This window comes from Hamadaea flava (assembly GCF_024172085.1).
Lineage (GTDB): Bacteria > Actinomycetota > Actinomycetes > Mycobacteriales > Micromonosporaceae > Hamadaea > Hamadaea flava.
The window spans coordinates 5,884,801-5,942,471 of sequence record NZ_JAMZDZ010000001.1; the positions used below are offsets into that span (position 1 = coordinate 5,884,801).

At 67.3% G+C, this 57,671-nt stretch carries 41 protein-coding genes, 1 tRNA gene and 3 pseudogenes (1 of these 45 running past the window's edge); 26 read left to right on the plus strand and 19 right to left on the minus strand.

Annotated elements, in window-relative coordinates; genetic code table 11:
* The first annotated feature begins 43 nt into the window (after positions 1-43).
* From HDA40_RS27665 to HDA40_RS27690, 7 genes and pseudogenes are all read left to right on the plus strand, one after another.
* On the plus strand, positions 44-9,025 hold the full coding sequence (locus HDA40_RS27665) for an RHS repeat-associated core domain-containing protein (RefSeq protein WP_253760727.1): 8,982 nt from the start codon (positions 44-46) through the stop codon (positions 9,023-9,025).
* Between the two features lie 30 nt (positions 9,026-9,055).
* Positions 9,056-9,499, plus strand: a complete 444-nt coding sequence (locus HDA40_RS27670) for an Imm26 family immunity protein (protein WP_253763840.1) — start codon at positions 9,056-9,058, stop codon at positions 9,497-9,499.
* Between the two features lie 112 nt (positions 9,500-9,611).
* Entirely contained in the window at positions 9,612-10,541 is a 930-nt protein-coding gene (locus HDA40_RS27675; protein ID WP_253760728.1) for a hypothetical protein, read from the plus strand.
* Positions 10,542-10,628: 87 nt separating this feature from the next.
* Entirely contained in the window at positions 10,629-11,132 is a 504-nt protein-coding gene (locus tag HDA40_RS27680; protein ID WP_253760729.1) for a hypothetical protein, read from the plus strand.
* 287 nt (positions 11,133-11,419) lie between these two features.
* Positions 11,420-11,653: pseudogene (locus HDA40_RS42600) on the plus strand (GH-E family nuclease); the annotation flags it as partial.
* A 14-nt stretch (positions 11,654-11,667) separates the two neighbouring features.
* A complete protein-coding gene (locus HDA40_RS27685) occupies positions 11,668-12,234 on the plus strand; it encodes a suppressor of fused domain protein (protein ID WP_253760730.1) in 567 nt (188 codons plus the stop codon).
* Between the two features lie 160 nt (positions 12,235-12,394).
* A complete protein-coding gene (locus tag HDA40_RS27690; RefSeq protein ID WP_253760731.1) occupies positions 12,395-13,114 on the plus strand; it encodes an IS6 family transposase in 720 nt (239 codons plus the stop codon).
* On the opposite strand, the gene HDA40_RS27695 is transcribed toward HDA40_RS27690, so the two are convergent.
* The gene (locus tag HDA40_RS27695; RefSeq protein WP_253760732.1) at positions 13,089-15,071 is read right to left on the minus strand and encodes a WD40 repeat domain-containing protein; all 1,983 of its coding nucleotides are present in this window, start codon (positions 15,069-15,071) and stop codon (positions 13,089-13,091) included. The genes HDA40_RS27690 and HDA40_RS27695 overlap by 26 nt on opposite strands.
* An 833-nt stretch (positions 15,072-15,904) precedes the next feature.
* Between HDA40_RS27695 and HDA40_RS27700 the strand changes: the two genes are divergently transcribed.
* Positions 15,905-16,276, plus strand: coding sequence for a hypothetical protein (locus HDA40_RS27700; RefSeq protein ID WP_253760733.1), 372 nt, complete (start codon positions 15,905-15,907; stop codon positions 16,274-16,276).
* Positions 16,273-17,052, plus strand: a complete 780-nt coding sequence (locus HDA40_RS42695; protein WP_443671303.1) for an SDR family NAD(P)-dependent oxidoreductase — start codon at positions 16,273-16,275, stop codon at positions 17,050-17,052. Before HDA40_RS27700 ends, HDA40_RS42695 begins: the two co-directional genes overlap by 4 nt.
* On the opposite strand, the gene HDA40_RS27715 is transcribed toward HDA40_RS42695, so the two are convergent.
* Positions 17,042-18,178 (minus strand): chymotrypsin family serine protease, encoded by a 1,137-nt coding sequence (locus HDA40_RS27715; RefSeq protein WP_253760734.1) that lies wholly within the window; start codon positions 18,176-18,178, stop codon positions 17,042-17,044. The two genes, HDA40_RS42695 and HDA40_RS27715, sit on opposite strands and share 11 nt — an antisense overlap.
* Before the next feature lie 109 nt (positions 18,179-18,287).
* Complete coding sequence (locus HDA40_RS27720) at positions 18,288-19,415, minus strand: hypothetical protein (protein WP_253760735.1); 1,128 nt, start codon at positions 19,413-19,415, stop codon at positions 18,288-18,290.
* A 218-nt stretch (positions 19,416-19,633) separates the two neighbouring features.
* Between HDA40_RS27720 and HDA40_RS27725 the strand changes: the two genes are divergently transcribed.
* The 3 genes from HDA40_RS27725 (at position 19,634) to HDA40_RS27735 (ending at position 22,201) form a co-directional block, all read left to right on the plus strand.
* Positions 19,634-21,064: a hypothetical protein gene (locus HDA40_RS27725; protein WP_253760736.1), complete on the plus strand. Its 1,431-nt coding sequence runs from the start codon at positions 19,634-19,636 to the stop codon at positions 21,062-21,064.
* A gap of 66 nt (positions 21,065-21,130) precedes the next feature.
* A complete protein-coding gene (locus HDA40_RS27730; protein ID WP_253760737.1) occupies positions 21,131-21,910 on the plus strand; it encodes a CHAP domain-containing protein in 780 nt (259 codons plus the stop codon).
* A gap of 132 nt (positions 21,911-22,042) precedes the next feature.
* On the plus strand, positions 22,043-22,201 hold the full coding sequence (locus tag HDA40_RS27735; RefSeq protein WP_253760738.1) for a hypothetical protein: 159 nt from the start codon (positions 22,043-22,045) through the stop codon (positions 22,199-22,201).
* Here the strand turns inward: HDA40_RS27735 and HDA40_RS42225 are convergent.
* Positions 22,133-22,387, minus strand: a pseudogene (locus HDA40_RS42225) (IS630 family transposase); the annotation flags it as partial. The gene HDA40_RS27735 and the pseudogene HDA40_RS42225 overlap by 69 nt on opposite strands.
* Before the next feature lie 187 nt (positions 22,388-22,574).
* Here HDA40_RS42225 and HDA40_RS27740 point away from each other — a divergent pair.
* Together HDA40_RS27740 and HDA40_RS27745 are read left to right on the plus strand one after the other, a co-directional pair.
* A complete protein-coding gene (locus HDA40_RS27740; RefSeq protein WP_253760739.1) occupies positions 22,575-23,210 on the plus strand; it encodes a hypothetical protein in 636 nt (211 codons plus the stop codon).
* A complete protein-coding gene (locus HDA40_RS27745; RefSeq protein WP_253760740.1) occupies positions 23,192-23,482 on the plus strand; it encodes a hypothetical protein in 291 nt (96 codons plus the stop codon). The genes HDA40_RS27740 and HDA40_RS27745 overlap by 19 nt, the downstream gene beginning before the upstream one ends.
* A gap of 128 nt (positions 23,483-23,610) precedes the next feature.
* Here HDA40_RS27745 and HDA40_RS27750 read toward each other — a convergent pair whose 3' ends face one another.
* Positions 23,611-26,142, minus strand: coding sequence for an FG-GAP-like repeat-containing protein (locus HDA40_RS27750; protein WP_253760741.1), 2,532 nt, complete (start codon positions 26,140-26,142; stop codon positions 23,611-23,613).
* 911 nt (positions 26,143-27,053) lie between these two features.
* Between HDA40_RS27750 and HDA40_RS27755 the strand changes: the two genes are divergently transcribed.
* Positions 27,054-30,929 carry an ALF repeat-containing protein gene (locus tag HDA40_RS27755; protein WP_253760742.1) on the plus strand — a complete coding sequence of 1,292 codons (3,876 nt, stop codon included), beginning with the start codon at positions 27,054-27,056 and terminating at the stop codon, positions 30,927-30,929.
* A 228-nt stretch (positions 30,930-31,157) separates the two neighbouring features.
* Here the strand turns inward: HDA40_RS27755 and HDA40_RS42605 are convergent.
* From HDA40_RS42605 to HDA40_RS27800, 9 genes and pseudogenes are all read right to left on the minus strand, one after another.
* Positions 31,158-31,280, minus strand: a pseudogene (locus tag HDA40_RS42605) (transposase); the annotation flags it as partial.
* A gap of 80 nt (positions 31,281-31,360) precedes the next feature.
* Positions 31,361-31,684 (minus strand): hypothetical protein, encoded by a 324-nt coding sequence (locus HDA40_RS27765; protein ID WP_253760743.1) that lies wholly within the window; start codon positions 31,682-31,684, stop codon positions 31,361-31,363.
* A 339-nt stretch (positions 31,685-32,023) separates the two neighbouring features.
* On the minus strand, positions 32,024-33,994 hold the full coding sequence (locus tag HDA40_RS27770; RefSeq protein WP_253760744.1) for an LGFP repeat-containing protein: 1,971 nt from the start codon (positions 33,992-33,994) through the stop codon (positions 32,024-32,026).
* A gap of 23 nt (positions 33,995-34,017) precedes the next feature.
* Positions 34,018-34,866 carry a Vgb family protein gene (locus tag HDA40_RS27775; RefSeq protein WP_253760745.1) on the minus strand — a complete coding sequence of 283 codons (849 nt, stop codon included), beginning with the start codon at positions 34,864-34,866 and terminating at the stop codon, positions 34,018-34,020.
* 296 nt (positions 34,867-35,162) lie between these two features.
* Positions 35,163-35,801 (minus strand): hypothetical protein, encoded by a 639-nt coding sequence (locus tag HDA40_RS27780; RefSeq protein ID WP_253760746.1) that lies wholly within the window; start codon positions 35,799-35,801, stop codon positions 35,163-35,165.
* Positions 35,802-35,886: 85 nt separating this feature from the next.
* Positions 35,887-37,218, minus strand: a complete 1,332-nt coding sequence (locus HDA40_RS27785; protein WP_253760747.1) for a site-specific integrase — start codon at positions 37,216-37,218, stop codon at positions 35,887-35,889.
* A 233-nt stretch (positions 37,219-37,451) separates the two neighbouring features.
* A tRNA-Lys gene (locus HDA40_RS27790) sits at positions 37,452-37,527 on the minus strand.
* A gap of 121 nt (positions 37,528-37,648) precedes the next feature.
* Positions 37,649-38,287: a nitroreductase family protein gene (locus tag HDA40_RS27795; protein ID WP_253760748.1), complete on the minus strand. Its 639-nt coding sequence runs from the start codon at positions 38,285-38,287 to the stop codon at positions 37,649-37,651.
* Positions 38,288-38,497: 210 nt separating this feature from the next.
* A complete protein-coding gene (locus HDA40_RS27800; RefSeq protein ID WP_253760749.1) occupies positions 38,498-39,358 on the minus strand; it encodes a helix-turn-helix domain-containing GNAT family N-acetyltransferase in 861 nt (286 codons plus the stop codon).
* 71 nt (positions 39,359-39,429) lie between these two features.
* Between HDA40_RS27800 and HDA40_RS27805 the strand changes: the two genes are divergently transcribed.
* The 5 genes from HDA40_RS27805 (at position 39,430) to HDA40_RS27825 (ending at position 44,378) form a co-directional block, all read left to right on the plus strand.
* Positions 39,430-40,413 carry a permuted SH3 domain-containing protein gene (locus HDA40_RS27805; protein ID WP_253760750.1) on the plus strand — a complete coding sequence of 328 codons (984 nt, stop codon included), beginning with the start codon at positions 39,430-39,432 and terminating at the stop codon, positions 40,411-40,413.
* Positions 40,410-41,108, plus strand: a complete 699-nt coding sequence (locus HDA40_RS27810) for an ABC transporter ATP-binding protein (RefSeq protein WP_253760751.1) — start codon at positions 40,410-40,412, stop codon at positions 41,106-41,108. Before HDA40_RS27805 ends, HDA40_RS27810 begins: the two co-directional genes overlap by 4 nt.
* The gene (locus HDA40_RS27815; RefSeq protein ID WP_253760752.1) at positions 41,105-42,424 is read left to right on the plus strand and encodes an ABC transporter permease; all 1,320 of its coding nucleotides are present in this window, start codon (positions 41,105-41,107) and stop codon (positions 42,422-42,424) included. The genes HDA40_RS27810 and HDA40_RS27815 overlap by 4 nt, the downstream gene beginning before the upstream one ends.
* A gap of 180 nt (positions 42,425-42,604) precedes the next feature.
* Complete coding sequence (locus tag HDA40_RS27820) at positions 42,605-44,125, plus strand: DUF3352 domain-containing protein (RefSeq protein WP_253760753.1); 1,521 nt, start codon at positions 42,605-42,607, stop codon at positions 44,123-44,125.
* A gap of 97 nt (positions 44,126-44,222) precedes the next feature.
* Positions 44,223-44,378 (plus strand): hypothetical protein, encoded by a 156-nt coding sequence (locus HDA40_RS27825; RefSeq protein ID WP_253760754.1) that lies wholly within the window; start codon positions 44,223-44,225, stop codon positions 44,376-44,378.
* On the opposite strand, the gene HDA40_RS27830 is transcribed toward HDA40_RS27825, so the two are convergent.
* Complete coding sequence (locus HDA40_RS27830; protein WP_253760755.1) at positions 44,379-45,266, minus strand: LysR family transcriptional regulator; 888 nt, start codon at positions 45,264-45,266, stop codon at positions 44,379-44,381. It abuts the gene before it with no gap.
* A gap of 138 nt (positions 45,267-45,404) precedes the next feature.
* Here HDA40_RS27830 and HDA40_RS27835 point away from each other — a divergent pair, with 138 nt between their 5' ends.
* The gene (locus HDA40_RS27835) at positions 45,405-46,001 is read left to right on the plus strand and encodes a hypothetical protein (RefSeq protein WP_253760756.1); all 597 of its coding nucleotides are present in this window, start codon (positions 45,405-45,407) and stop codon (positions 45,999-46,001) included.
* Positions 46,002-46,085: 84 nt separating this feature from the next.
* On the opposite strand, the gene HDA40_RS27840 is transcribed toward HDA40_RS27835, so the two are convergent.
* Together HDA40_RS27840 and HDA40_RS27845 are read right to left on the minus strand one after the other, a co-directional pair.
* The gene (locus tag HDA40_RS27840; RefSeq protein WP_253760757.1) at positions 46,086-47,330 is read right to left on the minus strand and encodes an MFS transporter; all 1,245 of its coding nucleotides are present in this window, start codon (positions 47,328-47,330) and stop codon (positions 46,086-46,088) included.
* A 1-nt stretch (position 47,331) separates the two neighbouring features.
* Positions 47,332-47,679, minus strand: a complete 348-nt coding sequence (locus HDA40_RS27845; RefSeq protein ID WP_253760758.1) for a VOC family protein — start codon at positions 47,677-47,679, stop codon at positions 47,332-47,334.
* Positions 47,680-47,801: 122 nt separating this feature from the next.
* Here HDA40_RS27845 and HDA40_RS27850 point away from each other — a divergent pair, with 122 nt between their 5' ends.
* The gene (locus HDA40_RS27850; protein ID WP_253760759.1) at positions 47,802-50,570 is read left to right on the plus strand and encodes an ATP-binding protein; all 2,769 of its coding nucleotides are present in this window, start codon (positions 47,802-47,804) and stop codon (positions 50,568-50,570) included.
* Positions 50,571-50,632: 62 nt separating this feature from the next.
* Here the strand turns inward: HDA40_RS27850 and HDA40_RS27855 are convergent, their stop codons facing one another.
* Together HDA40_RS27855 and HDA40_RS27860 are read right to left on the minus strand one after the other, a co-directional pair.
* Entirely contained in the window at positions 50,633-51,115 is a 483-nt protein-coding gene (locus HDA40_RS27855; RefSeq protein WP_253760760.1) for an SRPBCC family protein, read from the minus strand.
* 3 nt (positions 51,116-51,118) lie between these two features.
* Positions 51,119-51,457 carry an ArsR/SmtB family transcription factor gene (locus tag HDA40_RS27860; protein WP_253760761.1) on the minus strand — a complete coding sequence of 113 codons (339 nt, stop codon included), beginning with the start codon at positions 51,455-51,457 and terminating at the stop codon, positions 51,119-51,121.
* Between the two features lie 227 nt (positions 51,458-51,684).
* Here HDA40_RS27860 and HDA40_RS27865 point away from each other — a divergent pair, with 227 nt between their 5' ends.
* From HDA40_RS27865 to HDA40_RS27880, 4 genes are all read left to right on the plus strand, one after another.
* On the plus strand, positions 51,685-52,917 hold the full coding sequence (locus tag HDA40_RS27865; RefSeq protein WP_253760762.1) for a glycoside hydrolase domain-containing protein: 1,233 nt from the start codon (positions 51,685-51,687) through the stop codon (positions 52,915-52,917).
* Between the two features lie 205 nt (positions 52,918-53,122).
* The gene (locus HDA40_RS27870) at positions 53,123-53,806 is read left to right on the plus strand and encodes a hypothetical protein (RefSeq protein WP_253760763.1); all 684 of its coding nucleotides are present in this window, start codon (positions 53,123-53,125) and stop codon (positions 53,804-53,806) included.
* Positions 53,803-54,594, plus strand: a complete 792-nt coding sequence (locus tag HDA40_RS27875) for a HoxN/HupN/NixA family nickel/cobalt transporter (RefSeq protein ID WP_253760764.1) — start codon at positions 53,803-53,805, stop codon at positions 54,592-54,594. The genes HDA40_RS27870 and HDA40_RS27875 overlap by 4 nt, the downstream gene beginning before the upstream one ends.
* Positions 54,595-54,608: 14 nt before the next feature.
* A protein-coding gene (locus tag HDA40_RS27880; RefSeq protein ID WP_253760765.1) for a carbohydrate-binding protein crosses the window boundary here: on the plus strand, positions 54,609-57,671 show its 5' portion. It continues 1,908 nt past the right edge of the window; only the first 3,063 of its 4,971 coding nucleotides appear in the window; the start codon lies at positions 54,609-54,611; its stop codon lies off the right edge, out of view.

A 57,671-nucleotide genomic window follows, 5' to 3' on the forward strand; every position in this document is an offset into this window, starting at 1 on the left:
TGGCGCACAGTGCGTGAACTGCCCGCCGGGGACCATTCCGCGAGTGCAGCCCAAAGACGGCAAGGGCGTCGCGGTCGCCGAGCAGAAGCTATCGCCGGTGCAGTCGGCGCCAACGCCGCCGGTGTTCGACCAGGGCAGCGCAAGGGAGTTGGTCGACCAGCGGACGGAGACGTCCACGACGTTCCTGAACCCCGACGGCACCAAGACGATCCGCATGTTTGCTGGTCCCCGGTACACCCGAGACGCCTCTGGACGATGGGTCGACGTCGACACCCGGCTGGCCACGGGACCAGGCGGACGGTGGAGGCCACAAGCTGCGATGGACCTGTCTATCGCTCCCACTGCGTCCGATCCGCAGCTAGCCTCGATGAACCTGCAGGACGTCGAACTGGGGTTCTCCGTGTCCGGCGCCTCCTCGTCGCAGGCGACGCCGTCGGGCTCGGCTGCGATGTTCAGTGACGTTCGGACGGCATCAGACCTGAAGCTGGAGGTGACCAACGGCGGGTTGAAGGAAAGCATCATCCTCAAGTCGGCTTCGGCGCCCACGACCTGGACGTTCCCGCTGACGGTACGAGGGCTGACGCCAACTCTGGTGTCGGAGTCAGGGCGTGTCGAGTTCCGGGACGCCAAGGGTGAGATTCGCGCGATTATCCCGCCCGGATTCATGGCGGACGCGGCGTTTGATTGGAAGACAAACCAGGGTCCGCACTCGACCAACGTTCACTATCGGCTGGTCCAGGATGGCCAGCGGTGGTCGCTGGAGGTCAGCGCTGACCGGGAGTGGATCTCCGACCCTTCGCGGAAGTTCCCCGTGATCGTCGACCCGTCCTTCGTCACCCATTATCTGTTCATCCACGACACCTTCGTGTCGAGTAAGACCTGGCCAAACCGCGACAACTCGGCGATGACCACGCTCAATGTGGGCCATTGGAGTGACGGCGAGAACGCGGCCACCTACATCCGCTTCACCGACGCCGAGACGGCCCTGCATAACAAGTACATCCTTGGCGCGACGCTCAACCTTTACTCGATCTGGGCACTGAACTGCACTAAGTCGGCCTTGAACGTGTATCCGGTGACGTACTCCTTCACCGAGGGTGATCCGGCGACGTTCAAATGGCCAGGTCCGCCCTACGGTCCCCTCGTCGCCACCAGTTCCTTCGCACGTGGAGGACAATGCGCCAGCAACCCCGACGGGTATGAGGGGATTTCGTTCAAGCCGGAGGGTCTCAAGACTTTCACCCGGTGGACACATTTCCAGGAGCCCTGGTATGGGTTCGCGTTGCGCGGCTCGACCACCGACAGCAACAGCCAGAAGATCTTCTACAGCGCCGAAAGTTCGAAGCAGCCGTGGCTGGACGTGTCTTATTCTGACGAAGGCGCCGCGTACCTGCTCCCAGACTCCAAGTTCACCCCGCCCGTAACTCCCACGACTGCTGGGGGTATAGACGTAGTGGCGGAGAACCAGGGGTTCAACACCTGGTCCGGCAGCTATGCGATGACCGGGAAGATCATCAACCTGGGCACGGGGGCAACCGTCCAGACGGTGGTGTCCAACGTCAGCAGCTGGGGTGTCGGCAATGTGTTGCCTTTGGACATACCCCGAGTTCACCTCAGCATTCCCGCACTCGCCGCTGGCACATATCGGTTACGAATTTCGATGCGTAACGCCTCAGGGGTCGACTTCAACAGTGACGCACTGGGAAAGATCCCTACCTTCGACGTGGACTTCCAGGTCTTGCCCGCAGCAAATCCAGAGCTGGTGTCGTGGTATCCACCGAACAACGCCCAATCAGGGTCCCTGACACCGTCGCTGTTCGCGCAATACTTCGATGCCGACAGCGCGCCAGGCGACCCGCGTTACTGGTTCAGGGTGTGCAACGGCACCGCGGCAGCACCGGTCGGCTGCCAGGAGTCGAACTGGATCGAAAACTCCTCATGGTCAGTGCCAGCCGGTGTGCTGTCGTGGTCAAAGACATCGTTCTGGTACGTGGCTCTGTTCGACGGAGCGAACATGACGCCGTTGATTGGCCCGTTCTATCTGACGCCGATCGTTGCGCAGCCAGCCATCACCCATCAGCTAGCCGGAGCGAACGACAACGCAGATGTGCCAGGGGTCAATCCTCAAGTCGGCAACTATTCGACCACCGTCGTCGATGCAAGCGTCGCGACCCCAGGACTGCCACTGCGGATCGAACGCACCTACAACTCTCAGGATCCGCGCGGTTTTGGGGCAAGCGGCAGCGTGGGTGCGTTCGGACCTGGCTGGACGACACCGCTTGATCAGCGCATTACCGTGGACAGCGACGGCAGTGGCAACGTTGTGGCCACGCTGGCCAGCGGCAGGCAGTTGCGGTTCGGCCGTAACGCCGACGGCACCTACGCCCCGCCACCGGGAGTCGCGATCACGTTGGTGAAAGGCACCAGCACTTGGACGCTGCGGGATGTCAGCGGCGAGATGCGGATCTTTGACGGTTCTGGAAACCTTACGTCGATCACCAGCGTCGACGGATTGCAACAGCAGTACCTGTACACCAGCGGCCGGGTGTCGTCGATCAAGGATGTGGTCAGTGGCCGCAGCCTGTACCTGACGTGGACAAACAACCGAGTGCAATTCGTAACCACTGACCGGCCTGCGGCAGGCGCAACCCAGCCGCTCTGGGAGTACGTCTATCTGAGCGGTCGGCTTCGTGCAGTATTCTGCCCGACCGAGGCGTGCGCCTTATATAGCGTCATTGACGGTTCGCACTATCGATCCACGATTCTCGACGACAATCCGCTCGCATACTGGCCATTGTCGGAGACCAGTGGAGGCACTGCGGCCAACGTCGCCGCTCGCAAGCCAGGAGAGCTGGCCGCCACCTATGCCAACGTCACTCTCAATCAGGCCGGCGCGCTCGCCGGCACTTCGGATGCAGCGGCCAGTTTCGATGGCACCAAATCAAGCCGGCTATCAGTGCCAGATCACCTGACCACGCCGTCAATGGCCTTCGCCGTAGAATTGTGGTTCAAAGCCGCATCAGGTAAGAACGGTGTTCTATATGGCATTCAGAACACCGCGCTTGGGACAACACCCGCGCGCTACAGCCCGAGCCTGTATGTCGGTACAGATTTCAAGCTTCACGGCAAGTTCTGGACCCCGACCGGCGGCACGCAAATGGTCTCCGCGGCGCGGGTGGACGACGGTGCCTGGCACCATGTCGTGCTCTCGGTCAACGTTGACGCGCAGACGCTATTCCTCGATGGAGTCACCGTGGGTGGCTTCACCGGTAACCCAGTAGCGCAACTGGACATGTCCAAAGCGGCGTTCGGATACGGCTACAGCACCGGATGGCCCGCCGCAGGCACGGGATACTTCCCGTTCGCCGGGCAACTGGACGACATCGCTGTCTACCGTCATCCGCTCGGCCCGACACAGGTCGCCGCTCACTATGCAACACGTGTCGCCAGCCATCGGATGTCGCAGATCAAGGACGCGAATGCGGTCATCGCCACGATGAGCTATGACAATCTCACCGGCCGCTTGGCGACTCTCCAGGACCGCCACGGGGCGACCTGGGCGATCGCCCAGCCAGCGATCGGCGACGGCACTCGCAGTGTGAGCCTGTCGGCCACGGACCGCGAGACCATCACCTATGTGTTCGACGCTAACCGCGGCGACCGTCTAGTTAGCCGTCAAGACGGCGCCGGGACGGCTAGCTGGGGATACGACGCGAATGGGTTCGTCAACGCCTACACCGACGCAAATGGCCGTCTCACAGGAATGTCCCGCGATGCGCGCGGCAATGTGGTCATGACCTCGCAGAAGAAAGCCGGGGCGTGGCACTTCTCCGAAGCGGGCTACTACCTCAACCCGGCCAACCCTCTCGATCCCCGAAATGACAAGATCATCTATCAGTCGGGCACGCGCAACGCCTGGGACCTCGATCCAAAGAACCGGATCCGATACGACCTGTCAACCAGTGGCCGCATTACCAAGATCACCTATCCTCAGCCAGCGGGCACCACGGCGTTCCCGACGGAAACCTTCGCCTATGCGGCTGGCACGGAGGCCGCGGTGGGCGGCGGCACCGTCCCCGCAGGCATGCTCATACAGAAGGTCAGCAAACTCGGCGGCAGAACCGACTACACCTATGACGCCAAGGGCAACATGGTCACCAGCACCGAGCCGCTCGGACTGACCACCACGTTCACCCGGGACCTGCTTGGCCGCGCCACTGGCCAGACCACCAGTGCGGTTGTCAGCGACACGACCGTCACCTACGGCACCACGTCGACCGCCTACGATGGCGCGTCACGCGTGCGCGTCGAAACGGGGCCTGCGGTCACCAACCCGATCACCGGCATCACACACACCGCTGAGACCACCTACACCTACAGCCGTGGCTTGTTGGCAGAAAAGCAGACTGTCGACATCACCGGCGGGGACCCGGCCCGCACCTGGTCCTACACCTATGACACTGCTGGACGTCTGCTGTCCACCACCACCCCGGACAATGTCACCACCAGCCAGGCTTGGAACACCGCCGGTGACCTTGCCTGGCAGACGCAGCCCAGCGGCCTCAAACTTGAATACGCCTACGACGACGCCCGCAGGCTCATCGAGACCACCGCGGTCGGCGCCGGCGTCGACCCGACGAGCTCTCAGGCCACCCGCCTGGTCATCGAATCGCGGGCATATGATCCCGCAGGGCAGCTCGCGTCGAAGGTCGATGCCAACGGCCGCGAGACTACCTACACCTACTTCGATGACGGGCTGCTGGCTACCGAGAATCGTGTCACCCGCGATCCGCAAGGCAACATCACGTCCACCGTCGTGCTACGTGAGAACGAGTATGATCACGGCACCAATCTGATCCGGGTGACCGAAGCCGGCGGCATCGTACGCGACATCGACTACGACGACGCTGGCAACGTCGTGCAGGAAACCCTCGACCATGCCGGCATCGCCCGCTCGACGGTGCTGCGCTATAACGGCGCCAGCAAGGTCATCACCGAGCGACAAACCAGCGGGGCTACCTTTGTCACCGGCCGGACCGCCGAAACGCCATACCTGAGCAACAACAACGGATCACAGCTCGACGGCGCCGGAAGCCGCTACGCCGACGGTGCCGCCACCATGACCTACAAATTCACCTTCCCGCAAGAAGCCGCCAACGGCACCATCACCCTGGAAGTCGACAACCAGTACCTGCTGGAGTACAGCACCGACAACCAAACATGGACCACCTGGCGCAGCGAGACCCGCGACATCCGCGACGGCTCCAACCGCGACACTTTCGCCCTGCCGCTGGCCAGCCTCCTCGCGAGTCAGAAGACGATCTATGTCCGCATCGGCGACAGTCAACCGGCAAACGGCTGGGGCGGTGCCCTCTCCCGAGTCTGGGTCGAATACGCCAGGGCCACGCAGCCTGCCGCCCAAACCACCAACACCTACGATCAGCTCGGTCGGATCACCAGCACGACAGTGGACAACGCCGGCGGCAACCCGACCTCGCTGACCAGCTTCAGCCACCGTGATCCCCGCGGCCTCGTACGTCAGAGCATCGATCCGTCCGGCAACGTCACCGACTTCACCTATGACGCCAACGGCAGCCCGGCAACGGTGACCGAACCAGCCCGCACCGTGTGGCGTGATGGAGTGCGCACCGACAACCTTCGACCCGTCACCACTCTGGGCCGCGACACCTTCGGAGACCTCACCCAGCAGCGCGATCCATACTCTGCGACCATCACCGTCGGCTACGACCAGATGAGCCGTCCCACCACGATCACCCTGCCGACCTATACGCCACCGGGCGGGCTACCGATCACCGCCACAACCACCACCAGCTACTACCCCAACGGCAAGGTCAAAGACAGCACAGACGCACTGAACCGGCAGACCTCTTACACCTACGACCTATACGGTCGCCCTGTCACCAAGATACTTCCCGACCCCGACGGCTCCGGCCCGAAAGGTCGTTCCCAGTGGATCTACACCTACGACCGATCCGGTGAACTCGTCGAAAGGGTCGACCCCACCGGCGGGCGCACCTCCGCCACCTACAACAACCTCGGCGCCCTGGTCACCCAAACCCTGGTCGAACGCAGCGGCCCGGACACCTTCTACTACACCACCACCTACGGCCGAGACGACGCCGGCTACCTGACCAGCATCACCAGCCCCATCGCCGGGCACACCACTCAGTTCACCAACAACCGCGCTGGTGAACCCACCAAGATCACCGACGGCGAAGGCGTCATCCGCGACCTGCGCTACGACCAGCTTGGCCAGATCACCACCCAAATCACCAGCGGCACCCGCGCCACCAGCTACACCTACGACACCGCCGGGCGGCTCAGCGCCACCGCCGACCACACCGTCACCAGCGGAACCCTGTCACCGCCGCTGCGAACCGGCACGTTCACCTACGACGCTTCCGATCGCCGCACCACCGTCACCAGCCCAGACGGTCGGATCACCCAGTACGGCTATGACGTCCACGACCAACCCACCACGATCACCCAACGCACCAACCCAGCCGACCCGGGCACCGCGATCACCGTCAACCTCGGCTACGACGCACTCGGACGGCACACCCGCACAGTCGACGGCAACGGCAACGCCACCGACTACACCCGCAACAGCTGGGGACTGATAACCGACGTCAACGAACCAGCCACCACCGCTCCCGCCGACCGAACCTTCACGACCGTCTACGACGCAGCCGGCCAGCCGATCAAAGACATCGCCCCCGGCAACGTGATCCGCACCCGCACCTTCGACGGACTCGGTAACCAGCTCACCGAGACCGGCACGGGCACCAGCGCGGCCACCACCGACCGCGTCCTGGCCTACGACGCCCTCGGACGCATCACCAGCGCCAGCAGCCCCACCGGGACGATCACCTACACGTGGAACGACCGCGGCCTGCTCGCCGGCACCACCAGCCCGGCAGCCACGGCCACGTTCGCCTACGACGCCGAAAGCAACCTAACCACTCGCACGGACAGCAACGGCACCACCAGCTTCACCTACGACAACGCCAGCCGAACCAAGACCATCACCGACCCACTGACCGGCAAAACCGCCACGAACACCTACAACACTCTTGGCGAGCTCACCGACACCAGCTACGGCCTCAACCAGCCCAGCCGCCACTACACCTACAACAACCGCGGCGACTTGACCACCGACACCCTCAACAACTCCACCGGCGGCACCGTCGCGTCCGCCACCCTCACCTACACGCTCGACGGGCTCCTGCAAACCCGCACCACCACCGGCCTCGCCGGAGCAGGAACCAACACCTACAGCTACGACGGACTCGGTCGCGTCACAACCTGGACCCGGCCCGACACCCAACAGGTCACCTACGGCTACGACAACACTTCCAACCGCACCACCGTCACCAGCGCCGCAGGCACCCGCACCTACACCTACGACACCCGCAACCGCCTGACATCGGCCACCGGCGGCGGCGAACCCACCCTGACCAACACCTGGTCACCCAGAGGAACCCTCGAAACCAGCACCACCGGCGCCCACGCGATCACCTACACCAACGATGCGTTCGACCAGACGCTCCAGGCCGCCGACGGCACCGACACCATCACCTATACCTACGACGCACTCGGCCGAGTCAGCCAACGCAACTCAAGCGCCTTCGGCTATGCCGACCAGACCAACGACGCCCACGACATCCCCGCCACGAGCGGCACCACAAAAATCGCCCGCGACACCGCCGGCACCGCAATCGCCGACAACACCAGCGGAACCAGCAGGCAACTCGTCACCGACCCCATCCACGGCGACACCACCGCCGCCGTCGACCCGACCACCGGCACCCTGCTGGCCTCCCGCAGCTACACCCCCTACGGCGACACCTACGCCACCACCGGCCAACTCCCGACCGGATTCCAAGGCGGCTACACCGACCCCACCACCGGGCTGATCAACGCGCACGCCCGCTGGTACGACCCCAACCAAGCCACCTTCACCAGCCGCGACAGCCTCATCCTCACCCCCGACCCGGTCACCCAAACCAACCGGTACGCCTACGGCAACGCCAATCCAGTCAACCTCGCCGACCCATCCGGCCACTGCGCCGAAGACCTCTGCCTCGCCGAAGGCATGGTCTTGCTGGCGATCGTGCTGTTCGCCAGCGCCGCCGTCATCACCGCGACCGGAGGCTTCGGCGACGCCGCCGACAAGTCGATCATCAGCAAGATCCTCACGGCCGGATACACCCTCAGCACGCTCATGATCCTCGATCTGGTCAAGGCCGGCTACTCCGCCCAGGACATTGTCAACAAACTTCAGCAGTCATTCCCCACCGACACCACGATTCAGCGCATCATCGACGAAGGTAGAACCGCGTCACCGCCCAGCACCTTCACCCCCGCCAGCGCGTCCAACCTCACCGCCGGCCACTACACCCCGACCGCGGGAAGCACCATCAGCGTCTGGCGACCGTCCACCGTATCGGCGACTCCGCCAGGGCAGTACGTACAAAACAGCGTCACGCCCTCCATCGCCATCGCCATCCCCGCCATCCTCAACGCAGAAGCCGACGGCAGCCAGGCGCAAAACGCCGTGGTCGCGGGGATGGCGTCAGCTGTCGCTGCTAGTGCAGGTGGACCTGAAGATCCTTCGAAATGTGAGGCGGAGGCGAGGGCTGGCCTTCTGGCGGACCTGGTCGAGGAGCTCGCGAGCAGTGGGATACCAACCGGCGGCAGCCCTGGCGCGCCCTTGCCCCGCGGCGGCATCTACGCCCTGATCTCAGATCATGGCACTGTCATGCGAACAGGGCGCACCAACGACTTGAAGGTCCGAGAAAGCCGCCATAACACCGATTACGGTCGCAGCCTGCGGTTCGTCGTCCTCGCGAGAACAGACAACTATGATGAGATTCGGGGACTTGAGGAGATCATCGAAAACTGGTACACGCCGATGTTGCGTGATAATCGCGCCATCGGTCTGGGGAATAAGAACCGCGCGAAATACATAGCTGCCGCTGAGGCATGGCTCAAACGATGCTAAGGAAACGAGCTGGTGAGACGTAGAGATATTGTGGAGGGGAGTGTCTTTCTGGTTCCCCTCCGCAATGGACAAGACGCTGCATGTGTCGTCACTAGGCACGCCCGTGCCGGTGCAACGGTCGGACACTTCTTTCCGCCGTCGTCGTCGGCACAAATGGTTGAGCTCGCCCCGGGCCTCGTTCCGAGTCAGGCAATTCTTGTAGCCCGATTCGGCGACTTCCCAATTGTGAACGACGTATGGCATTTCGTCGGAAACTTGCCCGGGTGGCAACGCGATCAGTGGCCGTCCACAAAATTCTTTCGCGGCGATCATAAGGCCGGCTATACGGTGGTCTACGATGACCGTGATCCGAGTGAAGTTATTGCGGAGTACAAAGCAGGGGCAGAGGATCTCGCCTTGCCGAAGAACGATTTCTACGGCGATCTTGCACTGCAGACCCTGTTATCGGAGATCCTTCGCGATCTGAATCCGTAATAAGGGAGTCGTCGGTCGGCGTGAGATCGCCGACGCGGATGATGTAATGCCGTGTTCGGTCCAAGCCGCCGCTGCGGAGCACGGTAAGACTGAGCACGTGAGATGAGTGGGTATGGCTGGCTGGGACGACATTGGGCTGTACGGCCGCTCGACGAAGCCGCGGCTTCTGCTGAGCATCCGGGTTACGAGTTGTGAGCAGCGAGCGGTCGAGGCTGCGCGAACATGGTTCGATCTATCCTTCGAGCGCCTCGGCGGTGGACTCCGAGCTCGACTAGTGAACCAACCTGAGCGGCGCGCCTCCGGGCCGGAGGCGCTGCGGCTCATTCCCGGAACCGTCCGCGGCATCTTGCAGGTCGCGGGCAAGGAGCTTTTTGACACCCCTGATCGCTTCTTGAACCTTGAAAGCTGGAGCGATTTTCTGGAGGAGCTCGCAGGGCTGCCCTTGCTGGCCGCCGTTCAGCTCGATGACGTTGACGGGCAGGATGATCAGGCGGACGGCATATTCCAGATCACGTGCCGTCGGATCACGGTAGGTGACGAAACGTGGCTTGATCTGCTGACCATGGGTGACCAGTCGTTGATCGATTCGCCGGCTGGTCAGGAGACGATGACGTCGGTGCTGCGCGACGTGTGCCAGTTCGGGGACGTGGTCTATGGCGAGATCTCGTGGCTCGAGGACACGAACCAAACCGTCCTCGAGCGTGCTCTGGGGCTCAGGCCCGCCGAAATCCTCGCCGGAGCGAGCATGACCTCCCGGGGGTACGCGTGGCTCACCGTGATCCCGGCCCAGGCCGCTGCCCGGCTCGGTGGTCGCCAATCGCTGGCGAAGTCCAGAGCTTTCGCTAAGGTCCAACAGCTTCCGAACGGAGCCCTGTGGCTCCAGTCGAAACCCGACCGCTTCGTGGACTATGACGAGAGTGCGGCGTCGCAGATCTTCCAAGAGCTCGCATCCGTGCTGCCACCTGGACAGCCCAACCTTTACATGTTGAAGCCCCCCAATATCCTCATCGATCGTGATGCTTCGGCGACCGCCGAAGCATGATGCCGATTGTCTCCACTAAGGAAGACCACGCTGCATTGCGCAATTCCTGTCGGCGTTGTGGCAGGCGGTGCCACAGCGCCTATGTGCGTGCGCCACGGAGCGAAGGCCGAGCTGACCGCTTCGGTCGCGATCGAGTCGGCACCGGCACCGTGGACCGGGGCGCTGATCCCGCTCGGCGGCATTGTGTTCGTTGCCGTCCGCGCCGCGACGCGCAGGGTCGTCACCGCCCCACGGTGGGCCTTCTGTACTCGCTGCAGATCACTGCGCTACCTGCGGATGGCGGCCGGCTTTGTGCTCATCGGCCTCATGCTGGCGTTTCTGGTGGTCGGGCTTGACGCGGCGGACACAAGCTATGCGGGGCCGGCTGAACACCGAAGCAGTTGGTGGGCGTTTGCGGTCGCGCTGTTGGCTGGCGTTGCCGGCTGGATAATTCTGGTGGTGTCTCGGTGGCAGTCGATCGCGCGTGCTCGGCTGAGCCGGGACGGGCTATCGGTCGACGTCAGGAAGCCGTCTGTCGAGTTCGCGGCCGCGGTGGAAGCCATGTGGGCGCCGAACACGGGCACATTGCCCGCAGTGGCGCGCCCGGCGTAGCGGACCACGATCTAGGGATCAATGGGCGAGTCGAGGCTGCGGAGCGGGCGCAGTGGACCGCTCCCGTCTCGCCGCCGATCTGGTGGGGCTGGCGGGCGCAATTCTCGCCAGCCATACGGGATCTGGACCTACCTACCGGGCTAGGTGATCGCACCGGGGATGAGGACGAAGACCTCGTGCCCTACGGCTAGGGTCAGCTCACGAGCCGAGGCAGCTGGCGCCGCAACACGCTTCGCGGAGCGTGGGATGATGCGGAGGATGACCCAGCTGGGGGCAAGGTCTGCCCGACTCAGGGTGAAACCTGCGCGGGTACGGTGACTGTCGCCCCGTTCTCAGGCGACCGGCGTGACTGGGATGTATCCCATGATCCATCCTGGCATAACCGTACCTTCTACCCGAAGACGACCCGGAAAGTGGTCCTCGACGAATACAACTCAGACGTCGGACTTGAGTGCATTTCGGATAACAGATCGGGACAAGACAACGATAGCCGTTTCTACTATACACATCCGGACGACTAATGAAGCGAGTGAGTGTGAGCAGGAGTGCGCTGGTCAGCCATCTCGAGAACCATCTCGGGCTGATAAAGGTCGGCTGGAATGCCGACGCTGACGATACGCCAATGCCGTTCCAGGTTGTTCGGTATGTCGGCTCTGTGGCTGGCGGAATAGCATTTTCAACCCTCGGTTTGAGTCGGCGAGAATTGCTTTCCGATATCTCTGGGCGACGGTTTCGGCAGGAGCTCCTGATGATTGCCCCGCATGAAGCGGCCGACTATGTTCCTGCTCTGTTGCAGCAAGTGGGACTTGAGGCAATCTCTGGCGATCGCGCGTTCCTTCGTGGCCGCGTGCTCGGCCCTCGCGGTCGACTTGTGCCCGACACAGCGATGGAGGCGCTCTACACCGCTATGCCGGTTTATCTACCGGAGGAGTTCGCGGATACCGTCGACGATTCCGGGAACGAGATCCTCATTCCGTGGCTGGTGCCCATAACCCACGCTGAGGCGCACTTGGTTTTTGAAGAAGGGTGGCGCAAGTTCGAAGACAAGCTCGCCGACGAGGATCCTGACCTCGTGCAGTGGTCTCGTCCCTCAATGGTTTAGGGGGACCCTTCGGCATTGGGCTGCTGATACCTCAGTCGCGTTCATAGGGGATCAGCAGCTTACCCGGCCGCACGTCCATGTCGAGCTGAACGATGGGCCGACACCGACTTCATCGGCTCCGTTGCATTGGCCATTGGCAAGATCGAGGGAGACTTGAGCGGTGAACTCATCGACCCGTCCGCGCACCTGTTCGCTACCGAAGTCGGCGTTTGCCGGGTTCCGGTTCCCGGCCGAGGTGATCGTGGTCGCAGTCCGCTGGTACCTGCGGTTCAATCTCTCCTATCGCGACGTTGAGGAACTGCTGCTCGAACGCGGCGTCGAGGTCGATCACGTGACCGTGTTCCGGTGGGTGCAGCGGTTCATCCCGCTACTGGCCGACGCCGCCCGATTCGGCCGGCACTCGCCAAGCGACAGGTGGTTCGTCGACGAGACCTACGTCAAAGTCCACGGGGTGTGGCGATACGTGTACCGCGCGGTCGACCAGCAAGGGCAGATCATCGACGTGCTGGTCTCGGACCGCCGGGACGCCGCCGCGGCCCGTAAGCTCTTCCACCGTGCGCTGTCCACGCTGAAGGTCACGCCCACCGAAGTGGTCACCGACGCCGCCGCGGTCTACCCAGCCGTGCTCGAAGAGCTGATCCCGTCGGCGTGGCACCACGTCGAGCGGTACGCCAACAACCCGATCGAGGCTGATCACAGCCAGCTCAAACACCGGCTGCGACCGATGCGCGGGCTACGAACGGACAAGACCGCACAAGTGATCATCGCCGGACACGCCTTCATGCAGAACCTGCGCCGCGGACATTACGAACTCACCGCCGACAGCTCGTCCGCTCTCCCGGTCGCCGCTGCGTTCACCGAACTCGCCCAAGCGATCTGACCGGCGACCCCGAGGGTTCACCACGTCCACCGATCCCACAACGCAACGGCCCCCCCGATGGGCTTGAGGCTGGCGCAGACGGAGGCTGGTCCAGCGGTTCGATGATGAGCGCGCCGTCGGTGGTGCAACGGGCGAGCATGATGTGGTCGTCGTCGTTGTACACCGCGCACGTGCCGTCCGGCAGCGGCTCTGGTATGACACGTCGGGCTTCGACGTCCCAGCGCCCCAGTCCTTCGCCGACGCTGCTCTCGGTGATGACATAGACGAGGACGGTGTGGCCTGACCGGTCCTGATAGGTGTGCAGCAGGTGCGACATCGGGGTCATCTGGTCGCCGGACCAGATCAGCTCGCCGGTGCCGGCGTCCCAGTAGTGCACGACACCGTCGAGGTCGAACCCGACGAGGATGTGCTGCCCGGCATTGGCGCGGACGACGGTCAAACCGCTCATATGGTCAAGGCCGCTGGCAAGTGGTTCGCCCATCGGTTGGCCGGTCGCCGCGTCCCAGCGGCGTACCTGTCCGGCTTCGCAGCCGGAGAACAGCGTCGCGACACCGTCCACCACTGCGGCGGCCACCACCTTCACGCTGATGGGATGGCCAGCCGACGGTTCTCCCAGCGATCGGCCGGTCGCAGCGTCCCACCGATACACAAGCCAGTCATGCCCAGCACCAGCGATCACGATTCGCCCATCGGGCAAGGTCACCGCTGCCACATCCCAGATCGTCATCGGCGTCTCATCCGGCGTCGGGTCGTGGACAGTCAATCGGGGTGCGGCCACACGGACGATGCCGTCCTCATCGGCTCCCACGACCACTGTGCTGCCGTCGGCAAGCCCGGCGACGGCAACACCGAACCAACCCATACGTCTGAGGACGCCTAACAGCTGTCCCGTACGTACATCAAAGCTAGCGATTCGGCTGCGGGTTTCGACTACCAGCGTGATCTGTTCGCGGCCGATGCGTACGACGTCGACACGATTAGGGTTCCCGGCGTGCGGATGCACCACGGGCGCGACTTGCCGGCCGGTGACCAGGTCGAACTGCTGCACGCGTGTGTCCTCCGTTGCCGCCAGCAGCATCGGCCCTCCGTTCTCCTGGTGGACGGTGGTGAGCGCGCTGACGCGGTCGCCCACGGCGATCGGGTCACCAGTTGGTTCGCCGGTCAACGGATCCCACCGGTGCACGGTGTCGACGACCGCAGCAGCGAGCAGCCCACCGGCATACGTGACATCGCCGGGAAACCACGGCTGTCCCGGCGCCGGCTGCCAACCCGTGCTCAAGCTCTTCGTTACTCGCCGTCCGGTCGACAGATCCCCAACGTGGATGTTGCCGCTGGCGCTGGCGACGCCGACCAATCCGGGCCCGACTGAGAACACGGCAACTGGGATACCGCATTTCGCCAGCGGTGTACCCACAGGTTGGCGGGTGACCGGATCCCAGGCTTTCACGAGCCCATCCGCTGCGCCGCTGACCAATACCGGGCCGGCGCCGCCGCCGTCGACCACAGCGAGGGACCAGATCGGCTGATCGTGTACCGGCCAGGGCTCGCCGGTGGGCTTACCGTCTACGGCGTTCCAGCTCCGCAGGTAGCCGTCGTCGCAGCCAACCACCATCACCGGACCCGGCGAACCGGCGACCACGGCCATCGGCAGGCGCGACGGCATGCCACGCATCGCCCAGTCCGTGATCGGCGTCCCGATCGGTTCGCCGGTCGTCTGATTCCACCGCCACAAGCCGTAGCCGGCCGACCCGCCGACCACCAAGGGGCCGTCCGGCGAATCGGCGATCGCAACAGCGGTAGGACCACCGAACGACGTCTGCGGAGCAAACATTGTCCCCGACGAAGGGCCTTTTGACGGGTCCCACAGCCGGACAGTGCCCTCAGCCACAGACAGGCACTGCGACCGGTGTCCGAGCATCGCAGTCACGACGATCGGTGTTGCGTCAGGGATCCGCATGAGCGAGCAGCATACGGCCCGGCCGACGTACAGGTGTTCCCCTGACCGCGGGGCAACGGCGCCCGGAGGTTAGCGGTCGACCACCCAGACCGTGCCGTCTGGCGCCGCCCCTGTCACGACGATGGAGGCGACGATCCTGAGCCTCTGCAAGGGGGACGGTGTCCTCGTCGGGGTACTCGTCGTGCTGCCCATTGGCCAGCACATATCCGCCGCTGTAACCCTGGGCGCCAGGTGTGGCGGCGTGCTCGCCTTCGTCAGACTCGTACCCTCGCAGGATCACCATCGCGCGCTGGGTGTTGGTCGCCAACGTCAGAGATCGCCCCGACGTGCTGGCCAGCGACATCTCAAGCTGCCCGTCCGCGATCCGGGCCCGGACCCGCTCAGGCAGCTGCGTCGGCGGCCCAGCCGGCTCGCCATCGATTGTCCAAGACTCGGTCACGTCGGAAACCATCTCACGCTGGCCTGCTGACCCTGCTTCCCGGACGGGCGGCCTTGATCAACCTGCGGCTTCCGGTGCTCGTGGAGAACACCGCACTCGGGTCGCCTACGCGATCGCGATGCCGCTCGATGACCACGTCAGCAGGACTTGTCCTGCACGGTGATTTGACGGCCTTTAACCTTACCGTCGCGGACCTGCACACCGACGAAGTCGCGACCGGCAAAGAGTCAGTCCTGGTGCGCAGAGAGGCGCCGCAAATGTTGGGGGTCGCCAACACGCCTAAGGTCGGCCGGCGTCTAGCTACCAGGACGGATCGTCGATCATCGACGTAAATATTGGGGCGCATGTTGAGAAAAGACTTCAACGTCATGTACTGGCAGCCTGAGGACGGCCCATGGTCGGACACTGCCCGAGCGATCCAGACTGGATCGGCTACTTCGACGCCGCCGAATACTGTACGCAAGCAGGATCGTGCTACCTCGACCTACGAAAGTCTGAGACCGCCGACCAGTGGTTCGCTCAGGCGCTGAAGGCGATGCCTGCCGACAAGGGGTGCGACCGCGCCACTCACCTGCTACGCCGTGCCGAAACCGCCGTCCGCAGCGGCATTTTCCTCGCCGCGGGCACATTCGCATGGGAGGCCAAGCCGCTGATGAAGACCGCACGAGCCGCCCGCAACGACGGCCGCCTGCGCGATCTCCAATGGAGCCTTCGCCGGCGCGGACCACGCGGCCGCGAACTGACCAACCGGCTCAGCCGCGGATGACCACCGCCTCCCGTCGGGTCGGGTTGGTTACCGGCGCCAACCGCGGCCTCGGATACGCCCTGTGCAGGGCACTTGCCCAGCAGGGCAAAAAGGTCTACCTGTCTGGACGCGACGCTGCGTTCGTCACCCAGGCCGCCGCCACTCTCGCGGCCGAAGGACTGCCCATCCGCCCGGTGACCTTCGACGTCACATCCGAAGCCTCCGTCAACACTGCGGTCGACCAGATTATGGCGCAGCACGAGCGGATCGACGTCCTCATCTACAACGCGGGCATCGTCGGAGACGCCGGGCAGAAGGCCCCCCACCCCGACTTCCAGCGCGTCGAGCAGATCGTCGACACCAACCTCATGGGGGCATGGCGGTGCGTCGCCGCGGCCGCCCCGTACATGATCGCCGCAGGCTACGGCCGCATCGTCACCATCTCCAGCCGTCTCGCCGCCACCACCGCGACCCGGTGCCAACGGGGGAGTCAGCTACCGCGTCGCCAAAAGCGGCCTCAACACGCTGACCCGGGTACTGGCTGCCGAACTCGACGGCACCGGCGTACTCGTCAACGCCGTCGCGCCCCCACCCATCCAGACCCGCATGGCGCTCCCCGGCATCGAGACGATCACCGCCGAGGCAGCCGCCACCGACACCGTATGGCTGGCGACGCTTCCAGACGACGGGCCCAGCGGGGACCTGTGGACCGGTCGCCGAGAGAAGCCGTGGTAGCGGGTACCCAACGTCGCGTCTTTGGTGTGGTTGTGACGGTCGTGTTAGTGATCACGCAATGACTGGCCCGGCCGGGGGCAGCGGCACGATATCGGCACCGGTCGCCTGCAGAGCCAGATGCCATCGATCGAGTGCGGGCTGGATCGGGCTGATGTAGACGTACTGAGGGTCTTCTGAAGTCGAGTCGGAGCAGGTTCCGTCGTCCTTGCTGTGGTTGCCGCCGGTGATCGTTCCCACCGCGAGGACCAGCCCAGGCTGGACGGGATCCACCACGAACGCCGGCCCGCCGCTGTCCCCGTGGCATGCGCCCACCGTTCCGGCTGGCACCTTGACCTTGATCATGCCCTTGAACTTCAGGTAGTCCGTCTGAAGAGCGACGATTTCGAGTCCGCATCGAACACCGGTGACTGCCCCGGACGCGCACAAGCTCTGACCGACACGCAGATCACGGGCGACGCCCGACGCGTACTTGACGAAGCGGCCGCCGGTGGGACCGTCTGCTACTCGCGGGTCAGCCGGGGCGGCGATGAGCCCAACATCGCTAGCAGCGTCGACGTCGGCGAACGTTCCGAACTTGCTGGAGTCATCAACGCCGCCGTTCAGGAACCCGCCTTCCTTGCCGTAGACCGCTCCCCCCGATGTGAGTACGCAGTGCCCAGCGGTCACGAGGTAACTGCGATCACCGGGACCTGTGACAGCAAATCCGGTAGTGCATTCTCCTCGAGCGTAGGTGATCCCTGAGCCGACCTCGGCGTAATAGAGCTGACCTGCGTAGTTACTGGTTGACGTCGTGGGCGTGTTGGTGGTGTCGGTGTGCAGGCGACCGAGAGGGTTGGTGGCGGCGCACGGTTCGACCTGGGTGTTGATGTCAGCGCCGGTGTCCAGCCAGACGTCGGCGATCCAGCCAGCCTCGTTGCCGGCGCTGTCGGTGACCCGATCCCAGTAGGGGTTGGTTCCGCCCGCTCCGGCGACCTGGTGATCGCCGACCCGGTAGCAGGTGACGGTGTAGACGCTGGCTGCGGTGGCGGTGCCGATGACCGCTCCTTCGGGCTCGTCGCGCAGGTTCGCGTCGGCGAACGGCGTGCCCTGCACGGTGGAGGCGGGATCGGCCACGGCGATGCCGTGGCCGACCAAGGCAGCGATCGCGGCCGCGGCGGACGCAGTGGCAATGATGATCTGTCGCTTCATGCTGTCCACGGTCGCCGGCTACCAGCGCAAGAGAAAGATCAATTGACCCCAGCATGGTGCGCAATTTGGACGCTCTGGGGACACGATGAGCGTCTGGTCTTGCCACGTCTCAGCAGTGTGCGATGCCTGGTGAGTAGCCGTCCGCTGCGACCGGCGGAGTGTCGACCCAGAAGTCGTAGATCCAGCGGCCGTTGCTGAGCTTGTCCCAGGTCCGAAACTGCTGAGTGCGGTTGGATGGGTTGTAGTTCGTGCCGTCCCAATCTCCGTTGTTGATCTGGCAAACGATCTCCAGTACGTCGCCAGGCCATCGGGATGCGACCGCAGTGGCACCGGTGTTTGGTGCGACGCGTTCCCACACGCCTTCAGTGGCCGAGACCGAAATTGGGTAATGCCAGACCGGTGATGCGGGCGGGTTCTGCCCAGCGTTGCCGCTTGTGGGGGTGCTTTGCTGCGCTGGTGCGCCAGTGGTGACGTTCACGGCCGGACGCGATTTCTCCGTGCTGGCTGTCGTGGGACTGATCGACCGGCTCGGGCCTGCGCTGGTCGGACCAGACGTGGTGGGGGTAGACGCCGACGTCAGGCTGGTGGTCGGGCGCAGTGGATGGTCATCGAAGATCCCTGTCGGCCACGCCGCGGGCGGCTGAGCGGTCGGTTGCGGTTCTTCGATGACGCTCCAAATCCAGACGGCCGTGGTAGTCAGCAACAGCGCCACCACGAGGGAGCCGATGGTCGCCCGCCGCTTCTGGCGCTCCATGCGAGTCTTCGGAATGGGCAACGCTACCGATTTGGGATCGTTCGCGCCTTCCTCGTACGCCTCGTGGAGTCTGCGTACGCGGTCTTCGACGACCCCGGCCATGCCCGGATCGCCCCACGGGTCTTCCGCCACGACAAGGGCCGGATACTCGTGGGACGGCGGCGTCAGCTCAGGCTCAGCCGAGTCTGGCTCGGCAGGCGCGGCGGATCGGTCAGCGTTCGCCGCACGAATTCGATGCACCGCCCGGACGAAGGCGTCAACGACGCTGGCATCGGCGCCCATGGCACGAACCAGCCCGGCGAACTGATCTGTATCGCGAGGCACGTTCGCGCCGCGTATCAGATTGCGCACTTGGTTGGGCGAGTAGCCTGACTGTTCCGATAGCAGCCTGATGGCCCGATTGCGGCGGCTGTGTAACGCGCTCAACTGCGCACCCAGGCTCGCCTTGTCGGTGATCGTTTCCGGATCGACGTCGAGGGCCACTGCGGCTGTCCTCCCCAGAATCGGCTGCTGGCCACCATTGTGCCGCACAGAGCAATCTGCATTGAACAAACAATTGGCCGATCAAGATGGCAGCTCAAAGCACAGTGGCCACCTCAACTGACCCAACCACTGACGCCGCGTCTCCACGGGAGAGCCCTGGTCGATGCTGGGGTCAATTGATCTTTCTCTTGCGCTGGTAGCCGGCGACCGTGGACAGCATGAAGCGACAGATCATCATTGCCACTGCGTCCGCCGCGGCCGCGATCGCTGCCTTGGTCGGCCACGGCATCGCCGTGGCCGATCCCGCCTCCACCGTGCAGGGCACGCCGTTCGCCGACGCGAACCTGCGCGACGAGCCCGAAGGAGCGGTCATCGGCACCGCCACCGCAGCCAGCGTCTACACCGTCACCTGCTACCGGGTCGGCGATCACCAGGTCGCCGGAGCGGGCGGAACCAACCCCTACTGGGATCGGGTCACCGACAGCGCCGGCAACGAGGCTGGCTGGATCGCCGACGTCTGGCTGGACACCGGCGCTGACATCAACACCCAGGTCGAACCGTGCGCCGGTGCCACTGAGTACCAGCCCACGTTCCAGCTCAACTCGCTGAGCATGCAGACGCTAGGCACGCAGGTGCTGGGCGCGCTCGGCGCGGCATCCCACGCTGCGGGCGGCACCGGCCGGACCGTCGCCGGCACGGTCGTCGCCGGCGAGAACCTCGCCGTCAAGACTGCCCCGTCGCTGTCGGCCCAGCGCGCCGGAATCGGCCTGCTGCCCTTCAACCACAGCTACACGGTGGCCTGCTACCGCGACGGCGACGAGGTCAGCGGCCAGTACGGCACCAACCGGCACTGGGACCTGATCGTGGACCCCGCCGACCACGGCCGGGCCGTCGGCTACGTCGCCGACGTGTGGCTCAATACCGGCGGCGACATCACCACCCAGGTCGACGCCTGCGGCGACGTCACCATCGCCACCGGCCCGGACTCCGCCATCCCTGGCCCTCACGGCAGCAAGGACGTCCCCACCGCCCACGCCGTCAAGATCACCTCTTCGGCGTCGACGGTCACCGGCCCGGAGGTGTCCTGCTTTGTGGGCCGCCACATCGAGTACAAGTGCCTGGCCCCGATCGTGAAGATCGACCTGGTGGCCAAGTACGCCGCGGCTGCGGACATCGATCCGCGCCTGGTGCTGACGATCCTGATGCGCGAGGAGAACAGCTTCGGTTACGGCCGCCCCGCCGAGGACATCAAGCTCTGGTTCGGCGCTAACTCCCGCGGCCTGGGCAACATGCACGAGAGCACCTTCAACGACACCAAGGCCAAGCACCCCGACGTGTTCGGTGACAAGCAGTGGGCCGATCTGACCGGCGACGACGAGCTGTCCATCAAGGCCACCGCCTGGTACCTGCACGACCTGCGCGACCAGCTGCCCGCGACCTGGCGCGGCGACCACTCGCGCGACGAGCTGCTGGCCATCGGCTACAACGGCGGCGCCGAGAACATGCAGCTCATCGCCGACGGCACGCCGCCCGGGGAGAAGGCGCGCAACTACGTCAACGGCGACTGGGCCAACTCCTACGGCGTCAACAGCTGGTGGTCGCGCGCCGACGAGCTGATCTGCCGCTCCGGCCTCTACCTCTGCCACTGACCACAGGCCGACCCTGCGGAGGCCTGCCTGCGGGCAGGCCTCCGCACACCCGAAGAGGAGAACCTCATGACCACCGTCCGCCGAGCCGCTCGCGCCGCGCTGCTCACCGTGCTGGCCACCGCGGCCGCCCTCGTCGCCGCGGCCCCGGCGGCCCACGCCGCCGAGACCGTCGGCGCCCGCGCGACCGTCGCCACCGACGGCACCCCGCTCAACATCCGCACCGGCCCCGGTACCGGCACAGCCGTCGTCGGGCAGCTGCCCGACGACGCCGCGATCACCGTCTACTGCGTGGTCCAGGGCCAGGCCGTCACCGGACCGTGGGGCACCACCACCTGGTGGGACAAGATCGACCCGGTGGCTGACCGGTATGTCACCGACGCTCTGGTCTACACCGGCACCATGGACCCCGTCGCCGCGCTGTGCGGCTCCAGCCACCAGGACAAGCCCAGCAGCCAGATCACCGACCCGGCCGCCTACCCCTACGCCAACGGCAACCCCGCGCAAGCCGACGGCATGGGCTACTACCGGCGCGAATGCGTGTCCTTCGCCGCCTGGGCCGTCACCCACGACGCCATCGCCGACAACAACACCGACCTGTCGTGGCTCGGCAACGCCTGGATGTGGGGCTACGACCCCCGCGCCACCCGCCGCACCGGCACGCCGCAGCCCGGCGATATCGCCTGGTGGGACCGCAACACCATCTCCGAACTCGGCCATGTCGCCTACGTCGCCCAGGTCACCGACACCGCCGTCCTGATCTACGAGTACAACGGCTTCGGCGACCACCAACTGCGCACCGACCACTGGATCGGGCTGAACGAGCCCAGCGCCTACCTCAAGCTGTGAGCGGCGCCCAGGCGGCCCCTGAGGTGTGGCCACGCAGGCCGCTGGCTTTCCAGCACAGGACGACGTGCGTCCGGCCGGTGCATCCGACCCGAATAACAACACGACCTGCGTGCGAGAATGGCTGGCTGCCTCATGCTGCTCTACGCCCAGCCGGTCAGCCGCCTGATCCGCCTGACCACCGACGACATCATGATCGACGACGAAGACATCGGCCTCCGCCTTGCTGTGGTGGGTGGTGCCGTTGTCGCAGATCACCGCCACGATCGGTGCGTCAGGGTAGGCGGCCAGTAGCAGGTCGAGGAAGTAGCAGAACACCGCCGAGACGTTCTTGACCGACACGTGGTGGTGCCAGGTGCCGGTGGCCAGGTTGACCGTGCCGTGGATGGTGCGGCGAATGTTGGAGCCCGGGGTCAGGATCCGGTGGCGGATGCCGGTGGGCATCCAGCAGGCGCGTACCCGGGCCAGCAGGTCGAGGTACTGTGACCGGCGGCCCGGCGGCTGGCGGACCGATCGAGGTGTGCTTCGCCAACGGGACTGGGTCCGCCAACCGTTTAGGGCCAGCCGTGTTCTCCCACAGGTGCCACCCGGGACCGGGCTTGGCTCCTATGGCCCGATACACATCCCGGGTAACCAGCTGGCCGCAGATCCTGCTGGCACGACGCACGTGATCGCGGTCTCCATCGCCGGCGAGGTCGGAGCGATCGCGGACGTCCGCGTCGCTTTCGGTGCCAACGCCCAACAGGCCGCGGTCGCCGCCCGAATGCTGGACACCGTCCAGGACGGGCTGCGGGCCGCGGGCGTGGCGTCCGCGACGATCACCAGCTCCGTCCGGTCGCCGGCCGACCAGGCCGGCGCGATGTTCAACAACATGGCCGTCGCCCCGGTCCAGCAGCACATCCAGGCGCAACTGCAGCTGTACGGCGCCGGTGGCGGCGCCGTAGTGCGCGTATTCGAGCGGCAAACCCAAGGCCACGATCTCGTCTGGATTCTGTGGCGGAGACACGTGGGGCTATTGCCGCTCGACGCGAGGCGGACACAGGACCGTCCCTTCCCGTCGCCAGGCGCATCCGTCCGCGTTGGCTGCTGTCAGGGCACCCGGGTCGATCGACCCCCAAGACGAGACCGAGATCTGACGTTCGGTCTTGAGCTGGAAGTCGGCGAAGGCGGGTACGCGTCGACCCATGTTGCGGTCGCGGAGTGGTCACGTCCCGCGAGGTCCGTCGACGGTCAGCCAGGGCATCTCGGTTTTGCTGCCTACCAGCCGGGTGACACGATGGCGCTATGCAGGACGATGCGTTGAGCCGAGCGGTCATTGTGTTCGTGTGGGGGAACCCGCGGCGTGGTTGGCCCGGGTCGCATCCTGATGCCGTTCGTGACCTGTTCGGCGATCAAGCGGGCGCTCTCCTGTCTCGCATCGATGCGTTGATCTCGGAGGCCGGACGTGTCTCACCCGACAACGACCTCGCCGTATACGGGCGGCGCGTTGCCGAAGCCTTGCAGTCAAGTCATCCTGAGCTCAGCGACGAAGCGCGCAAGGCTGTGGCGGAGAAGTCCACGTACAGCTGGCGCTAGCCCGGCCATCGCAGATCGTGTTTGGACTCGTCGCGTTCGTCGCCGGCGTTGCGTCGCCCGGAGTCGCTGTCGGGGCGCAGAGCGGTGGGCTGGACGGCTGAGCGTCCAGCCCACCGTGTCTTGGACGGTCAGCCGATGGTGTTGATGGTCCAGTTGACGCCGATTTGGTAGCGGCTAGCCCAGCCGCCGTTGCCGTTGCCGGGGTAGACCCAGAGGTTGCCGCTGGCGTCGAGGGCGACCAGGTCGGTCTTGCCGTCACCACTGAGGTCCATCGCGGCGGCCTTGTATTTGGTCCAGCCGCTGCCGGCTTGAGTGCGGTCGCCGAGGGTCACACCGGTCTGGCTGGTGTTGGGATAGAACCAGAGGTCGCCTGCGGTGTCGATGGCCATGATGTCGGCGCGGTTGTCGTTGTTGAAGTCGGCCGGGAAGATGCGGTAGTTGGTCCAGCCGCTGTTGCCGATCTGAGTCTTGTCTTTCCCATCGGGGTAGTAGTAGAGGGCGCCGGTGGTGTTGTTGATGCCGAACAGGTCGGCCTTGGCCGTGTTGTTGGCGTTGCCGGCGGCGTGAATGTAGTTCGCCCAGCCGGTGCCGATAGTCGCCCTGTTGCCGGACGACAGGTGGCCGTTCTGGTTGGGATACATCCACAGCACGCCGTCGGAGTCCTTCATGAGGACGTCGGCCAGGCCGTCGGCGTCCCAGTCGGAGACGACCCACTTCAGGGAACCCCACCCGGTGCCGATCTTTACCCGGTTGGCGCCGCTGACGGTGGACAGTCCCGAGCCACCCTGACTGGGATACATCCACAGGTCACCGGCCGCGTCGGTGATGATGACGTCGTTGCGGCCGTCGCCGTCGAAGTCGTGACTGTTGACCGCTGGAGTCCGTGACAGCCGGTTCCACGCCTGAACGGTGGACAGGACGCCGGTGAAGTAGCCGCCGACGGTCGCGGCACCGGTCTTGTGCGCGCCCACGCGGAGCGCTCCGGTGGCTTTCCACGCGACGGGGTGGCCGACGCTGGCGACGTTCTTGCCGTTGACCCAGAGGATCGCGACGCCAGTGGCGGCTTTGTAGGTGACGGTGACCTGCGTCCAGACGCCGGCGGTAGCACTGCCCGCAGGCGCGGTGGCGGTGTCCCACACGGGACTGGCCACGTCGGATCGGCTCATCGCGAACCGCCAGGATCCGGCTTCAGCCCAGAGTTTGAACCCGGCGGTGTTGACGCCGTCCTGGGACAGCACTGTGCCACCGGCGGCGGTGGGTTTGGCTCGGACACTGAGGCTGAAGTCGGCGTCGGTGACGACGGCCGGGCCGCCGGCCGACAGAGATCCGGTGTTTCCGTTGAGGGCGACGGCGGGGCTGTAGGTGTCGCCGGTCTTCCAGGTCGCACCCGCCGTAGCCGTCAGCGGTAAGCCCGTAGCGGTGAAGGCACTGTCGGCGCTGCTGGCGACCGAGGTACCCGACGTGGCGGTAGCGGGCATATCGGCCAAAGACCAGGTGTGGTCGGCCGACGTGCTGGTGATGACGCCGACCCAGGTCGTCAGGTCGTCCGTGCGAGCGGCGGTGACGTCGCTGCCGCTGCCGGCGGTGTCGGGGCAGCCTGTCTGACCCGCGCGGCTGAGGACGCCGGCGAGCTTGCCGCCGCTGAGGACAGGTGCGCCGGCCATCCCGCTGCACACCAGCGGGCCGGTCGCGGCGGTCAGCGTGGTGGCGGTCGCGGTGGTGAAGGTGATCTGCGTGCTGTCCTGCTGGTCGGTGGTCCAGTCGGTGGTGGTCATGCCGTCGCGGCCGTAGCCGACGGCAGACACCGTCGCACCGGTCCCGGCAGCGGTGGCCAGCGGGATCGGGGTGATGCCGTCGATCGGCGTGGCGAGGCGGGCGAGGACCACATCCCGGCCTGGGCGTGGACTCAACCAGTCGACCTTGGCGGCGGCCTTCCCGGGAAGAACGACGTAAGCGGCGCTGGCCGGCGGGCCTTCGGCGAGCTGGGGCTGGTTCGGATCGGTGGCCAGACAGCTGGCGGCGCTGAGCACCCAGCGCGGTCCGACCAGCGTCGCGGTGCACTCCCGGCCGGTGGTGGCGAGCTTGCCGACCGCGGTCTGTGCGCCGCTGACCGGTGCGGGACCGGTGCCTGCCCGCAATTGCAGCAGCATGGTCGGTGACGCGTCCTTGTCCGCGCCCAAGCCCACCGGGGTGCTGCCGTCGGGATCCACGTCGACCGTGAGCTGGTCTCCGGCGTCGCTGCGCAGCTGTGCGGTCACCGGGTGGCCGGTGCCTTCGCGCTGGCCGTCGCCGCGGATCTCATACACGCCAGGAACTTCGAGGTTCAACACACCAGCGGACGCGGTCACCTGGAAACAGACCCGGCCGGCCCCGTCGTCGCCGATGGTCTCGTCGGTGGTCCAGATCTTCAACAGGCCGATGTCGCCCTGCGCGGGCGTGCCGCAGTCGGCGAGCAGGATGTGCCCGTCACCGGAGATCAGCCGGACATTGTGTGCCGCCAGGATCTCCGCCGCGCCAGGGTAGGGGTAGACGCCGCTGTCCACCAGCGAGGGGAGCGAGATGGGTGAGGCGCTGGCTTGCGCCGGTCCGACAACGACCGGCAGGCAGGCCGCTATCGCTGCCGCGACGGCGAGCGACGCCCAGCGCGGAGGTGCACTCATGATCAAGAGCCTTTCGTGGAAGTGGTCGTGGATTGGGGAGACAGAAAGTGCCGACGCTGTGTGAAGCCGCAGGCGGTGATCACGCAGCAGTGCTGCTTCAACCCGGGGCGGCGCGAACACGCGAGGGTGCCTGCAGATGACGGTGCTGGCGCGCGTGGTGCCCTGGCATGCAGGGTGTCGAACGGTCGGAGTGTGGCCGCCTGGCCCGACCGGCGCCCGTAGGTCGCTGCGAGCTCCGGCGCAGACGCAACAGCGCGTTATACCGAGGAGATCGCTGACGGCGGATCGTCGGCTCCGATTACCCGACGCGCGCGGGCTCCGACTCCTCATGCGCCGCTGCGGAGATATGGGCACACGTGCCCACTGATCCGGTGCGGATTGTTGACGCCCGCGCGATCAAATGATGAGTGGGAGGGGATCTCTGTTCCCGCCTCGTGGCCGCCGGAATAAAGCAATCCCGGGCGGGGTGAGATGTCGATCGTTGCGCTAATCCGTCGTTCCTTTCGGGCAGGGAAGAGACAATTAATGCCCGGTAGTCCGTCAAGACGGCAGAAGGCACGGGAAACTGCGAGGAGACTATCGGCGCCGGCTTGAGAAATCCTTGAACGATCCTTGAATCAGCAGGTCACCGCGCTGATCGGTACACGGATAGCATGCGCTGCCGACCTCCATCGAGGCCATGTGCATCGAACTGATGCGGTCCCCAAACGGGACTCTGTCGCTGAAGTGGCCAGCGGCCCAGTTAGGACGCAATGACGCTTTCGGGTTGTCTGTCTTTCGAGGATCGTGCAATACTCCGCCGAACTGAATGGACGGCGCAATGGTCGTCCTCAGTGCATGCAGAAGTGAAAGGTCCAGCGGTGACAGGAAGGGTTGCTGTGCGGCTGAATGAGCAAGTACGGAGGCTGGTCGTGAATAGACCAGCACGCCCGGGTCCGGTGCGGCGGCGAGCCATGATCGCGATGTTCATGGTGCTGGCGTTGCTGGGCAACCTAGTGCGGGTCCTGCCGGCGCACGCGCAGGAGCCGGTCGCCGCTGACCGTGACGTCGTGGTGTCGGCGTGGCAGCAGGGCGGGCCACAGGTGCGGGCGGCCGCTGAAGTGGCGTTGCTGGGCTCCGACGATCAGATTCGCGCGTTCCTGGCCGAGGGATGGACCGCGGCGCAGCATCTCGATCAGCGCGATGCCTTGACCGCTGTCATCGCCGATGGCGGTCCGGCGGTGCGCGCGAAGGCCCAGGCGGCACTGGACGCCGATGCCGCTGGCGATGCCGGTGCCATCGCCGTGTTCCTGGAGACCGGTTGGCAGGGTCCGTCGGCCATCGACGCGCGCGTGTCGGTGAACCAGTTGATGGCCGTCGGCGGTGATCAGGTCAAGCAGGCGGCCCAGGCCGTGCTGGACTCCGAGGACACCACTGTGCTGCAGGAGTTCCTGGAGTCCGGCTGGCAGGTTCAGTGGAACACCGACCAGCGGCTGCGGGTCAACCAGGCCATCGCGACAGGTGGCCCGAACGTGCGTGCCGCCGGTCAGCAAGCCCTCGATGCGGGCACCGCGGAGGCGTTGGAAGGGTTCCTCGGCTACGGCTGGGCGGTCGCGTCCGCGCGTGACGACGAGGTCGCGACGCTGGAAGACCTGCTCGGTCAGGCGCAGGCCGCCGGCGCGCTGGCGGCGCAGGAGACCGCGAACGCCACCGCTGAAGCCGACCGTGCCCGCGACTCCGCGGCTGCGGCGCGCCGGTCTGCGGCAGAGGCTGCTCAGGCGACTGCGGCCGCGCGTAACAACATGGCCGAAGCCAAGGCACAAGCGAAGCGGGCGGCAAACGCGGCGCAGCAGGCAGCCAAGGCCGCGCAGGTAGCTGTCGAAGCGGCGTCGGCGGCGAACCGGGCGGCGCGGGCGGCGTCCACCGCGGCCAATCGGGCAGCGCAGATGGCGTCGAGGGCCAGCCAGAAGGCCACGGAGGCGTACCGCTGGGCGGGTGAGGCGGCGACCGACAGTGCGAACGCCGCACGGGCACGGCAGGCCGCTGAGCAGGCCAACGCCATCGCGCAGGAGACCCGTGAGTTCGCGGACCTGGTGGGAACGACGGTCAAGGCGATCGCGGCCGGCAACGATGCGATCAAATCCGCCACAGAAGCTGCTCAGCACGCTCTGGCCGCTGCGGCCGCCAACGACGAGGCGGTCCGGTACGCCAACGAAGCCGGAGCGGCAGCCCAGGAAGCTGTCGCGGCCGCGGCGAAGGCCCGCGCCAACGCCGAGCGTGCCGTGCGGGCAGCCCAGGCTGCCGGGAACTATCTGCGGGTCGCCATCGATGCCGCGAACAAGGCACGTGAGGCCGCCTACCGGGCCGCCGCCGACGCCGAGGCGGCAGCGACCGCGGCGCTCGACGCCGCCCAACACGCAGGCGAGGCAGCCCAGGCAGCGCAACGTGCCACCGAGTACGCCACCGCCGCGACCACCGCCGCCCAGCGGGCGCTGGACAACGCCAGCCAAGCGGGCGCGGTGTTCGAAGCCGCGCGTACCGCCGACGCCGAACGGCTGGCCGTGGCCCGCGACGAGGCGTTGGAGAACGCCCGCGCGGCCAACACCGAATACGAGGCGCAGCAGCGCTTGGCCGACTCCGACGTCGACCAGGCCACCAAGCGTGATGCCGAAACCAACCGGCTCATCGCCGTGGTGCTGGACCCAGCCACCGAACGGGCCGCGGCGGTCGCGGCGGCCCGTAAAGTCGCGCTCAACCTGGCCGGCGGCCAAGGCGCCTGGACCAAACAATCGGCACTGGCCGCGCTCGGCGAACCCGACCATCTCGTCCTGGCATACGTGCGCACCGGCATCGCGAACGCGGTGGCACAGGACAACCGCATCGCCGTGCGCAACCTCGCGGTCACCGACAACACGGCGCTGGCGACCGCGGCCACCACCGCCCTGGCCGGCAACGACCAGACGATCGCGACCTTCCTGCGTACGCAAAGCTATCCCGGCCGGTACAGCGCGGACCGGCTGAAGGTCAACCAGATCCTGGCGGCGGCCAAGACGGCCGGCGATGTGGTGCTGGCCCAGAAGGCGCAGCAAGCCCTCGACACCGACACGCTGCAGGCGCTGCGCGACTTCCTGGACACTGGCCAGTACACCGCTGCGATCATCGGGCAACGGGTGCTGGTCAACCAGATCCTGGCCAGTCCCTACAGTGGGCCGGAGGTCAAGGCGGCCGCCCAGATCGCCTTGGACGGGCCCGCGCCCGGACTGCAGAAGTTCCTCACCACCGGCCGGTACGCCGCCGCCGAACTGGACTACGAAAGCGCTGCGCACGTCGCGGTCGTCGCCGGGCTGCTGCAGAAGATCAGCCAGGTCGCCGAGACGGCCGCCGAGCACGCGCTTCGAGCCCAAAGCGTCGCCGCCCGCGCCCGCGACGACGCGGCCCAGGCTGCGGCATACGCCCAGCAGGCGGTCGACTCGGCGACCCGCGCGATCGGCTACGCCCAGCAGGCCACCAGCTACGCCAACCAAGCCGCCGCGTCGGCGAACAAGGCCGCGGCCGCCGCCGCGACCGCCCGCCAGGCGGCCACCCGCGCCACCACCTCGGCCCGCAGCGCGATCAAGTCGGCGTCCTGGGCGATCGCCTCCCACAACATGGCCGTCGCCGCCGCCGAGAAAGCCAACGTCGCCGCCCACGCCGCCTACAAATACGCCATCAAAGCCGGCCTCGACGCCGACGCCGCAGGCGCCGCCGCCGCCGACGCCTACACCGCCTACCAGTACACCTACGGCGTCGCGGTCGCCGAATGCGGCGACAGCTACACCAACCCAGCCGTCACCGACTGGGAACAGATACTCGGCGACACCGAAGGCGAGTGGTACCGCAACTGCGTCTACAACGCCTACGGCGACCCCGAAGAACTCGCCCTGCGCGCGTACACCAACTCGGCGATCTGCGCCCTGTACCCGCAAGACAGCCAGTACTACGACAACTGCATCAACTCCACCCTGGACCCCACCTTCCAGGGTATGCAGTCGCTCATCCTCGGCCTCGAACCGTTCATGGAATCGGTGCTCGCCAGCGCTGTCTGGATGGCCGGCACCGAACTCGCCGCATGCATGCTGCAGCGCGCCTGTGCCATGATCGTCGGCGGCCTGATCACAGCCGGCCAAGTAGGTCTGGAGGTCTACCGGCTCATCAAGGGCGACCAGTCGCTGGCCGACACGGTGCTCAACCTCGGCAAGATAGCTGCCGAGTCGCTGGTGCTACGTGGGATCGGCGAGGTCCTCAAAGCCGGCTTCCGGACGCTCAAGGTCGCGTACGCAGCGGCCAGATCCGGGCAGAGCGCGGTCGCCGTACTGCAAGCGTCATTGGGTGAGGTCAAGAAGCTCAAAGCCCTGCCGATCGCGTTGGAGATGCGGGCCGGTGACTACTCCACGAGCAGGGACACGGCGTTCTTCTGGACCGGCAGGAGCGAAAGGGCGGACGGCACCTGGATCGGCGGGCCGGAAAACGCCGCGGAGATCGCCAAGAGCTATGGCGGCACCACCCTGGAAATGGTCATGGACAGCCGCAACATCACGTCCGCATGGGACGTTGACAACAAAATCCTGGTCGATGCGTGGACGGCGGTGTCGGCCGCCTACGCCCGAGGCGCGTCCGGCGTCGTCCGGGTGGTGCGTGGAACCGACATCCGCTCCGACGCCATCTGGTGGGTCGAGTTCCGGACGCTGAAGGACAATCCCAACGTCACCAAGATCATCGCTATCGACCCTGCCACCAAGAATGCCGAGGTGATCTGGGAACGCACCTAACCACAGGGCGGCGACAATTCTCCGGCTGGGCTGATCATAGAATCGGCCCAGCCGGCCGGCATTGACTGGTGGCTGCCGGGGTTGCGGGCTGGTCGAGACTTGGTCATGTTCACCGTCGGCCACCAGGAGTCCGCAGTGTCCACTCGGGATGCTTGCGTCATCCCAGGTGGAAGAAAGCGCATGCGATTCCGTAGATCCCTGCGGCATCGGCCCTTGGTCAGTGCCGCGCACCACGTACAAGATCGCGTCCACGATGTCGCGGCGCGGATGCTTCTCGTGCCGTCCGCCTAGGTTCGGCGCGGGAAGCAACGCTTCGATGATCGACCACTGGCCATCGGTAAGGTCGGAAGGTACCGGCGCTCACGCGACATCTGACCACTATGGACGATGCATCCACGGCGCACCAGATGCCGAAGCAACTCCTCAAGAACTCACTCAGCACCGTGGGTGACCTTGTTCGCCTCGACAGCCGGGCCGGACCGCGGATCTTCGGATAGAGACCAACCACCGACGATCGAATCCACTTCACCCGCTGGAATCCGCGCCACAGTGATGACGCAACGGTCCGACGGTGGCACCGTCCTGCTCTCCACCCTGACGGCTTGCTGCTCGTCCGCCGACGCCTCCACCAACACGCCGAACCTCCACTCGCCGCCAACCGGCGCCGAGTCGTGGAAGTCAGCCCACACCTCGATCTCCGAGCCGGACTTCAAGCGCACGAGCCACATGTGTGGCGGGCCAGCAGCGAATCTCACGAGATCAGTCTTCCTCGTGGCGCCATCTCACGCAGCCGTGATTTCGCACGCCCAGCACGATCGACCAGGAGCAACCGACGCCGCGCCGCACCCTCAAGCGATCCTTCTCAAACACTCACTCAGAAGCCGCCAGCAGCGAAGGACTCCTCATCGGAGGCGTCAGAGAGATATTCAATAGACCCAGTTTCGTGATGTTCAGGAGAAGGCCGGGCGTGCAGCTTGCCGCTAGCCGGTGCCCTCGCGCTGTGCGGCTCGACCGGGAGTGACCCCAAGCCGGTGACGCCGATGGGGGTGTTTCGGCCGTAGGCGGGTTCATCGGATGGCCGTGGGGCTTCGGCGCTAAAGGCGGATGTTCAACGGGATGGTCCAGCCCTGGATCGCGGTGGTGCCACGCAGTGCGCTTCTGTCGGCGCCTTCGACGATGAAGCTCCAGCCAGCGGTTCGGCCGTCGCCGCCGATCCAGTCCATGGGGCGTGGCACGACGATCTGGCCGGCCGTGCGTGGCCCGTCGGTGATCTCGATCTGGTAGTCCGGTGGTACTGGCAGTCCACGGTTTGTGCTGTAGCGGACGATGAACAGGTCGTAGTTGTAGGGGTCGGTCGGTCCCCAGCCGAAGATGACGTCGTTGCCGTCGCGGTAGGCCCAGGTGAGCATCCTCGCGCCTTGCCGGGGTGAGAGTCCGATCTGGCCCCATTCAAAAGTTTGCCGACGGTCGGTTCCACCAGTCAGGCTTGCCTCGGGTGACGTCGGCTGCCCGAACGTCGCCACGCCGCCGAGTTCGGCGAACTTCGCGCCGATGAGACCGCCGACGGGGTGCGCGAGCGCCGGGGCTGCGGCGGGCACGTTGCCGCCGCCGGCGCAGACGGGTAGCCGTTCGAGGTTGTTGGCGGCGATGCCGTCAGGGGTTGTCGTGAGGTAGCCCTGCGGGGAGACCTGCACCCAGGCGGCCGCACCCCGGTCGCCGTGCACTAGGTAGCGGCGTTCCTGGTGCAGCATGTGCTGTTTGGCTTCGTCAGTGTTGGCACTCCATGCCTGTCCGTCGCGTACGCCGCCGAGGCCGACCACTCTGGAGAACTCGCCGGGCGCCACGAGCAGTGGCCACCGTTTCACGCAGGTGACCTCCCAGACTTCTGGGCGCCGGTCGCCTCCGAGCCCGGGTAGCCGTTCCCAGATGAACCGGTCGGCTTCCCACAGGGTTGCGCCGGGCACGTGACGCTGCTGGAAGACGTCCACCCAGGGCTGGCCGTTGATCCGGCCGAACAGCCACAGCGGCGGTGTCCGGTCGGGGTCGGGTTTGTCTTCGTCGTTGAGCTGGATGACCGACACTTCGTCGTAGAGTTCGGTGCCGATGTCCGGTGCTCTGTTCCAGACGCCGGGAGTGCCGTAGTGCTCGCCGTTGGTGCGCCAATAGTGGCGTACCCCGCCGGTCAGGCTGGGTGCGAACAACTCGTACTGGCCGTGGGTGCCGGGCGCGAACGCCGGCGTGAGCCGGCCACGGTCGGTTTGGATGATGGCGGGCCGGCCACGTAACCCAGTGTCGACGCGGACGATCTCCCGGCCGCATTCGTAGGCGAACAGTGCGCCGTCGCCGTCCACTGTGATGAGGATGCCACGCCCGTATCTGCTGTCTGCGAAGTCGACCTCCTGCTCGCCGAAAGTTCCCCGCGCCCAAGCGATTCCGGAGTAGACGCCGCCGATCGCACCTACCGGCAGTTGACCATCGCCGTAGCCGAGGGGTGCAGCCCCGTCGGCGCCGCCTCCGGCGCCGACTTCGTAGACCGCATGCCGACGGTCGGTGTTGATCTCCACTTCGGCGGGTGATGGTCGTCCCCAGGTCAGATGGTCGTCCTCGGTCGTGCGCGTGGACACGCTGATCCCGCCGCGGCCGGACGCGCTGAACACCCGAATATCCTCGTGAAAGCCGCGCGGTGCATGCTCAGGGTTAAAGTGCGTGCGACCGATGAGCGCGCAGATCGTGTCGGTCGGAGCCTGGGGGACCGGGCCGAGCCGATGCCAGGTGAACGGGGCCTGGTTTTCGCGGAACCAGTAGATCGGTGTCCCGTCCTCCACGGCGATCAATTCGAAGTTGAAGTGGCCGTCGTTGTCGGCGCTGGCGTAGTCGCCTTCGAAGAAGCTGACGGAGCTGACCAGTTTCGCCGATGCGGTGATGACGGGCCCGTTCCACACTCGGGTGGTGCGGTCGAACCAGTATTCGGCGAAGCCACCGGCGGGCCAGGGGATGATCACCGAATAGTTGCCGTTGTAGGTGGTGTGCTGGGCGAACCCGGCACCGTATCCGACCTGGCTCATGATCTATCCCTTCCCGACGGTGGTCAGCCCACCACGACGGCGAACATCTCCTCCAGCCGGCTGTCCGGGGACGACACGAGAGTTTGCGCGCCAGTCAGCGGATCGATGCGGACAATTCCGGGATACCCGAGCCCGTCGCCGTCTTCGTCGGGTATCGCCCCGCGGGACAGGACCAGGATCGTTGCGTCGCGGTCGACGGTGACCCCCGCAGGCGTGCTCACCATCCCGCCGTAGGCCAGCAACGTCTTGCTGCCGTCAGCCGGATCCAGCCGAGACAAGGCGCCTGGGTACTGGTCTCCGAGTGCCTCGGTGACCAGGATGCCGCCGTCGGCCTCCACCGCGATGCCGTTGTTGAGGTCGAAGATCCCCTCGTCGGTGAGGGCTTTGCGTTTCCCGGTCCGTGGATGAACCCGCCACACCTGGCCGTGACCGGCGTCGGCAACCAGGATGCTGCCGTCGGCTTCCACGGCGATGCCGTGGATCTCACCGAGATCGTCGGACTGGCAGACGGTGTCCTGCTTGCCGGTGGCCGGATCCACGCGGATCAGTGACGCCGGCGAGCCCAGTGGACTGTTGCCCACGAGGATCGCCCCGCTCGCCTCGACCGCGATTCCCTTCATCCCCGTGAACGCACCGCCGGACGACACCGCCGTCTGCCGACCAGTGACCCGGTCGATCCGGATGACAGCCCCCCGCGTGTACTCACCGACGGCAAGCGCGCTCGAATCGACCACAAGAATGTCGCCGGTCGGCTCCACCGCAAGATCCGTCGGAAACGCGAACAACTGCCCAACCGACAACTCCTCATCACGGCCCGTCGCCGGATCCAACCGGCGCACCGCATAGTCCGCGATGATCAGAATCGTGGCCATGGCCGCCCCTCGAAGATCAAAATCGATGCCTTGGAGAACTTCACGTCCCGGTCATTGACATGAACACAGACTACTACGTTTATAGTATCCAGTCACCAGTTTCCTCAGCATGGCCTGGATGACCTGCATCAAAGGCACACAGCACGGGAGAGCAGGACGATCTTGATCCATTCCGCCAGGTCGCAGAGCTCCTGATACACGTCAGCGGCCGCTTTGAGGAAGATCCGCATCGATCACACCAACGCCGCTGCCCATTCGCCGCGTCGTCGAATTCCTGGACGCGCAGACCCTCGCGACTACACAGCCTCGCCGCGGTTGACCCACCCGCCCAGGGTCGCCAGGTCGTGTTGGAGCCGGTCCTGCAGCACGCAGCCACCGTCTGACCGGTGGGGTTGTTCGCAGGTGCACTCCCACCAGCCTTCCCGCAGGGCTTCGAGGGTCATGCCGATCACTTTCCGGGCCACGACGACGGTGAGCCCGCCGATCTGCACCGGCTGACGTTTGGCCTCGTACATCGGGACCGCGACCTGCACCGTCGAATCGGCGGCGTCTTTGGCCACGATTCGCGGGTCGATGTGCTCGCGCCGGTCAGCGTTGCGTGCCGCGAGCATGCCGCACACCCCGAACGCGGCCAGCACCAGCAACCCGTCACGCTGTTCGACTGTCACGGGTGTGGTGTCGTGTGCGGTCAGTTCGGCATCGCGCATCTGCGCGGCCAGACCGGTGCCCCACTCGCGCACGAGTTCCGGTGTCACGTAGTTGGTCATCACCGTCCGTGGTGTGATGCCCATCTGCCGCCCGATAATCGTGACCCGCTCGGCCACGAGCCGCTCCACATAGTCCCCACCCGGCAGATCCCCGCCCTGCTCGCTGACCGCCTCCTGCAGCACAGCAGCCAGCTCGCGGACCCGTTTGGTGGTGTGCAGTTCGGCCACGTCTGACACGCTAACCGCCCCTGCACACCACCAAGCCGCCGCGGCCCGAAACCATCCCATCGGACTACCGGCGACCAGGATTCTTCTACGCTTGGGAGGCGCCACCGGACCGCATGCGCAGCTTCGCATGCCGCAAGATCAGCGCCGCCGTCTTCGCGACCTCGGCGTGCGCCGTCTCGGGAAACACGTGCTGATAGATGTCCACCGTGGTCACCACCGACGAATGCCCGGCCCGCTGCGACGTCAGCTTCAACGGCACACCGGCCGCCCCGTCGATACTGACCGAGCCATGCCGGATGTCATGCAACCGCACCGGCGGCAGCCCCAGGTCGGCGCAGCGACGCTGAAACTCGCGGGTGAGCCAGTCCGGGCGCATCGGGCTGCCGTCCACCCGGGTGAACAACGGATCCAGCACATCCAGCTTCCCGCCACGGAGACGAGCCTGTTCCCGCCGGTACTGGCGGAAGATCTTCACCGACGTCTCATCCAAGGCAAGGGTGCGACGCCCGGCCTCGGACTTCGGCGGCCCCAGAAGAGTCTGGCCGTCGATGACGATCATCTGCTCCCGGACGGTCAACTCCCGGCCGACCAGGTCGAGGTCCTGCCACCGCAACCCTGCCAGCTCACCGCGGCGCAAACCATGCAAGGCGACCAGCCACCACAACGCGAACAGCCGATCATCCTGCACCGCTTCGAGGAACCGGCCCAGATGCGGCAGATCCCAGCATGCCACCCGCGGCCGCACACCATGCAGCCGCCATTCACGTTCCCGGGCTGGTGTCCACACCACTGGATACGCTCGGACACCGTTCGGGGTCTTGATCCGCCATGCCGCGTTGAACCCGACCAGGCCGGTGCGGCGGGCGTGGCTCAACGCGCTGCGTAGCACGGCCCGGATCCCGTGCACGGTGCTGGCTGCGATCAACCTGCCCGTACGGGTGTGCCGCGATGCGATCCGATCCAGGGCCCGCTGCACCTGCTTGGTGCGCAGCTTGGACACCCGGATGTGCCCCAGTTCGGGGATCAGGTAGCCGTCGACCACGCGCCGGTAGCCGGCCAGGGTCGACGCCCGGACCGCCTCGTGACGTTCGATCTCGGCCAGCCAGAACCGCAGCCACCGGCCCACCGTCCACGTCCGCGCAACCGCTTCGGCGCTGGGCAACGACTGGAGCTGCGCCATGGCCGTGCGGGCGTCGGCTTCGGTGGCGAACCCGCCCTTGCGGATCCGGGTACGCCGGCCGTCCACGCCGTCGACCTGGACCGCGAAGTACCAGCGGCCATGCGATACGTGCTCGAGCCCCGGGCAGCTGAAGCCCAGTTGCTTGCCGTCCTCGCCGCGGCAGCCGCAGCGCCGGTAGGCGACACCCGGCTGATCTTGTTGTTGTGCGAGCTTCGTTCCCGTGGGGGATCGAGTCACCGTCTTTTCCTTAACTAACAGGAGCGGACACTCAATCCGAGGGCTCGAGGTTCGAGCACCCTGGGGTGCACCAAGCCTGATCGGCTGATCTCATGCGTTCGGCCCGGTATGGCTGCTTGACGTGGCGAAACCGGAACGGACGGTGAGTCTGAAGGTGTGACTCACATGTGACTCACACGAGCCAACGCATTCAAGCTGGCCATTCGACTTTCGACGAATGGCCAGCTAGGCTGTGGTGCGCCGCCAGGGACTCGAACCCCGAACCCGCGGATTAAGAGTCCGCTGCTCTGCCAGTTGAGCTAGCGGCGCTCGTTGGCAACGGGTGAAACCTTAGCATGCAGTTGAGCGGGATCTCCAATCGGTATCGCGGCGGCGCGGGAATGTGAGCCAGGCTATCGTCTAGCCGGACAGAAGCTCCCAAAATGCCACGTCAGCGCCGCCCGAACTGCCCCTGGTGGACTACGTCGGCGACGGTTCGGCGACGCTCGCCGAGTTGCGGGTTCTGGGGCGGGAGGTCGGGGGCTCGGTAGCCGATGGCCACCGCTCCGATCGGGTCATACTCAGCGGGTACGCCGAACTCCGCGCGGAACGCGTCGAGGTGAGCGGGGACCGCGCCCACGTCGTTGGAGATCTCTGCGGGCGGCATGATCCAGAACAGGAAGCCGCCCAAGCCCTCGTCGACCGCGCTGAGCAGCATGAGCATGGTCGCCATTCCCGCGTCGATGTACCAGTACGGCGCCGGCCACTTCTGCTCGGCGTTCTCCAGCGTCCAGCCCTTGTCTGGTTGGGCGTACCGCTCGAGGTAGCGCGCCTTGTGGGCGAGGGGGATGACGACGAGCGGTGCGTTCATCGTGGCGGGGGTGTAGCGGACCTGGTTCTGAACGAACGGGCAGAACCGGGCGCGATCCTCCGCCGAGGTCAGCACGAGGAACTCCCAGCCCTGGGCGAAGCCGGCGGATGGGGCACGCAGCGCGTTGGCGAGGATGCGCTCCACGATGTCGGGGGCGAGCGGGCGATCCTCGAACTGGCGGACCATTCGCCGTCGGCGGATGACGTCTGCGAATTCCATGATCGTGGATTGTTGCAGACTCGCAGCCCGTTCGCGGCCCTCTTCGTCCCGGCCCTCCCCTCCCGCCCTGGACGCGGCGATCACGCCGAAGCGCGCGTTGATCATGGGGTTTCCAGTGCCGACACACCGGCGACACCAGAGTTAACTCCATGATCAACGGGGAGAGGGTGGGGAGAGGGCGGAGGTGGGCGGGGAGAGGGAGGGAGGAGGTCAGTGGGGGAGGGGGAGGGCGAAGAAGCGTTGGCCGTGTACGTCGTCTCCGTAGGGAGGGATCTCGGTGTACCCGAGGGCTTGGTAGAGCGCGATGGCTTCGGGCAGCGCCTCGTGCGTATTCAGGCGCAGTTCGGCGTATCCGAGGGAGGCGGCGTGGGATTCCAGGGCGGCCAGCAGTCGCCGGCCGACGCCGAGGCGCCGGGCGGACGGGCTCACCCACATGTGCTTGATTTCCGCGGTGGTCGCGGAAAGCGGGCGAAGTCCTACGCAGCCCACGGGTGAGACTCCGTCCGACGCCACGAGGAAGAGGGCGAACGCGGTCGCCGGCAGGAGGTCGTCCGGTCCGTATCCCTCCGGGAAACGACGGGACAGCTCTTCGGCGTACGCGTGGAGGCAGGAGCGAGCGACGGCGGATCCGGCGGCGACGGGCTGGACCTGGATGGCCGCGAGCCGCAGGAGGCGCTGGACCTCTTCCATCGCGTCAGCGAGGCGTTTGCGCTGGTCAGGCGTGAGTGGGTCGATGAGCGTGGTGACCGATTCGTCGGATCGGGTGTCTAGATCCGACACTGCCGCGTGGCCGGCGTCGGTGAGGACGGCGATCCGGGCGCGGCCATCGTCCGGGTGGCGGTCGAGTTTGAGCAGGTCCTGGCGTTCCAGGGCGCGCAGGAGGCGGCTCAGGTAGCCGGAGTCGAGGCCGAGCCGAATCCGGACGGAACGGACATCGGGGTCGCGCGACAGCTCGTAGAGGAGGCGGGCCTCGCCGAGCGAGTGCTGGCCCAGGTAATGGTCGGTCAGTACGCCAATGCGCTGCGTGTAGTACCGATTGAACTCCCGGATGCGACCGGTGACCTGCTCCATGCGAAAAAGTATCTGACTAAAGTCAGCTATTCTCAAGGCAACGCGGCGACGGGAAAACGCGTCCATCGATTGTGCTGAAGCGAATCTTCACGGCCCTGGCCGTGCTCGCGGTGACCGCCGCGTGCTCCAACAGTGGCGAGCAGACCGACACGCCGAGTCTGACGCAGCGCGGGACGATCGTGACGACCGCAAAACCCACCCGCCAAGACCTGGCCAACCGGGTGAGCCTCACCGGCAAGGTCACGGTCAACCCGGTGTTCGGGCTGGTCGCGCCGGTGACCGGGCAGGTCCGGTACGTGACGGTGACGACGCCGACGAGCACGCCGAAGAAGGCGACCAAGGTGGCCACGGTCGTGGCGAAGGGCAAGTCGCACGTCGTGAACGTGCCGGCCGGAGCGATCTTCACGGGACGGCTGGCCGACGATCGGTCCACAGTGCAGGCCGGGATGCCGATCGTCTCCGCCAAGCACGTCGGCTACGGGATCGTCGCCGACATCGACGGGGCGCAGGCTTACAAGATCTCCGGGGCGCTGTCGACGGTCCGCGCGCAGATCACCAACGGACCCGGCCCGTTCGACTGCACGGTGCTCGGCACGATCGCCGCGCTGCCCGCCGGGGTCATTCCCGACCCGCCGGCTCAGCAACCCGATCCGGCCGCGTCGCCGTCCACGCCACCGGTGGTCAAGGAACCGCAGCAGAACACCCCGCCATCCGAACCGACCGGCATGCGCGTCGTCTGCATCGCGCCCGCCTCGGTCAAACTCATCAACGGCGCCGCGGTCACCATCGAGGTGGTCACCGAGCGCGCGACCAACGTGCTGGTCCTGCCGGTCGAGGCGGTCGCGGGTGGTCAGGGCAAAGGCCAGGTCGAGGTGGTACGCGCGGATGGGACCCACGAGACCCGGGAAGTGGTGCTGGGGCTCACGGACGGGAAGGTCATCCAGATCAAGTCGGGGCTGACCGAGGCCGACACCGTGATGATTCCCGGGCCGGACCTCCCGCCCGCGCAGAACACGGGTGAACAGGGCGGACCCGGTGCCGTGGTGACCAAGTGACCGCGCTGATCGAACTGACCGGCGTCACCAAGACGCTCAAAGGGCAGCAGGAGCCGCGCACCATCCTGTCGGGAGTGGACCTCGCCGTCCACGCCGGCGAGAGCGTGGCGATCCTGGGTCGCTCGGGCTCCGGCAAGAGCACACTGCTCAGCCTGATCGGCCTGTTCGACCGGCCGGACGGCGGGCAGTACCTGCTCAACGGCAAGGACATCACCAAGCTGCGGGAACGCAAGGCGGCCGCGCTGCGCAGCGCCGAGTTCGGCTTCGTGTTCCAGCGGTTCTTCCTGCTCAAGCATCTGACCGCGGCGCAGAACGTGGCGATGGCGCTGGTCAACGGGCAGGGCTGGCTGCCCCGGCGGCACCGCAAGACGAAGGTGATGGCGGCGCTGGAACAGGTCGGCATCGCGCACCTGGCCAAGCATCGGCCGGCCCGGCTGTCCGGCGGCGAACAGCAGCGGGTCGCGGTGGCGCGGGCGTTGGTCCGGCAGCCGAAGGTCCTGCTCGCCGACGAGCCGACGGGTGCGCTCGACACCGAGACCGGCAACCTCGTGATCGACGTCCTGCACGCGACCACGGAGTTGGGCTGCGGGCTGGTCCTCGTGACGCACGACTGGGATCACGCCCGCCGCATGGGACGCGTCGTACGCCTCTCGGAAGGCGTACTGCACACGGAGGATGCGGGGGTCCTGGCGTGAGGCGGTTCTCCGGGCGGCTGCGATCCGCCCTCATCATCGGCGTCCAGGGCATCCGCGCCCGCAAGACACGTACGCTGCTGTCGATCGTCAGCCTGTTCCTCGGCGTACTCGCCGTCGTCGTGGTGCAAGCCGGAGCCGAGACGGCCAACCGAGCCGCGCTGGCCAACATCGAACTGATGATGGGCAAGGACGGCACCATCCAGATGTGGGTGCCGGACGACAAGCACGCCATCTCGCTCACCCTCGACACGCTCAAGGGGCGTACGGACGCCGTCGGCGCCCTCGGCGTCAGCGCGATCATCGGCGAACCCGGCGTAAACCCGATCAATCCCGGTGGCGCTCCGCTCGACCAGCCGTACGACTTCGGGCCGCAGGGGCGTGGCCAGTTCTTCTGCGACGCGCAGGGCTACTGCAAGGAGGTCCCGCCGCAGCAGCAGACCGAACAGATGCCCACCGGCGCCGCGATCGAACTCAGCCTCACCGGGCTCACCGGCGACGTGCGGCCGTTCCGCCCATACCAACTGGTCGCTGGGCTTTGGCTCGACTTCACCGGCCCGCCGTCGCTGGCCCCGCGCGTCGTCGTCAACAAGGCCGCCGCCATCGGATTCGGCCGGTACCAGATTCCAGCGGAGATGCGCATCCGTGGCGCCAAGGCCAACCCGACCCCGCGGATCATCGGCGTCGTCGACGACGGGCGGGATCAGCCGGCGGCGTACGTGCGGGCGGATGAGCTGACGAACTGGGTCCCGACGACCACCCAGGGCCTGTTCGGCGGGATGGAAGTCCTGCGTACGCCGGACGCGCACGACGTCGAGCAGATCCTGAAGCGGCGCCTGCTGGCCGACGGACTGACCAGCGACCAGATCAGCTCGAACATGATCCAGTCCAAGAAGGAGATCGAGGGCCAGCTGGCCATGTTCCGGCTGATCTTCCTCGGCATCGCCGGACTGGTCCTGCTCATCGGCATCGCGGGCATCCTCAACGTCGGCCTCGCCACCGTCGGCGAACGCGTCGAGGAATTCGCGCTCCGCCGAGCAGTCGGCACACCCAGATCCCTCCTGGCCGGCATCGTCCTCGCCGAAACCCTGCTGACCGGGCTGTTCACTGCAGCGGCGGCAATCGGCGTCGCCTCCGTATGCCTGAAGATCGTCGGCCGCATCCTCGGCGGCCGGGAACCGGTCCTCGCCCACATGGACTTCCCGTGGCAGGCCGGACTGGCCGGCATCCTCGCCGGGCTGGTGGCCGGGCTGCTCGGCGGCCTGATCCCCGCCATCCGGGCCGCGCGGATTCCCATCGCGACCGTGATGCGCGCCTAGCGTTTCGCCACCAGATCAGGGTTGTGCATGCTTCCGAGGGCTCCGGAAGCATGCACAACCCTGATCCGCATGGATGAGGCGTCGGCGCTGTCGGAAATCCGCCTTGACCAGCGGCTTTCGGGGCAACGCGAGGGTGATCGCGTCTCTACCATGGGGGTTCTCTGAGGAGAAAGGACAGTGGTGACAGAGCCCGCAATGGTCCTACCGGAACCACCCCGCCTCGCCCCGGTCTCCGTGCGGCGCAGTCGCGGTCCCATGCTGCTCGTCGGCACCCTCGTTCTCGCCCTGCTGCTCGGCATCGGCGGCTGGGCCGGGTTGACGCTGATGGCGGCGGCCGGTCCGCAAGCCGCCGAGATCACGCCGGGCGACGTCGTCGCGTTCGCCGCAGTCGACCTCGCGCCGGGTCTCGGCCAGCAGCGCAAACTCTCGGCCCTCCTGGCCAAGTTCCCGAAGGCGTTCACTGCGGACGGCGACGTGCGGGTGGACGACAAGGATCTCACCAACGACGTCACCCCGTGGCTCGGCGGGCGGTTCGGCGCGGCGCTGTGGGTCCACGAGAAGGAGGCGTACACGCTGCTCGTGGCGGCCAGCCGCGACGACCGCAAAGCTCGCGAGGGCCTGGAACGTCTGCGGGGCCGCGAAGGCTCGGGCAAGTTCGGCTTCGTCGTCGGCGACGGCTACGTCGTCACAGCAAGGGGTACGCGTGACGCCCAGGCCGCGGCCGAGGCGGCGAACGCAGCGGCCCAGGCCACCCCGTTGGCCGGGGTCCAGGCGTACGCCGACGCCGTGAAATGGCTGCCGGAAGAGCACTTCGCCCACGCGTACGCCGACCTCGCCGAGGCGGGTGAGGCGATGACCGCCATGATGATGTCGCAGATGACGGACCTCGGTATGGATGAAGAGGAGATCCCCGAAGGTGTCCTGGCCGAGGAGTTCATCTCGTCGAACATGTTCTTCGGCGTACCGGGCCTGGCTGGAAAGCAGCAGGGCACCCTCGTCGTCGGCGCCAGCGCGACCGACGACGGCGTCGACGTCCGCTACCGCACCTTCGGAGCGGCCGGAACGGCAGTGGCCGCTCCAGCCGCCGATCTGATCGCCGCGGTCGGCGAAATGTCCGCCGACGCCATGGTCGCGGGTTCGGCCGCGATCGGGAAGGCGCCGGAGGGCCTCGACGGCTTGTTCGGTCCGACCACGCTCGACCCCGAGGATCTGGAAGGGCTGGACCCCAAGCAGATCGCGGAGATCCAGGCGGAGTTGGCGAAGACCCCGGACTTCTCGAAGGCCATCAAGGCCCTCGACTCCTCGCTGGTGACGTTCGCCGTGACGGGTGTGCGGGGCGAGCTGCCCCTGCTGTCCGCGACCCTGCAGACAAAGGACCCGGCCGCCTCGGCGGACCTGGCGGCGGCACTGAAGTCACTGGAGATGAAGCTGTCGGTCAACGTCACCGGCAACACCGTCCGGGCCGTCTCCGACGGCTACACCGCGACGGCGAAGCTCTCCAGCTCGCCGCTGTTCCAGAAGGCGATCGAGGGGCTGCCGAGCCATCCGGACCTGCTCGTCTACGTCGACCTGCCGAAATACCTCGCCCCTTCCGAGATCGCGGGTATGCGTGAATTCGCGGCCCCGATCAAGGCGGTCGCTGTCGCGTCGGCACCACTCGGCAGCGACAGCGAGGGCATGGTGCGCCTGATCATCGAATGACGCTCGTGGCGGGCGGGTCCAGCGACCCGCCTGCCACAGCTCTGTCAGACCGGCCGCCCACCATCCGCTGGATCGCCAAGACGGCAGCAGGCGTGGCATGCATCAGGCACCCGATGTCCAGCTCCACCATCACGCGACGATGGCGATGAGCGTAGCGATCCGCACGATTCTGACCGCCGCGGGCTTCGAGAACGGTCCGGGCTACGACATGTCGCCCGCCTCGATCTGGGTGAGTCCGAAGCCGCTGGACTGATCAGCGGGTCAGCGTCCCGAGGTTGCGGAAGATCCGGTCGAGCGTATGGACGTGCGGGTTCTCCTCGCGCCACACCAACCCCCATCGGAGGCTCGGCGCGTCGCGTATCGCCAGGTAGGTGATGTCCGGCCGGGAGTAGAAGCGGGCGGCGTGCGCACCGAGCGGGTGGATCATCTGGCCGGCGCTGACCAGCCGCAGTATCTCCTCGAAGCCGGTCACGTACTGACGGTTGTCGACCAGGCGGCCACGCGGGGTGGCGTAGGGGGTGTAGGCGTCTTCCCAGTAGTCCGGGATGTGCGGTTGCCCGGTTGCGACGAGGTGGCCGTCGCCGAGGATCTCCTGAGTGACTTCGCTCCGGCCGGCGAGCGTGCCGGCGGCGGAGACGGCGAGGACACGCGGTTCGCTGAAGACGACAGCGCCGACGGTCAGGTCGGGCTCTTCGACGGGCAGCCAGGCGATCAGCGCCTCGATCTGTCCACTGCGGAGGGCGGTGAACGGGTCGACGAAACTGTTGAACCGGATCTCCAGCCGACAGTCCGGATGGCGGGCACGGAACGCTTCCCAGGCGGGCATCAGGTCGTGGGCGACGTCCGGGATCAGGCCCACGCGCAGCACGCCCGTCAGGCCGCGCGCGGCCATCTTGGCGCGTTGCATCGTCGCGCGCAGCTCGTGGTGGACCAAGGCCAGATCAGCCCGCAGTTGTACGCCGAGCGGCGTGAGCGTGACGGTACGGCTGGTGCGGACGAACAGCGGTCCGCCGATCAGCCGTTCCTGCTTCTTGATGGCCTGGCTGACCCGGGACACCGTGACGTGCAACCGCGCTGCGGTCCGGCCGAAATGCAGTTCTTCGGCCAGCGTCAGGAAGATCTCGATGTCACGCAGTTCCATGAGCAGCTCCGTTGATCGCTGGGTTAACGCACGTTGCGAAACAACGCGTTGATCCCGCTTCGAGGAGAATCCCAGACTGGGATCGCAATTTCAGGCCGGTCCGTCGCCTAGCGCGACGGCTACCCGAGAGGAACTGCGATGTCCGAGTACGCGCGGCGACCGACAGCGATCGGCATCGCCGTCGTCGCGAACCTGCTGATCGCGCTGGCCTTCCTGACCATTCCGCTGCTGGGACTCGTCTATGGGGACGACGTGCAGACGGCGGCCGAACAGGAAGTCGTCGCCCAGGGGCTGCCGGTCTCCGTACTGGCCGACAACGAGCTCAGCTTCCGCGAATCCGGCGTGGCGATCGTCTTTCCCGTCGTCATCGCGCTCGGCATCGCTCTGCTGGGCTGGTGGCTGCGTACGGGACGGCCGGCGGCGCGGATCGTGTCGCTGATCGTGATGCCGGTGGTGATCCTCGCCAACGTGGCGATTCTGATCAGCAACGCGTCGGCAGTATCGGCGCTCCAGACGATGTTCGACCGGTCCAACGATGCCGACCTGCGCCGGCTCGATGCTCAGGCGCTGTTCGACGCCGCGCTGGGGGCGTACCCGGATTGGCTGCCGGTGCTGACCTCGACCCGTAACACGGTGGTCTTCGGTTGCGCCGTGCTGGTCATCGTGCTGCTGCTCGCGCCGTCGGCCCGCGCCTACTTCCGGTCGGCCAAGCAACCGGCCACCACACCCGCCTGACGCGACCGCCACGCGCCAATGCGGTTGGATGCGCATGACCCGGCCGTCGCGTGGCGGACGGCCGGGTCGTGCGAACGAGTTCAGTCAGGCGGCTTCGGCGACCGTTCGCCGCTGGCCGACGCTGTGGGCGATGCCGAGCACTGCCGCGACGGCCACCCCGAACGTGATCGTCAGCAGCGCTGAGATCAGCAACGTCTGGCGGCCGCCGACCGCGGTGACCAGCGGGCCGCCGAGCATGACGCCGAGCGCGGTGGAGGGGATGGTCAGCGCGCTGCGGGCGGCGAGTACGCGGCTCAGCGTGGCCGGCGGGCTCAGCCGCTGGAACAGCGCGGTGCAGATCGCGGTGAACGGGCCGTAGATCAGGCCGCCGATCGCCATGCCGACCAAGCCCGGCGCGACGCGGTCCGTGAGCCCGAGCGGCAGCAGGGCTGCGCCCCAGCCGAGGATGATGCTGATCACGATGAGCCACAACGGTTGGTGGCGCAGGAATCCGGCGGCCAGCCCGCCGACGGTGCAGCCGACGCCGAACACCGTCCAGTACAGGCCGAGCAGACTCGCCGAGGCGTGCGCCTCGGTCGCGACGTGGATCGGCAGCGCCACCTCGACCGGCCCGTAGAGGAAGAAGAACACGCAGGTCACGGCGAGCAGGCCGAGCAGCTTCGGCTGGCTGCGCAGCGTACGCCAGCCGCCGGCCGAGTCGGCGGAATCGTCGGGTGCGGCGGTGTCCGTGGAGGCGTACCCGGGCGCGGTGGCCCAGCAGATCGCGGCCAGCACCGCGAAGCTGACCGCGTCGGCGGCGATCACCCAACCGGGGCTGACCGCGGCCAGCAACAGTCCGCCGAGCGCCGGGCCGACGAGGATCGCGGCCTGGGTGAAGGTCGACACGAGGGCGTTGCCGGTGACCCGGTCCTCCTCGGGTAGCACCTCGGCCACCATCGTGTACGCGCCCGCGTTGCCCCAGGCGTGCAGCAGCGACGACACCGCGAGCAGCCCCACGTAGAGGGTCGGCCCGAGCACTCCGGCGACGGCCAGCGCCGCGATCGTGCCCAGGATCAGCGCTCGCAACGAGGCGTCGACCGCTACCAGGCGTACGCCGCTGAACCGGCGCACGAACCGAGCGAGCAGGGCGGCGCCGAGGGTCGCCGGCAGGGCGTACGCCGCGACGGCTAGCCCGGTCCAGATCCCCGCCTGGCCGGCCGGAGCGATCTGCACTGCGAGCCATGCCACGGCGACCATGCTCATCCCGTCGCCGAGCGCGGAGACGAGCATGCCCGGAAGGATCCGGCGCAACGCCGGCTGCCGGAGCACCCGGCCGTACGACCCGGCCATGTCAGCGATCCTGCAGCAGACCGAGGACGTTGCCGTCGGGGTCGGTGACGGTCGCGACGATCCGGCCGCCGCCGACCTCGCGTACGGGGTCGTTGACGGTGCCGCCGGCGGCCACCACCTCGGCGAGCTTCGCCTCGATGTCGTCCACCTCCCAGTACGTCACCGGTGCGGTCATCGCCTGCGGGCCGCCGCCCAGCACCAGCCCGACATGCTGGCCACCGATGTCGAACCCGACGTAGTAGGACGAATCCGTCTGCGGCTGGATGCCGAGCAGCGCGGCGTACACCTCCTTGGCCTTGCCGAGGTCGGAGACCGGGTGAAGGACGGTCTTGATGCCCTTGGTGGTCATGATCACTCCTGACGCGGTTGTCGTTGCCCTGTTTGAAGCCTCGGCCACCGGGAGCCCGCGCACATCCGTGGTCACCACGGGGAGCACCACGTATCCGGCGGGGGATGGGGCACAATTGCCGCGTGACGGCGGTCCAGGCGGGCATTTCCACGCGCGAGGCCGAGGTGCTGGCCCTGCTCGGGGAGCACCTCAGCAACGCGGAGATTGCCGCGCGATTGTTCATCTCGGTCCGGACGGTGGAGACCCACGTCTCCTCGATGCTGCGCAAGCTCGACGCCCCGGACCGGCGGGCCCTCGCCCAGCTCGCGGTGGAGTGGGGTCGCGCGGCGCGCGGCGGCGACGTGACGCTCGGGCTGCCCGCCCCCGTGACCTCCTTCGTCGGGCGGGCGCAGGAACGCGCGGCCCTGGCCGCGGCGGTCACGACTCATCGCCAGGTCAGTGCGGTCGGCCCCGGCGGTGTGGGCAAGACCCGCCTTGCGCTGGCGGTCGCGGGGGACGTCGCCCCGGAATTCCCCGACGGCGTGTGGTTCGTCGATCTTGTCCCGATCACGGACGCCGCGATGGTCGGCGCCACGGTCGCCGCGGCGGTCGGCGTGGGCGAGCAACAGGGCCGCGGCATCGACGACACAGTCATCTCCGCGCTCGCCGACCGGCGCGCGCTGCTCGTTCTCGACAATTGCGAGCAGGTACGCGACGGAGTGGCGCCCTTCCTCGAACGGCTGCTCGCCGGCGCCCCGAAACTGACCGTGCTGGCGACCAGTCGCGCCCGGCTGATGGTGCCGTTCGAACGGGTGCACCCGATTCCGCCGATGTCCTTGACGGGCGACGACGACTCCGACGCGGTGGCCCTGTTCCTCGACCGGGCCGCGGCGGTCGGCTCGCCGGTCGCTGCCGAGCAGCGGGAACAGGTCGCCGAGATCTGCCGCGGGCTCGACGGGGTGGCGCTGGCCATCGAGTTGGCCGCCGCGCGGCTGCCGATGCTCGGCCTCGACGGGCTGAGCGGCGTACTCGCGGATCAGTTGCGCGTGCTGACCGGTGGCGCCCGCGCGGACGACCGGCACCGCTCCGTACGCGCGATGCTCGACTGGAGCGTCGCCCTGCTCGACCCGGCCGACCGTACGCTGCTGCACCGGATCGCCGTGTTCGTCGCACCGTTCACTGTGGACGCAGCTGCCCAAGTCGGCGGAGCGACGATGGACGGACTGGCTCGGCTGACCGAGCAGAGCCTGCTGTCGGCGACCCCGGCCCCGGGCGGCATGCGGTACCGGACGCTGGCGACCATCCGCCAATACGGCCTGGAACAGCTCGCCGCGAGCGGTGAGCTGGACGGCGTACGCGCTGAGCAGCTGCGCTGGTGCCTGGCCATCGCGGCGGGGTTGGCCCAGGACCCCAAACCGGGCGCGGGACCGTGGCGGGCGCGGTTCGACGACGTCGCCGACGACATGCGTGCCGTGCTCGGCTGGGCGGTGACCGCCGCGGATCATCGTGCCGACGCGTACGCCCTCGCCGTCGCGTTGGCGAACCTGGCGTTCACTCGGAACCTGATCGGTGAGGCGCAGCAGCGCTACGAACAAGCCGCCGCCCTGACCGACGACCCGTACGCCGCCGGCGCGGCCCTGCGGCAAGCAGCCGCCGTCGCGGGTTGCCGGATGCGCGGCGACGACATGTATCGGCTCTACTACGCGGCAGCCGAGACCGCGCGCAGCGTCGGGGACGACGCTGGAACCGCGCGGGATCTGGCCACCGCCGCCGCCACCGTCTACCGGTTCTCCGGCACCTTCGCCGAACTGCCGCCAGCCGGTGAGGCAGCCGCGCTGCTCGCCGAGGCGCAGGAGCTGGCGGGGGACGATCCAGCGGCGTCGGCCGCCGTGGCACTGGCCGAATGCGGCGTCTTCAGCGACACCGCCGAGGCGGACCTGCCGGAGGCGGTCAAGCGCGCGGAGCGGGCCGTCGACCTCGCTCGCACCAGTGGCGATCCGCTGGCGCACAGCGCCGCGCTCGACGCGCTCGCCGCGGTCCAGTGCTGGGCGGGTGACACGTTCGCCACCGCCGCCTCCTCCCGCCAGCGCGTCGACCTGCTCGCCAAGGTTCCGGCGACACCGGCCGCCGCCCTCGAACGCACGAACGCCCTGTCCGAGGCGGCCGAGTCCTCCGTCGGCGTCGGCGACCTGGCCGCCGCCCGCCGCTGGGGCGAGCAACTCCGGGATCTGCCGCTGCTGGCCGAACGCGGCGACTTCGCGACCTCGCGCCTGCTGCTCGCCGACGCGCTCGCCGGGAATGCCGAGGGCGTACTGGCTGCTTGCGGTCGGTTCCGCGACGCGTGGGGACTGTCGGGCGGGCTGCATACGCCCACCCTCGCCACCGCAGCGGCGGCCGTCGCGATGATCCACGGTCTCCGGGGCGACGAAACCGCCCGCGCCGAATGGCTGGGGGTCGTCGACGAACTCGATGTCGCCCCGGAGCTGAAAGCCGGCTACAACGCCGTGTTCGACGCGATCGTGCTCCTTCACGAGGGTCGGGCCGACGAGGCGTTCGCGCTCCTGGCGACCGAACCCGACGAGATGAGCGAGTGGGCCATCTGGGTGTGGCGGCACTGGTATCTCGCCGTACGCGCCGAAGCCGCGGCCCTGTCCGGACAGCCGGACGCCCGCGACCAGATCGCCGCCGCCCGCCCGATCGTGGCCGGCAACTCGATCGCTTCCGCCCACCTCGACCGCGCGGAAGCGTTGCTGGACAACGACTCCAGCCGCGTACTCGCCGCCGCGGCGGCGTTCGAGGCCGCGGGCAGCCGCTACCAGCGGGCGCGGACGCTCGTCCTCGCCGGCGGCGACCACGCGAAACAGGGCGTGGCTGCCCTGGCCGACCTCGGCCTCGCCCCCAGCACGCCATGATCAGCGGAAGCTTCGTGGCGCTATGACACCGCGAAGCTTCCGCTGATCATGAAACGGTGCGGTCAGGCGACCAGCGAGTCGATCTGGTTGATCGACAGCGTGGCACCCTCCACGACGCCCATGTCGAGCACCTGCTGCAGTCCTTCGGCGGTCTCGTACGTGCTCACGTAGGTGGCCCGGGTGCCGCCGTCGTGGGCGTCGAACCGGTAGGTGTTCCGCGAGACGGGCAGGTCTGACAGCGGCTTGAAGTCCTCGTCGGCGAACCCGTCGTCGAAGGCGAAGCCGGTCGGCTCGTCGACCGCCGTGACCAGCCAGTATCCGGCGTGCTTGTCGCCCTCCGGCCCGGTCATGACGTACGTGACGCGACCGCCGGGCGTCAGGTCGTGCTCGACCACCGTCGCCGGGTAGGTCGGCGGGCCCCACACCTTCTCCAGCTGGCGCGGGTCGGCGTACACCTGCCAGATCCGCTCCACCGGCGCGGCGAAGTCCGCGATGATGGTCAAGGTCAGGTTGTCGATGTCCGGCTGGACGTCGGTAACCGGCATGATTCAATCCTCCTGGTCGAAATCCGACGCGATGAGCGCGTCGATGCGTGTGATGCGGCCACGCCAGATCTGTTCCAGCTCGGTGAGCATGGACCTCACCGACCGCACGGCCTCCACGTCGCCACTGGCCAGCTGTTCGCGGCCGTTGCGCCGCTTGGTGATCAGCCCGGCCTTCTCCAGCACGGCGACGTGCTTCTGGACCGCGGCGAAGCTCATCTCGTACTTCTCCGCGAGTGCCGAGACGGAGTGCTCTCCGGCCAGCACCCGGCGCAGGATGTCGCGTCGCGTGCGGTCGGCGAGCGCGTGGAACAGGGCGTCTGCCCGATCTTCGCTCTCGGTCACGCTTCTAATGTACAACCAAATGGTTGTAGGTTGTCAAGCGGTCCGGAAGACCGCCTTCGCCGACGGGTCACGCGGCCGCCCTCTCCACCGCTCAGGGCACTGACCTCGGTTGATCAGAGCCGGCGCGGCCGCATCGACACAGGCCACTAGCCGTAACCGTCGATGTGTGGTAGGAATCCTTCAATCTTCCGGCCGACTCTGAGAATTTCCTTCATAGGGAGACGTGTATGAGAAAGGTGATGGCCGCCGCGGCCGTCCTCGCAGCTTTGATCGCACCCTCGGCGGCTGCGCCCGCGACTGCGGCCGTGGCGGTGGCGGCCGTCGCGCCCCAGCCGGGAACCTACGTGGGCAAGGGTTTCGACACCTGCACCGCGCCTTCGCAGTCGGCGATGAACGCGTGGAAGGCCAGCTCGCCGTACGGGGCGGTGGGCATCTACATCAGCGGCTCCAGCCGGTCCTGCTCCCAGCCCAACCTCACCGCGACGTGGGTGTCCAACCAGGTCGCCAAGGGCTGGCGGCTCATCCCGATCGAGCTCGACTATCAGGCCCCCTGCGGCACGCGTACGCCGAAGATGTCCAGCGACCCGACGACCGCCCGCTCGCAGGGCGCCAGCCGGGCGACCAGCGCGGTCAACGCCGCCAAGGCCCTGGGCATCCCGGCCGGCAGCGCCATCTACAACGACATCGAGCAGTACCCGACCAGCGCCTCCTGCCGGGCGGCCGTGCTGTCGTACCTGTCGGGCTGGACCGTCCAGCTGCACGCCCTGGGCTACCTGTCCGGCATGTACTCCAGCGGCTCGTCCGGCGTCCTCGACGTCTGCAACGCCTACGACGACCCGCAGTACACCCGGCTCGACCACCTCTGGATCGCCTGGTGGAACGGCGTCGCCAACACCGCCGGCGGCCAGTACTGCGCCGACACGGCGTACCCGAACCATCAGCGCCTGCACCAGTACTCCGGTGACGTCACCGAGACCTGGGGCGGCGTCACGATCAAGATCGACCGCAACTACCTCGACGTCTCGACCGTCGTGACCGAGCCTCCGGCGGAGTGGAGCACGATCGTCGACAACTCCGACACGAGCCGGTTCACCGCCAGCGCGAGCTGGGGCACGTCGAGCTACTCGACCCAGCGCTACGGCGCGGACTACCGGTTCGCCGACCCGGTCGCGGCCAGCGACCCAGCCTGGTACAAGGTGAGCATCCCGGAGACGGCCACCTATGACGTCTCGGTCTGGTACCCGGCCAACACCGGCTACAACAGCGCGACGCCGTACGTCGTGGTCACCAGCACGGGCAGCCAGTCCGTCGTGGTGAGCCAGCAGGCCAGCGGCGGCCAGTGGGTGTCGCTGGGTGTCTTCACCCTCGCGGCCGGCGACTCCGACAAGGTCGGGGTGAGCCGGTGGACCACCGGCACCGGCTACGTCATCGCCGACGCGATCCGGGTGACCCGAGTCTGACCCACATGATCATTGCGCCGGCCAAGCTGTACCAACGGGCAGATCGCCGCGGGAAACAGCATGGCTGGCGCAATGATCGCCGCTCCGGGGATAGGTAAACATTCACCTGCGCGTTCGGTGCTGATCATCAAGCCAAGCGTCGGAGTTCGCGAACCGTCGGCAGAGTGCAGCGCGATCACACCCCTGCCACTTCGGAGCGCAACCCTTGCACCATCCAAGGCGAGCGATCGCCGCACTGCTCGCGGCCCTCGCTGTAACCGTTTTCGCGGCACCGGTCCGGGCCGCGGCGCATCCGTTCGGCGATCCGCAGACCGTCGCGATCAGCCTGGACGCCGCGCGATCGGAAGTCGTCCACATTCGCTGGAAGGTCGGCGGCCTCGACGACCTCACGCTGCTCGGCGTCTCGCTCGGGCTGCTGCCACGCGATCGGGTCATGCTCGACGGCGCGGTCTTCTTCCAGGCTTCCGACGCGGCGGCGATCGGCCCGTCGCCGCGATTCGCCGAGTACCTGCTGCGCCAGGTCACCGTCGCCAGTGACGGCGAGACCTGCGCCGGGACCGTGCAACCGCCCGCCGATCTGGCCAAGTCCGGAGTAACGCTCGACTTCGCCTGTCCGGCTGCGGTCGGCAAGGTCACCATCGCGGTGCGTACCCTGACCGACCTCAACTCCGCGTACCAGACGCTCGCGACCGGCCCGAACGGCGAGCGCGCGGTCTACGCCGCCGGCAAGGACACTCACGACTGGGTTCTCGGCTCGGCGTCCGGTGACGAGACCAAACGCTCGGCCGCCGTGCAGCTCGGCCTGGTCGTCGGCGTCTCGCTGCTCGTCGTGGTCCTGCTTGTCCTCCTGGTACGCCGAAAGCAGCGCACGAAGCGGGTGACACGGTGACCGCCGCCGACCAGTTGCAGGAGATCCTGCGGTCGCCGGGCGTGCCGCCGCTGGCCTTCGCGCTCGCGTTCGCCGCCGGGGCCGGGCACGCGGTGACCCCCGGGCACGGCAAGAGCCTGGCGGCGGCGTACCTCGTGGGGGCGCGGGCGCGCCTGCGCGACGCCGCCTGGCTCGGCGGCTCGGTCGCCGTGATGCACACGGTGTCGGTGCTGGTCATCGGTCTGGCGTGGACGTTTCTGTCGCTGTCGGACGTCCTGCCGATGGGACAGCTGACGACCTGGTTGCAACTGGTCGCCGGCGTGCTGGTCATCGGGACCGGGATCTGGCTTATCCGGCGTCGGCTGCACGGTCATCGTCACGGTCACGGTCACGGTCACGGCCACGGTCATCCGCATGATCACAGCCATCCGCATGACCATGCCCATGAGCACGAGCACGAGCACCCGCAACCGTCGGGAAAGCGTCCGGGGCTGATCCTGCTGGGCGTCTCCGGCGGACTCACCCCGTCGCCGGCCGCCTTCCTGGTGCTGGTCACCGGCCTGTTTCTCGGCCGAGCCGGATTCGCCCTGCTGCTCGTCATGACCTTCGGCCTCGGCATGGCCGTCGTGCTGTTCGGCGTCGGCGCGCTCGCCGTCGCGGGCAGCTCGATCGTGGTCCGCGGCGCGCGGTCGCGATCGCTGCTCCGCCTGGCCACCCGGGTGGCCCCAGTTGTGGCCGCCGCCGGCATCACGGTGCTCGGCGTCGGCATCACCGTCCTGGCAACGATCAATCTCACCACCGTCACCTAAGGAGACGCTTCACCATGTCGCACCGACTGCGTACGGCCCGGCGGGGGACTTCCGTCCTCCGGGTCGTGCTGGCGTCCGTGCTCGTCGCCGGATTCGGGGCTACTGTCCCCGTCTCCGCCGGCGCGCAGGACGTCGCGGCCGGCACCCCGCCGACCGTCAACCTGCGTGACGGGCAGACCCTGGAAGGCACCGTCAAGCTGAACGCCGGGCCGACGACCGAGAACGACTCGGTCGCCGCGCTCAAGGTCGATGGTGTCACCGTGGACACCGCGAAGACGGCCGGCACCGCGCACCTCGCCTTCGCCATGGGCGGCAACGGAACCGAGGCGCGGTACCACAACTACCTCACCGTCAACGGCCGTACCGCCGAGGCCGACCGGGTCTACTTCCCGGACATCCCCGGTGGGCAGAGCGCCGCCCTCGACTTCCCCGGCGACTGGCTGCGTACCGGGGTCAACACGATCACCGTCCACGCCGGAGCGAACTGGGTCGACTCCACCAACACCGCCGCTGTCGGCTACGAAGTCCTCCCGTACGGCGAAGGCGGCCGCTGCCCGAACTACGACGACTTCCCGTTGACCAGCATCGGGCTGAGTCTGATCGGGGTCGTCGCCGACGGCGAGCAGAACGCCTTCAGTTACACCTTCGGCGACGGCACCTGCGGCAGCTCGCCGCACCTGCTCACGCAGGACCTGACCTTCGTCGTCTCCGGCGAGATCGGCAGCACCGCCGGGCTCAGCGCCGACCTCGACACCACCACCCTGGCCAACGGCGAGCACGCCGTCACCGCCGCGACGGCGTCGGGTGCGAGCACCTCGGTCAAGGTCACCGTCAACAACGCCCCGGCCGGCGCCGCCAAGGTGACCCCGGCCGACGGCTCTCGCGTACGCGGGACGCAGCCGGTCATCGCCGCCCTGCCGACCGGGACCGACGGCTCGGTGACGTCGCTGAACATCGACGGAGCCGCCGCCGAGAACCCCGTGTCGCTGGCAACCGGGACGGCCGTCCTCGGCCTGACCGTCGAGGCGGGCAACTCGGTCGAGGCGAAGTACCACAACTATCTGCTGGTCAACGGCAACCGGGTGGATCTCGGCGGCGACTACGGCGTGGCCGGCGCGGAGTTCGTCACGGTGAAGTTCCCGCACCGGTTCCTGCACCTGGGCGACAACGTCATCGAGGTGAAGACCGGCGACTACAACGGCACCGTGAACGGCGCGACCTGCGCCAACCACGACGACTTCAAGCTCACCCGCAGCTCGGCGAACCTCGCGCTGACCGGCGCGGGCATTGTCACGCCGGGGACGGCGTACATCGTCTCGACCGCGACGAACGGCACGGTGACCAAGGCCGAGGCGACGACGGACTCGCTCGCGCTCGGCGACGGTACCTGCGGCGCGAACAAGGAGGCGGAGTTCCACTTCGCCGTCGCGGACGCCCCGACCACCGCCACGGTCGAGACGCTCGGTGCCGGCAACGCCCACCTGCGCATGTTCATCGGCGGCAACGGCGCGGACAGCGGCTTCGACAACCAGGTCCTGATCAACGGCATCCCGCTGGCGATGGGCATCTGGGAGAAGGAGACCGCCGACCTGTCCTTCCCGAACGAGTGGCTGACCCCGGGCGTCAACGTCGTCGAGTTCATCGCGGGCAGCGACCACGGCAGCGCCAACGGCGGCTGTGACAACTTCGACGACTACACCCTGCGCGATTTCGAGCTGGCTCCGGCCGGCGCGAAGGCGTCCCTGCTGACCAAGCAGATCGCGGGCGCAAACGTCACCATCGGCTCGTCGACCTATCCGACCGGCAGCCCGGTGACCGTCTGGGTCGGCGACGGCTCCTGCCGCAGCAACAACAACTACGTCCTCGACAAGACGATCCTGTTCGAGGTCACTACCGACGACGGCGGTACGCCCTCCGCGCTCGGCCGCCGCGCCGACGTGAACACCGCCTCGCTGGCCGATGGCGCGCACCAGATCAAGGCGGTGGCCGGCGGCAAGACCGCGACACGACAGTTCACTGTGGACAACACTGCGCCCCAGATCGAGAACAGCACGCCGGCCGAGGGTCAGAAGCTCACCGCGACGGTGGCGCTGACGGTCAAGGTCAAGGACGCCTCCGGCGTCGTCGGCACACCGGTCGTCAAGCTCGACGGCACGGTGGTCGCCGAGGGTTCCCAGATCGGCCACGGCCTGCCGGCCGGAGCGCACACGATCGCCGTCACCGCGGCCGACACCCTCGGCAACAAGGCGACCCGGGAGATCCACTTCACCAGCGCGAGCATCCCGGACGTGCCCACCGACCTGACCGCGACCGTCACCGGCGGCACCTCGCCGTCGGCGACGCTGACGGCCAAGACGCCAGGCGCCGACGGCACCGCCCTGACGGCGACCTTCACCAAGGCCGACGTGGTCCTGCCGACCTCGGGTTACCAGGGCACGGCCTCGGCCGTCCCGACCACGCTCGACGTAGCGCACGACGCCACCGTCAAGGTCGAGTCGCTCAAGCCGCTCGACGGCCAGAGCATCGACACGCCGTCCGGCCGCGACGTCGTCTTCCAGCGCTACGACCTCGCCGTCGGCACCGCCGCGACGCCGGTACTGCGCTGGGAGGGCACCATCGACCCGGCCCGGGTCGTGGCGCTGCGGGTCTGGCAGCCCTCCACGCAGAAGTGGGTGGTGCTCACCAGCGCCCGGGGTCAGGCCGGCAAGTCGACCGTGCTGGCCGCGCAACTGGGCGCGGAGTACCGCGACGGCTCGACCGCGCACGTCCTGGTCACGGGCGAGGACCCGTTCGCCGACGACCTGTCGCCGCACGACTCGACCGCGCAGAACGACAAGGACAAGTTCGAGGACCCGAGCACCTACGACTTCGCGATCGCGCACTACACCGACACGCAGTACCTCACCGAGGGTGCGGCGGGCGGCACCTACGACGACTTCGACGGCACGGCCGAGCCGACCGATCTGGAGACGGCGGAGGAACAGGCGATCTGGCAGGCGGCGTACCGCTCGGAGACGCAGTGGATCGCCGACAACGCGGCCAGCCGCAAGATCGCGTACACCGCGCACACCGGTGAC

What these genes read in the sequence shown, in the direction of transcription:
- HDA40_RS27730 (WP_253760737.1), top strand. Translation starts at nt 21,131, where the DNA reads ATGACCACCGTCCGCCGAGCCGCTCGCGCCGCGCTGCTCACCGTGCTG.
- HDA40_RS27695 (WP_253760732.1), bottom strand. Translation starts at nt 15,071, where the DNA reads ATGCGGATCCCTGACGCAACACCGATCGTCGTGACTGCGATGCTCGGA.
- HDA40_RS27715 (WP_253760734.1), bottom strand. Translation starts at nt 18,178, where the DNA reads ATGAAGCGACAGATCATCATTGCCACTGCGTCCGCCGCGGCCGCGATC.
- HDA40_RS27800 (WP_253760749.1), bottom strand. Translation starts at nt 39,358, where the DNA reads ATGGAGCAGGTCACCGGTCGCATCCGGGAGTTCAATCGGTACTACACG.
- HDA40_RS27725 (WP_253760736.1), top strand. Translation starts at nt 19,634, where the DNA reads ATGAAGCGACAGATCATCATTGCCACTGCGTCCGCCGCGGCCGCGATC.
- HDA40_RS27835 (WP_253760756.1), top strand. Translation starts at nt 45,405, where the DNA reads ATGTCCGAGTACGCGCGGCGACCGACAGCGATCGGCATCGCCGTCGTC.
- HDA40_RS27735 (WP_253760738.1), top strand. Translation starts at nt 22,043, where the DNA reads ATGCTGCTCTACGCCCAGCCGGTCAGCCGCCTGATCCGCCTGACCACC.
- HDA40_RS27840 (WP_253760757.1), bottom strand. Translation starts at nt 47,330, where the DNA reads ATGGCCGGGTCGTACGGCCGGGTGCTCCGGCAGCCGGCGTTGCGCCGG.
- HDA40_RS42695 (WP_443671303.1), top strand. Translation starts at nt 16,273, where the DNA reads ATGACCACCGCCTCCCGTCGGGTCGGGTTGGTTACCGGCGCCAACCGC.
- HDA40_RS27770 (WP_253760744.1), bottom strand. Translation starts at nt 33,994, where the DNA reads ATGAGCCAGGTCGGATACGGTGCCGGGTTCGCCCAGCACACCACCTAC.
- HDA40_RS27855 (WP_253760760.1), bottom strand. Translation starts at nt 51,115, where the DNA reads ATGCCGGTTACCGACGTCCAGCCGGACATCGACAACCTGACCTTGACC.
- HDA40_RS27775 (WP_253760745.1), bottom strand. Translation starts at nt 34,866, where the DNA reads ATGGCCACGATTCTGATCATCGCGGACTATGCGGTGCGCCGGTTGGAT.
- HDA40_RS27845 (WP_253760758.1), bottom strand. Translation starts at nt 47,679, where the DNA reads ATGACCACCAAGGGCATCAAGACCGTCCTTCACCCGGTCTCCGACCTC.
- HDA40_RS27865 (WP_253760762.1), top strand. Translation starts at nt 51,685, where the DNA reads ATGAGAAAGGTGATGGCCGCCGCGGCCGTCCTCGCAGCTTTGATCGCA.
- HDA40_RS27700 (WP_253760733.1), top strand. Translation starts at nt 15,905, where the DNA reads ATGGTCGGACACTGCCCGAGCGATCCAGACTGGATCGGCTACTTCGAC.
- HDA40_RS27675 (WP_253760728.1), top strand. Translation starts at nt 9,612, where the DNA reads ATGGCTGGCTGGGACGACATTGGGCTGTACGGCCGCTCGACGAAGCCG.
- HDA40_RS27750 (WP_253760741.1), bottom strand. Translation starts at nt 26,142, where the DNA reads ATGAGTGCACCTCCGCGCTGGGCGTCGCTCGCCGTCGCGGCAGCGATA.
- HDA40_RS27825 (WP_253760754.1), top strand. Translation starts at nt 44,223, where the DNA reads ATGCATCAGGCACCCGATGTCCAGCTCCACCATCACGCGACGATGGCG.
- HDA40_RS27795 (WP_253760748.1), bottom strand. Translation starts at nt 38,287, where the DNA reads ATGGAATTCGCAGACGTCATCCGCCGACGGCGAATGGTCCGCCAGTTC.
- HDA40_RS27745 (WP_253760740.1), top strand. Translation starts at nt 23,192, where the DNA reads ATGCAGGACGATGCGTTGAGCCGAGCGGTCATTGTGTTCGTGTGGGGG.
- HDA40_RS27830 (WP_253760755.1), bottom strand. Translation starts at nt 45,266, where the DNA reads ATGGAACTGCGTGACATCGAGATCTTCCTGACGCTGGCCGAAGAACTG.